Origin of the sequence: Pseudomonas sp. B40(2017) (genome assembly GCF_002112855.1) — a bacterium.
Lineage (GTDB): Bacteria > Pseudomonadota > Gammaproteobacteria > Pseudomonadales > Pseudomonadaceae > Aquipseudomonas > Aquipseudomonas pharyngis.
The window spans coordinates 1-55,709 of record NZ_NEIT01000013.1 but is presented as its reverse complement, the minus strand read 5'-3'; the positions used below and the strand labels follow the sequence as shown (position 1 = coordinate 55,709).

Below are 55,709 nucleotides of genomic sequence, written 5' to 3'. Positions count from 1 at the left end.
TGCTTCAATGAAGAAGCCGTGGCCCGGGCGGTCGATGCCTGTGTTACGCCAATCGTCAGCGCAGTCGGCCATGAAACCGATGTGTCGATCAGTGACTTCGTGGCGGATGTGCGTGCGCCGACGCCGTCCGCTGCTGCTGAACTGCTTGCCCCGGATTCCAGCCATCTGATCCGTCAGGTCGAAAGCCTGCATCGCCGGTTGGTGATGCGCATGCGTGACCGCTTGATGCGCGATCGCCTGCGCCTTGAAGGCATGACCCGCCGCTTGCGCCATCCTGGCGAGCGTCTGCGTCAACAGGCACAGCGCCTGGATGATCTGGACATGCGCATGCGTCGGGCGTTCGAGCGCCAGCTCAATACCCGTCGTGAACGCCTGATCCGCCTGGAAACCCGCCTCGCCGGGCAGCATCCGGGACGCCAGCTGGCCCTGTTGCGCCAGCGTCTCGACAGCCTCGCCGAACGTCTGCCACGCGCCATGAACGAAGGCCTGAAACGCCGTCGCCTGCAGTTGCAAAGCCAGATGCAGACCCTGCACGTGGTCAGCCCGCTGGCGACTCTCGGTCGTGGCTACAGCATTCTTCTGGATGAGCGCGGCAACGCGATTCGCAACGCCGCGCAGACTCACACCGGCCAGCGCCTCAAGGCCAGACTGGGCGAAGGCGAACTGCAAGTGCGCGTCGAGGACAATCACCTGACGCCTGTCACTCTCTCTTTACTGGACTGATCCATGCCGCGTTTTCTTGCTCCGCTGCTGTTCCTGTGTCTGACCTTCAACGCCCATGCCGACAGTTACATCACCCGCTTGCTGAACAAACCGGTGCCGGGCGGCGTGGCGGTCGTCGATCTGGGCACCGCTGCGCAAGCGCCGAAAGCCACGTATCAGGGCAAACCGGTGCTGGTGGTCAAGGAGCAGAACAACTGGCTGGCGATTGTCGGCGTTCCGTTGACCGTCAAACCTGGCGCTCAGCAGATCAGCAGTGGCGGCCGTAACCTCAGCTTCAGTGTCGGCAACAAGAAATACCCGGAACAGCACATCACCCTGAAGAACACTCAACAGGTCAATCCAAACCCGGCCAACCTCAAGCGCATCGAGGGCGAACTGGCCGAGCAGATCAAGGCCTATCGCAGCTTCAGCCCGAATACCCCGAGCAATCTGCTGCTGGACAAACCGGTCAACGGGCCGCTGTCGAGCAAGTTCGGCGTGCGCCGTTTCTTCAACGGTGAAGAGCGCAATCCGCACGCAGGTCTGGACTTCGCGGTGCCGGCGGGCACACCGATCAAGACCCCGGCGGCGGGCAAGGTGATCCTGATCGGCAACTACTTCTTCAATGGCAACACCGTGTTCGTCGACCACGGCCAGGGCTTCATCAGCATGTTCTGCCATATGTCGAAGATAGATGTGCAGAACGGCCAGCAACTGGCGCGCGGTGCGGTGGTGGGTAAGGTTGGCGCTACAGGTCGGGCGACCGGGCCGCACATGCACTGGAACGTCAGCCTGAACGATGCGCGGGTCGATCCGGCGATTTTCATTGGGGCATTCCAGCCTTGATTTGTGGGTGAAGCGACTGGCCCCATCGCGAGCAAGGTCGCTCCCACAGGGATTGCGCACGACGAACGGACTGCGCAATCTCTGTAAACATTCACTTTGATTCAGAGAATAAAATCTCGGAAAAAACCACTTTCCGGGTATTCCTCTCAATTTTTTCCGACTGCTTGCCATCCTCATCCCTCGCAGTTAGGGTTGAGGGCATGAAAACCTCTCACACCCTCATTCAGCTTCGCCAGCACCGCAGCCTGTGCCTCGTCAGCGCACGACTGCCGGGCTGAATCGCTGCGCCTCGTCCCACGCTTTTCCAAGAACGTTCGTTTCACCGGCAGGCCGCCTCTTTTCGGCCCAGACAATAAGGAATTTCCCGATGAGCATGCTCAAAGACCCGTCTTCGAAATACCGCGCGTTTCCTGTGATCAACCTGCCGGACCGCACCTGGCCGTCGAAAACCATCAATGCCGCGCCGATCTGGTGCAGCTCCGACCTGCGTGACGGCAACCAGTCGTTGATCGAGCCAATGGACGCGGTGAAAAAACTGCGCTTCTGGAAAACCCTGGTGCAGGTGGGTGTGAAGGAGATCGAGGCGTCGTTCCCGGCCGCTTCGCAAACCGACTTCGACTTCGTGCGCACTTTGATCGAAGACGGCCACATCCCGGACGACACCACTATTCAAGTGCTGACCCAAGGCCGTGAAGACCTGATCGAGCGCACTTTCGAATCCCTGCGCGGGGCGAAAAAAGCCATCGTTCACCTGTACAACGCCACCTCCCCTTCTTTCCGTCGCATCGTCTTCAACCAGGACAAGGACGGGATCAAGGCCATCGCCGTGAACGCTGCCAAGCTGTTCGTCAAATACGCCGCCATGCAGCCGGACACCGAGTGGACCTTCGAGTACTCGCCGGAAACCTTCAGCGCCACCGAGCTGGAATTCGCCAAGGAAGTCTGTGACGCGGTGATCGAGGTCTGGAACCCGACGCCTGAGCACAAGATCATCCTCAACCTGCCGGCCACCGTTGAATGCGCGACGCCGAACGTCTACGCCGACCAGATCGAGTGGTTCCACCGCAACATCAATCGTCGTGACAGCGTGATCATCAGCCTGCACACCCACAACGACCGTGGCACCGGCGTGGCCGCCACCGAGTTGGGCCTGATGGCCGGCGCCGACCGCGTCGAAGGCTGCCTGTTCGGCAACGGCGAGCGCACCGGCAACGTCGACCTCGTGACCGTGGCACTGAACATGTACACCCAGGGCCTCGACCCGCAACTGGACTTCTCCGACATCGACGGCGTGCGCAAAGTCGTTGAAGAGTGCAACCAGATCCAGGTTCACCCGCGCCACCCATACGTCGGCGACCTGGTGCACACCGCGTTCTCCGGCTCCCACCAGGACGCGATCCGCAAGGGCTTCGCCCAGCAGAAATCCGACGCACTGTGGGAAGTACCGTACCTGCCGATCGACCCGGCCGACATCGGCCGCAGCTACGAGGCGGTGATCCGCGTCAACAGTCAGTCGGGCAAGGGCGGCATCGCCTACCTGCTGGAGCAGGAATACGGCATCAGCCTGCCACGTCGCATGCAGATCGAATTCAGCCAGGTCGTGCAGCGTGAAACCGATCGCCTGGGCCTGGAGATGACCGCGCAGCAAATCCACGCGCTGCTGCACAGCGAGTACCTGCAAGCCAACACCCCGTACGCGCTGGTCAGCCATCGCCTGCAGGAAGAAAACGGTAACAGCGCCGTCGAAGTGGAAGTGGCGAGCAAGGGTCAGGGCGAAACCAACCTGCACTGGCGCGGCAAGGGCAACGGCGCGCTGGAAGCCCTGGTGGCCGGTCTGCCGATTCCGGTGGAAATCATGGACTACAACGAACACGCCATCGGCGCGGGCACTAACGCCAAGGCGGCAGCCTACATCGAGCTGCGTGTGAACGGCGAACGTGCGGTGCACGGCGTGGGCATCGATGAAAACATCACCACCGCCAGCTTCAAGGCCCTGTTCAGCGCGCTGAACCGCTCGCTGAGCCAGCCGGAAGCGAAAGCGGCGTAACTGACCGCTGCAATACGAAAGGCCCCGGAGTGCGAACTCCGGGGCCTTTTTTTGCCTGCCAATCTGGTGCTGTCTGTAATGACCCCTTCGCGGGCAAGCCCGCTCCCACAGAGAACGCCGGTGCACCCCAGACTCATGCACACCATAGAACACTGTGGGAGCGGGCTTGCCCGCGAAAAGGCTTTTGCAGACGCTGCAAATGTCAGGTGAACTCGAAGGTATCGGCATCCAGATTTGCCGGGAAGCGCTCGCGGTAAGCGGCAAGCGAAGCCGCTTCCAGAACCACCTTGAACATCCCGTCAGCCTCTCCCGCCGCCAGCAACGTCTCGCCCTGGAAATCCAGCACCTGACTGTCGCCGGTATACGCGAAACCCTTGCCATCGGTGCCAACCCGGTTGACCGCCGCCACATAGCACAGGTTTTCAATGGCCCGAGCCGGCAGCAACCGGTTCCAGTGCTGACGCCGTGCGCCCGGCCAGTTGGCGGTGTACAGCAGCAGGTCGGTGTCCTGAGCGTCGCGACTCCACACCGGGAAGCGCAAGTCGTAGCAAATCAGCGGACGCACCCGCCAGCCCTTGAGTTCGAACTGCACCTGGCGCTCGCCGGGCGTGTAATGATTGTGCTCGCCGGCCATGCGGAACAGGTGGCGTTTGTCGTAATGCAGCACTTCGCCGTCCGGCCGCGCCCACAGCAAACGGTTGCGGTGGCTGCCGTCGGCCGCCTGGATAATCACGCTGCCCGTGACGACCGCGTTCAGCTTCGCTGCCTGGGCCCGCAGCCATCTGCTGGTCGGGCCGTTTTCGGCTTCGGCCAGGGTTTCGGATTCCATGGAGAATCCGGTAGTGAACATCTCCGGCAGGATGATCAGATCCGCACCGCGCGCCTGTTCGAGCAAAACGTCGAAATGCTCGAGATTGGCCTGACGATCATGCCAGGCCAGGCTGGTCTGGATCAGCGCCAGATTCAGATCGGGCAACGCACTCAGATCACGCATAGTTTGGCCGCCGCTTCCCGCAGCGTCTCCTCACGTTTGGCAAAGCACAGGCGCACCAGGCGCTGGCCTTCGGGTGGACTCTGGTAGAACACCGACACCGGAATACTCGCCACGCCGTGCTCGCGGGTCATCCACATCGCCATCTCGACATCGTTCAGGTCAGGGCGAATCTGCGAGTAATCGACCAACTGGAAATAGGTGCCGGTGACCCGAGTGAAACTGAATCGCGACGGCGCCAGCAGATCACAGAACAGATCGCGCTTGGCCTGATAGAAGCCCGGCAGCTCTTCGACGTGTTCCGGATGCTCGGCCATGTAATCGGCCAGGGCGTACTGCAACGGTGTCACGCCACAGAAGCTGACGTACTGGTGCACCTTGCGCAGCTCCGCACTCAGGGCCGGCGGCGCCACGACGTAGCCGGTTTTCCAGCCGGTGACGTGATAAGTCTTGCCGAACGAGCTGACCACGAAGGCGCGCTGATACAGCTCTTCATGGGCCAGCACGCTGACGTGCGGCACGCCGTCGAATACCAGGTGTTCGTAGACTTCGTCGCTGATCACGTAGATGTCGCGATCACGGATCAATGCCGCCAGTTGATCCAGCTCGGCACGGCTGATCAATGCACCGCTCGGGTTGTGCGGGGTGTTGAGGATGATCATCCGCGTGCGCGGGCTCAGGGCTGCGCTGAGTTTGTCGAAATCGATGGAGAAATCTTTCAGCCCAAGTTGCACATGCACGCAGCGTCCGCCGGCCAGCTCTACTGCGGGCTCATAGCTGTCGTAGGCCGGGTCGAACACGATGACTTCGTCACCGCTGTGGATAACTGCCTGGATGGCGCAGAAGATCGCCTGCGTTGCGCCGGGGGTAACGGTCACTTCGGTATCGGCATCGACGTTGGCGCCATAACTGCGGGTGATTTTCGCCGCAATCTGCTGGCGCAGCGCCGGCAGGCCGGTCATGGGCGAATACTGGTTATGGCCACTGGCGATGTGTCGACCGACTGCGTCGCGCAGTGCCTGCGGGCCGTCGAAATCGGGAAAACCCTGGGAAAGGTTGATCGCTCCGGTCTGCGCCGCGAGCTGAGACATCTGCGTGAAAATAGTGATGCCGACATTCGGCAGCTTGCTGGTGATCATCGGGGTTCCCTGCTCTGCCCCGGCTCTGACGACGGCGCGGGAGAGCCCGAGGATAGCCCATCCGGCGCCCATAAAAAAAGGGCGCCAAACGGCGCCCCTTCTATCTGTTCGCAACGACCTTACTTCTTGTCGCGGCGCTTCTTGCTGGCTTTCTTGTTGTGCGACATCAAGCGACGCTTCTTATTGACCTGGCGGTCGGTCAGCGTGTTCTTGTTGCCTTCGTACGGGTTCTCGCCGCCCTTGAACTCGATACGGATCGGCGTACCGACCAGTTTGAGCACACGGCGGTAAGTGTTTTCCAGATAACGCACGTACGACTTCGGCACTTTCTCGATCTGGTTGCCGTGGATCACGATGATCGGCGGGTTCGCGCCACCCAGGTGAGCGTAACGCAGTTTGATCCGGCGGCTGTTGACCATCGGCGGTTGGTGCTCGCTGACCGCGTCTTCGAGAATCTGCGTCAGGCGGCTGGTCGGCCAGCGGGTGACCGCGGACTTGAACGAGTTCTGCACCGAGGCGTAGAGGTTGCCCACGCCAGTGCCGTGCAGTGCCGAGATGAAGTGAATGTCGGCAAAGTCAACGAAGAACAACCGACGCTGCAACTCGACCTTCACGAAGTCGCGCTCGCTTGGCGTCATGCCGTCCCATTTGTTGATCGCGATCACCAGCGCACGACCTGCTTCAAGAGCGAAGCCCAGCAGGTTGAGGTCGTGATCGACCACGCCTTCGCGGGCGTCCATCACGAAGATCACCACGTTGGCGTCTTTGATCGCCTGCAGGGTTTTGACCACGGAGAATTTTTCGACTTCTTCGTGGATCTTGCCGCGCTTGCGTACACCGGCGGTGTCGATCAGCGTGTACTTCTCGTCGTTACGCTCGAACGGGATGTAGATACTGTCGCGGGTGGTGCCGGGCTGGTCATAGACGATTACCCGGTCTTCACCGAGCATGCGGTTGACCAGAGTCGACTTGCCGACGTTCGGACGGCCGATGATGGCAATCTTGATCCCGTCTTTTTCGCTCGGGCCAGGAATGCGCTTGGCTTCCTCGCCTTCGGCGACCACTTCTTCCTCTTCACCTTCGGCCGGCTCGTCATCATCGCGCGGGAAGTCGCTCAGGGCGGCTTCCAGCAATTGCGTGATGCCGCGACCGTGGGCGCCGGCGATCGGGATCGCGTGGCCCATGCCCAGCGGGGCGAATTCGGCGCGGGCCATTTCCGGGTCGATGTTGTCGACCTTGTTGGCGACCACGTGGGAACGCTTGTTACGTTTGCGCAAGTGTTCGGCGATCATCTGGTCGGCGGCGGTGAAACCGGCCTTGGCATCTACCAGGAACAGAACGACATCCGCTTCTTCGATGGCCAGCAGCGACTGCTCGGCCATTTTTTCGTCCATACCATGCTCGTCACCGGAGATACCGCCGGTGTCGATCAGAATGTAGGAACGCCCTTGCCACTTGGCCTCACCGTACTGGCGATCACGGGTCAGACCGGACAAGTCGCCGACGATGGCGTCGCGAGTCCTGGTCAGGCGGTTGAACAAGGTGGACTTGCCGACGTTCGGTCGGCCCACCAGGGCGATTACGGGAACCATGCGGCTCTCCACTTCGTTATTTCAGAAAATACAAAAGCCGCTGCGAGGCAGCGGCTGGTGCTCGGGGCAACACCCGTGGGTGCTGCAAACCCTGCAGAAGCAAGGCCGCCTGGGGAATTAACCCCAAGCATAGTTGTTACTTGATGGTCAGGGCTTCCAGTTTGCCGCTGTTGCCATACACATAAATCGTGTCACCCACCACCAGCGGACGGGCACGCAGGCCGTCGCTGTCGATGCGCTCGCGGCCAACGAAACGACCGTCCACCTGACTCAGCAGGTGCAGGTAACCTTCCAGGTCACCGACTGCAACGTAGCTGGAGAACACTTCCGGCGCCGACAGTTGACGACGGGCCAGCGAGTCGTTGCTCCACAGGGCTGTGGTGGAACGCTCGTCGACGCCTTCAACGGTACCCGACGACAGGCTTACGTAGACGTTGCCGAAACCCTGGGCAACACCGGCGTAGCTCGACGCGTCGCGCTGCCAGAGTTGACGACCGCTTTCCAGATCCAGTGCCGCAACGCGACCCTGATAGCTGGCAACGTACAGGGTACCGCCGGACAGCAGCAGACCGCCGTCGATGTCGACCACGCGCTCCAGTTCCGAACGACCTTGTGGAATCGCGATCCGCTGTTCCCAGACCGGCACGCCGTTGGAAATGTCGAGCGCGACCACTTTACCGGTCGACAGGCCAGCCACCGCGAGGCGGTTGGTGACGATCGGTGCGCTGGTACCGCGCAGGGTCAGTACGGCCGGAGTGCTGTCATACACCCAACGCTGATTGCCGGTGGACGCGTCCAGACCGATCAGACGATCGTCCTGGGTCTGTACCACCACCACATCACCGTTGCTGGCCGGTGGCGCGAGGACTTCGCTGTTGACGCGCGAGCGCCACTTCTCTTCACCGTTGATGGCGTCGAGGGCAACGACTTCACCGCGCAGGGTGCCGACCATGACCAGACCGTAACCCACGCCAACGGCGCCGGACACAGGCAGTTCAAGGTCTTTCTTCCATTTCACGTCGCCGTTGCCGCGATCCAGGCCCATCACGATACCGGTCACATCGGCCGCGTAGATGGTGTCACCGTCGATCGCCGGCACCAGCATGTTGTAGGTTTCGCCCTGACCGTCACCGATCGAACGGCTCCACTGCTTGTGCAGGACCACTTCTTCTTTGAAGTCGGTCAGCTCGGCCGGTGGCAGTTCTTTTTTGCTGTTGCTGCTGCAACCCGCGGCCAGAATGGCCAGAGCCAGCAATGCTGCATGCTTCCAACGGATCACGTCACGCATCCCCTTTGGCCAGGTCGTCCAGCTTGATTTGAAGGCCACCGACCGCCGCTTCATCCGACAGTGCCGCCTTGGCTTTTTGATACGCCGCGTTCGCTTCGTCGGTGCGGCCCAGCTGTACCAGCAGGTCGCCCTTGAGTTCTTCGCGAGTGGCCAGGAACGACTTGTCGGCATCGCCTTCGAGCAGTTTCAGGGCTTCATCGGCCTTGTTCTGTGCGCCCAGTACCTGCGCCAGACGCTGACGGGCGATTTCGCCCAGCGCCGGGTTGGCCGGTTTGGCAACGATGGCCTTGAGTTCGGTCGCCGCGTCGTCCAGCTTGCCGCTGTCGACCGCGACCTTGGCCACGAACAGGCTGCCGTACTGCGCGTAGGCAGAACCGCCGAATTCACTGTTGAGCTTGCCGGCCAGATCCGCAACGCGCGCGGCGTCAGGCTTGCCATCCGGGGTCAGCGTGGTTTCCAGCAATTGCTGATAGAGCACCGAGGCGCCTTGCGACTGGTTGCTCTGATACTTGTGATATGCCTGCCAGCCGAACACGATGACCAGCGCCAACAGGCCGCCAGTGACCAGAGGTTTGCCGTTGCGTGTCCACCAGTCCTTCAAATCCGCCAACTGTTCGTCTTCGGTACTCGACACCCCAATACTCCTTAATCGCTAAATCGGCTGTTTGGACAGCTTCAACCCTGCACGACGCAGGTGGCCAGGTGTGCAGCGAGCGCATCCCAGGCAATGCTTTGTTGTTCGCCCTGGCCACGCAGGGGTTTGAAACCTACCACTTGCTGGGCCATTTCGTCGTCACCGAGGATCAGTGCGTACAGCGCACCGCTCTTGTCAGCTTTCTTGAACTGGCTCTTGAAGCTGCCAGCGCCGGCATTGACTTGCAGGCGCAGGTTGGGCAGTTGGTCGCGTACCCGCTCCGCCAGGGCCAGACCGGCCAGCTCTGCTTCTTCGCCGAAGGCGCAGAGATAGACGTCGACCTGACGGGAGATTTCTTCCGGGATCTGCTCCAGGGTTTCCAGCAGCAGCACCAGACGCTCGATGCCCATGGCGAAACCGACGCCCGGGGTCGGCTTGCCGCCCATCTGCTCGACCAGACCGTCATAGCGCCCACCCGCGCAGACGGTGCCCTGGGCGCCGAGCTTGTCGGTGACCCATTCGAATACGGTTTTGCTGTAGTAATCCAGACCACGCACCAGTTTCGGGTTCAGCACGTAAGGAATGCCGACGGCATCCAGACGGGCCTTCAGGCCTTCGAAGTGGGCACGGGATTCGTCATCCAGGTAATCCGCCATTTTCGGCGCATCGACCAGCACCGCTTGAGTGTCGGCATTTTTGGTGTCGAGCACGCGCAGCGGGTTGGTCTTCAGGCGACGCTGGCTGTCTTCGTCCAGTTTGTCGTGGTGCGCCGAGAGGTACTCGACCAGCGCTTCACGATAACGGCCGCGGGACTCGCTGGTGCCGAGGCTGTTGAGCTCGAGCTTGACCGCATCGCGGATGCCCAGCTCGCCCCACAGGCGCCAGGTCATGATGATCAGCTCGGCGTCGATGTCCGGACCGTCGAGGTTGAACACCTCCAGACCGATCTGGTGGAACTGGCGATAACGGCCTTTCTGCGGACGCTCGTGACGGAACATCGGGCCGATGTACCAGAGTTTCTGCACCTGGCCACCGCCAGTGATGCCGTGCTCGAGCACCGCACGCACGCACGCGGCCGTGCCTTCCGGACGCAGGGTCAGCGAGTCGCCGTTGCGGTCTTCGAAGGTGTACATCTCTTTTTCGACGATGTCGGTCACTTCACCGATCGAGCGCTTGAACAGCTCGGTGAACTCGACGATCGGCATGCGGATCTGCTTGTAACCGTAGTTATCCAGCAGACGCGAAACGGTGCCTTCGAAATAACGCCATACCGGCGTCTGTTCCGGCAGGATGTCGTTCATGCCACGAATGGCTTGCAGAGACTTGCTCACAGAAATTCCTTAATTCGTTCGATCAGCCGCGCGCGATAACCGCTGCGTCAGCTTCGACCTTCTCGGCCGCTTTCTCGCGGATCAGCTTTTCCAGCTCGTCCACCAGATTGTCATTCGTCAGTTTCTGCGACGGTTTGCCGTCGATGTAAATCAGGTTTGGCGTGCCGCCGGTCAAGCCGATATGGGCTTCCTTGGCTTCGCCGGGGCCGTTGACCACGCAACCGATCACCGCGACATCCAGCGGCACCAGCAGGTCTTCAAGGCGCCCTTCCAGCTCGTTCATGGTCTTGACCACATCGAAGTTCTGCCGCGAGCAGCTCGGGCAGGCGATGAAGTTGATGCCACGGGAACGCAGATGCAAAGACTTGAGAATGTCGTAACCGACCTTCACTTCCTCGACCGGGTCGGCCGCCAGCGAGATGCGGATAGTATCGCCAATCCCCTCGGCGAGCAGCATACCTAGGCCCACGGCGGATTTCACTGTACCGGAGCGCAATCCACCGGCTTCGGTGATGCCCAGGTGCAGCGGCTGGACGATTTCCTTGGCCAGCAGACGGTAGGCTTCAACGGCCATGAACACGTCAGAGGCCTTCACGCTGACCTTGAAGTCCTGGAAATTCAGGCGCTCAAGGTGTTCGACGTGGCGCAGGGCGGACTCGACCAGCGCGGCCGGCGTCGGCTCGCCGTATTTCTTTTGCAGGTCTTTTTCCAGGGAACCGGCGTTGACGCCGATGCGGATCGGGATGCCGCGGTCACGGGCGGCATCGACCACCGCACGCACGCGGTCTTCGCGACCGATGTTGCCCGGGTTGATGCGCAGGCAGTCCACACCCAGTTCGGCCACGCGCAGAGCGATCTTGTAGTCGAAATGGATGTCGGCAACCAACGGCACCTTGACCAGTTGCTTGATCTTGCCGAACGCCTCGGCGGCGTCCATGTCCGGTACCGAAACACGGACGATGTCGACGCCGGCGGCTTCCAGACGGTTGATCTGCGCGACGGTGGCAGCGACGTCATTGGTGTCGCTGTTGGTCATGCTCTGCACAGCGATAGGGGCATCGCCGCCCACGGGCACGTTACCTACCCAGATCTTGCGCGATTCGCGACGTTTGATTGGAGATTCGCCGTGCATGACTTATTGACCCAATTTCAGGCGAGCGGTCTCGCCACTGGTGAACGGAGCGACATCGACCGGCTGGCCGTTGTAACTGACCTGCGCGCCACGGGCAACGCCCAGACGCACGGCAAACGGAGGCTTGCCGACGACAGACAGGCTGTCGCCCTTGCGCTTGAGGCCGCTGTACAGAACCTTGCCGCTGCCATCGGTCACCTGCGTCCAGCAATCGGCGATGAATTGCACCTGAACCTGGCCCTGACCTGCCACCGGAGCAACAGGCGCTGTCGGCGCGGGCGCGGCGACGGCCGGAGCAGTGACGGTCGGTGCAGGCGTGGCCGGAACAGCAGGCGCAGGAGTTGCTGGAGCAGCAACCACAGGCGCTGGCGTATGAGCCGGTGCAGCCGGAGTAGCGGCTGGCGCAGCGGGTGCCGGAGCAACCGGTGCGGTGGCTGGAGCTGCGGCCTCGGTTTCGGCGCCGGTCGATTCAGCCGTGGTTTCCGATTGAGGCAGCGCCAGAGCGGTCGAGCCCTCGGCTTCGCCTTCTGCAACGGCCTGGTCTTCCGGCTCGTCCAGTGGATGAATCTGGGTGGTGCCGTCAGCGCCTTCGACTTCGACGTGCTCCGGCGCCAGGCCGATCAGGTCCTTGGTACGCAGCGAGGTCTGATCCTGCCACCAGACGAAACCGCCGCCGATGACCGCAATCAGCAGCAACAGGCTGACGATACGCAAAATGGTGTGGGAAACCCGTACCGGCTCTTCAATACGGCCCAGAGCGTGGACGTTGCTGCCCTGGGAATCGGTGCCGGTGGACTGGTCGAATTGCTGGACCAGAACGGTCTGGTCCATGCCGAGCAATTTGGCGTAGGCGCGAATGTAGCCGCGAGCGAAGGTATGCCCGGGCAACTTGTCGAATGCGCCGGCTTCAAGATTGCTCAGGGAAGTCACGGTGAGGTTGAGCTTGAGGGCCACTTCGGCCAGCGACCAGCCATTGCTTTCGCGGGCCTGGCGCAGGGTCTCACCGGGGTTAACGCGATTCGCTGCTACAACTTCGGGATGCGCCGCTTTCATCATTGCTCCGACAGGTATTGCTGATATTCCGGCGTACCGGGATAGAGTCGTTTTAATTGCAGGCCCGCACTGGCGGCCTTGTCGCGATCTTCAAATACTTTTGCCAACCGAACGGCGAGCAACAGACTACGTGCATTTTGCTCGGAGAGCTGGCTGAAACGGTCGTAATAGTCACGCGCGGGCACATAATGCCTGTCTTCGAATGACAACTCAGCCATTTCCAGCAATGCCCGTGGCTGCTGGCGGTTCAAACGCAGCGCTTTTTCCAGCTGCTGCTGCGCCAGATCACGCTGCCCGAGCTTCGCCGCCGTCATGCCGAGGTTCTCGAACACCCGCGAACGCTCAGGATACAGGGTATCGGCGGCCGCCTGTTCAAAACGCTCGTAGGCTTCCTTGTAACGCTGTTCTTCGTAGAGAAAACTGCCGTAGTTGTTGAGGATGCGCGCATCGGCGGGACGGGAGGACAAGGCTTTGCGGAAGTGTTCGTCAGCAAGCGCAGGTTCCATTTCGGCCTGGAACACCAGCCCCAGCGCGGCATTGGCGTCGGGATCCGAACCGTCCAGCTCCAGGGCTTTCTTCAGTGGAACCTTGGCCCGTTCGGTCATGCCCTGCTGCAAGTATCCCAGCCCCAGCTGCACGTAGGCAGCCCGCGCTTCGTCACGGCCCTTGCTGGTCTTCATCGGGTTGTAATCGCCCGACAGGACACAACCAGCACACAGGCTGGCCAACAGCAACAGCAGCGCAAAGCGCAGGGACATAGAGATCCTCTCTTAGTTAGTGTTCGCGGCGTTCTGTGCCAGATCGCTGTCGGCGCTCAATTCACGCACGGCGATGTAACGTTCGCTGCGACGGGTGCGATCCAGCACCTGCCCTACCAATTGACCACAAGCCGCGTCGATGTCTTCACCACGGGTGGTGCGCACGGTGACGTTGAAACCGGCCTGGTGAAGCTGATCCTGGAACCGGCGGATGGCGTTGTTGCTCGGCCGCTCGTACCCGGAATGCGGGAACGGGTTGAACGGAATCAGGTTGATCTTGCATGGAATATCTTTGAGCAGCTCGATCATTTCCACGGCGTGCTCAAGCTTGTCGTTGACGTCCTTGAGCAAGGTGTACTCGATGGTCAGCACACGTTTCTCGCCAAGGGCGGACATGTAGCGCTGGCACGACTCGAGCAGCATCTTAAGCGGATATTTCTTGTTGATCGGCACCAATTGGTTACGCAATGCGTCATTCGGTGCGTGCAGGGACAACGCCAGGGATACGTCGATGTGCTTGGCCAGCTCATCGATCATCGGCACCACGCCCGATGTGGACAGGGTCACGCGGCGCTTGGAGATCCCGTAGCCCAGGTCATCCATCATCAGATGCATGGCGGCCACGACGTTATCGAAGTTCAGCAGCGGTTCGCCCATGCCCATCATCACCACGTTGGTGATGGCGCGGTCGATGGTAGCCGGAACACTGCCGAAGGATTTGTTGGCAATCCACACCTGACCGATGACTTCGGCGGCGGTGAGGTTGCTGTTGAAGCCTTGCTTGCCGGTGGAGCAGAAACTGCAGTCCAGGGCACAGCCTGCCTGGGACGAAACGCACAGAGTGCCGCGTTTTCCCTGGGGAATGTAAACGGTCTCGACACAGCTGCCGGACGCCACGCGCACCACCCACTTACGGGTGCCGTCGCTGGAAATGTCCTCGCTGACCACTTCGGGACCACGGACCTCAGCAACAGCCTTGAGCTTTTCGCGCAAGGCCTTGCTGACGTTCGTCATGGCGTCGAAATCATCGACGCCAAAGTGGTGAATCCATTTCATTACCTGACCGGCACGGAAACGCTTCTCCCCGATTGAGTCGAAGAATTTTTCCATTTCCGGCTGGGTCAGACCCAGCAGGTTGGTTTTAACAGTCGATGTCGTCATGGATTCACCTTCACTCTTTAAGCCAATGCTTAGCGAGTGGTTACTTCAGTAGCTGCGAAGAAGTAAGCGATTTCGCGAGCAGCAGCGGCTTCGGAGTCCGAACCGTGAACAGCGTTGGCGTCGATCGATTCAGCGAAGTCAGCACGGATGGTGCCTGGAGCAGCTTCTTTAGGGTTGGTAGCGCCCATCAGCTCACGGTTGCGAGCGATGGCGTTTTCGCCTTCCAGAACCTGAACGACAACTGGACCCGAAGTCATGAAGGCAACCAGGTCGCCGAAGAAACCACGAGCGCTGTGCTCAGCGTAGAAGCCTTCGGCTTCGGCTTTGGACAGTTGCTTCAGTTTCGAAGCTACAACGCGCAGGCCAGCGTCTTCGAAGCGAGTGGTGATCTTGCCGATCACGTTTTTAGCAACGGCGTCAGGCTTGATGATGGAGAAAGTACGTTGAACAGCCATGGTGTAACTCCAGAAACGGTAATTTGCGAAAAATTAAACCCGCGAATTATACGCGGGTTCTTGGGTATTGCCTAACCTGCGAGGACGATCAGTCCAATTCTTCGGCCCAGAGAGTCTGAACCGCCTCCAACACCTTCTCGCCAACACGACCAGAGGTATTGTCGAAATCCGGCAGCTCTTTGATCCATTGCTGCAGGTCGACGAAATTGACAGAAAACGGGTCTACACCCGGTTTGGCTTCCGCCAGCTCTTCTGCAATACGTTGAACATCATTCCAACCGTAGCTCATGACAGTCTTACCAGTCAGTGCGGCGCTTCGGCCGCATGGTTAAGCGAATATTTCGGAATTTCGACGGTGATGTCTTCTTCACCGACGATCGCCTGACAGGCCAGGCGCGACTGGGCTTCCAGGCCCCAGGCACGATCAAGGAAATCCTCCTCCAACTCGTCGGCTTCTTCCAGCGAGTCAAAACCCTCGCGGATGATGCAGTGACAAGTGGTGCAGGCGCAGACGCCGCCGCAGGCGCTTTCCATCTCGATGTGGTGCTCGTGAGCCAGTTCGAGGATCGACGTGCCAGGCGCAGCGTCAACGACCATGCCTTCAGGGCAGAACTTCTCGTGGGGCAGAAAAATGACCTGCGGCATCAGATATCCTCGATTTCATTCAGATTGCGCCCGGACAGAGCGGCTTTCACCGTCTGATCCATACGACGGGCTGCAAAAGCATCGGTCACTTGCGACAGACGCTTGGTCTGCTGCTCGATGGCGTACCCATCGGTACCTTTCATCAGTTCGGTCAGTTCCTGCACTTGCAACTCGATGACCATGCGCTCTTCAGCGTCGAGCAAACGCTCGCCATCCGCCTCCAGAGCGCCCTGCACCGCTTCGATCAAGCGCTGGGCATCGACTTGCTGCTCGCGAAGAACGCGGGCGACTTTGTCGTCATTGGCGTGCTGGAACGAATCTTTCAGCATCTTGGCGATTTCGCCGTCGGTCAGGCCGTAGGACGGTTTGACCTGGATGCTCGCTTCAACGCCCGAACCCAGCTCACGGGCAGAGACGCTGAGCAGACCATCGGCATCGACCTGGAAGGTCACACGAATTTTTGCCGCACCAGCTACCATCGCCGGGATGCCGCGCAATTCGAAGCGAGCCAGGGAGCGACAATCGGAGATCAACTCACGCTCGCCCTGCAACACGTGGATCGCCATCGCCGACTGGCCGTCTTTATAAGTGGTGAAGTCCTGGGCACGAGCGACGGGGATGGTGGTGTTGCGTGGAATCACCTTCTCCATCAGGCCGCCCATGGTTTCCAGCCCCAGGGACAGCGGAATCACGTCGAGCAGCAGCAGTTCGCCGCCATCACGCTTGTTGCCGGCCAGCGTATCGGCCTGGATCGCGGCACCGATGGCCACCACTTGATCCGGGTCGATTTCGGTCAGCGGCTGACGACCAAAGGCTTCGGCGACGGCTTCGCGAACACGTGGAACGCGGGTCGAGCCACCGACCATGACCACGGCGTGCACGTCTTCCAGCTCGACGCCGGAATCGCGCACGGCGCGGCGGCAGGCTTTCAGGCTGCGGGCAACCATTGGCTCGATCAGCGCATCGAAGGCTTCGCGGGTCAGCTGTGCTGTCCAGTCGCCGTAGGCAACTTCAACACTGTCGGCATCAGTAAGGGCTTCTTTGGCTGCGCAAGCGGTTTGCAGCAGACTGCGTTGCGCACCCGGATCGAGGTCGGCGGACAAACCGGCGCTCTCGATGATCCAGCCGGCAATCGCATGATCGAAGTCATCGCCGCCCAGCGCGCTGTCGCCGCCAGTAGCGAGGACTTCGAATACACCGCCGGTCAGGCGCAGAATCGAAATGTCGAAGGTGCCGCCGCCCAGATCGTAAATGGCGACCAGGCCTTCGGCATGCTGATCCAGACCGTATGCCACCGCCGCAGCGGTCGGCTCGTTGAGCAGACGCAACACGTTCAGACCGGCAAGTTTCGCCGCGTCCTTCGTGGCCTGGCGCTGAGCATCGTCGAAGTACGCCGGAACGGTGATCACCGCGCCCACCAGCTCACCGCCAAGGGTGGCTTCGGCGCGCTGACGCAATACTTTCAGGATATCGGCGGAAACTTCGACCGGGCTTTTCGGGCCCTGCACGGTGTCGATGAACGGCATGTGCGATTCGCCGCCGACAAAGCGGTACGGCAGTTGATCGCCCAATTGCTTGACGTCGGACAGACCACGACCCATCAGGCGCTTGACCGACAGCACGGTATTCAGGGGATCGGAGGATGCGGCCAGCTTGGCTGACTCGCCGACTTCGACGCGATCGGCGTGATAACGCACGGCGGAAGGCAGGATGACCCGCCCTTCGGCGTCGGCCAGCGGCTCGGAAAGACCACTGCGCAACGCAGCGACCAGCGAATTGGTAGTGCCCAAGTCGATCCCCACAGCCAGACGACGCTGGTGCGGTTGAGGACTTTGGCCGGGTTCGGCGATCTGCAGTAGGGCCATCGTGATCAGGACTTATCTGTATATCAGGCGTGCGACCGGAGCGGCACTGGGTTAATCGTCGAGGCGCTCTTCTAACTGGCGCACTTCGTAGGTGAGCTTGTCGAGGAACTGCATGCGCCGCATCAGGCGTTCGGCCTGTTCGCGCTGCGCTGCATCATCCCAACAGGCTGCGAAGCTTTCGTTGAGCTCTTCCTGGGCGGTTTTCAGGCGACGCTTGAACGCCGCGACACCGGCCAGGTCGGCACTGTCCTGCAGATCTTCGAGCTCTTCGCGCCATTGCATCTGCTGCAGAAGAAACTCGGGATCGTGGACGGTGACTTCCATCGGCACTTCATGCCCGCTGATGGTCAGCAGGTAGCGTGCGCGCTGGGCCGGACTCTTGAGCGTCTGGTAGGCATCATTGAGCCGCGCAGACTGCTCGAGCGCCGACCGCTGCTCGCGCTCGGAAGCATCGGCAAAGCGGTCAGGATGAACACCGCGCGCCAGCTCGCGATAGCGCGTGGCCAACTGCTCGAGATCCAGACGAAAGCCCGGTTGCAGCTCGAATAAAGCGAAATGACAAGGAATACCCACGACAAGCCTCAGATGTTGAAGCTTTCGCCGCAGCCACATTCACCGCGTACGTTGGGATTGTTGAACTTGAAGCCTTCGTTCAATCCTTCCTTGACGAAGTCGAGCTCGGTGCCGTCGAGGTAGGCCAGGCTTTTCGGGTCGATGATCACTTTCTCGCCGTGACTTTCGAACACCTGATCTTCTGCAACCACCTCGTCGACAAACTCCAGCACGTAGGCAAGGCCGGAACAGCCTGTGGTGCGAACACCCAGACGAATCCCTTCACCCTTGCCGCGCCCGTCGAGGGAGCGCCGCACGTGTCGAGCAGCCGCTTCTGTCATGCTGATAGCCATCGTTGACTCCTTACTCGTCGCCAAATCTTGAAAGTCAGATCAAGCCTTTCTTCTGCTTGTAATCGCGAACGGCCGCCTTGATGGCGTCTTCAGCGAGAACCGAGCAGTGGATTTTCACTGGCGGCAGGGCCAGTTCTTCGGCCAGCTGAGTGTTCTTGATGGTTTCAGCTTCGTCCAGGGTCTTGCCTTTCATCCACTCGGTAGCGAGGGAACTGGAGGCGATAGCCGAACCGCAGCCGTAGGTCTTGAACTTGGCGTCTTCGATAACGCCCTGATCGTTGACCTTGATTTGCAGACGCATCACGTCGCCGCACGCCGGAGCGCCGACCATGCCGGTGCCGACATCCGGGTCTTCCGCGTTCATCTTGCCGACGTTACGCGGGTTTTCGTAGTGGTCGATGACCTTTTCGCTGTAAGCCATGATTCTCAATCCTCACTCATCAGGGCCGCTCTTGAGACCCTGCAACTGCGCTGCGTAAACCGCCGCGTCGCTACAGGATCTGTATCCGGCGGCTTCTATATTTAGTGTGCCGCCCACTCGATCTTCGAGATATCGACGCCGTCTTTGTACATGTCCCACAGCGGCGACAGAGCGCGCAGCTTGGTAACGGCCTCGCAGACTTTCTGCGCGGCGTAATCGATTTCTTCTTCGGTGGTGAAGCGGCCGAAGGTGAAACGGATCGAGCTGTGTGCCAGTTCGTCGTTGCGGCCCAGGGCGCGCAGTACGTACGAAGGCTCAAGCGACGCCGAGGTGCAGGCCGAACCGGACGAAACCGCCAGATCCTTGAGCGCCATGATCAGCGACTCGCCCTCAACGTAGTTGAAGCTCAGGTTCAGGTTGTGCGGAACGCGGGCGGTCAGGCTGCCGTTGACGTACAGCTCTTCCAGGTGCTCGACCTGCTTGTAGAAACGGTCGCTCAACGCCTTGATACGGACGTTTTCGGCAGCCATGTCTTCCTTGGCCACACGGAACGCTTCGCCCATGCCGACGATCTGGTGGGTCGCCAGGGTACCGGAACGCATGCCGCGCTCGTGACCGCCGCCGTGCATGGTCGCTTCGATGCGCACACGCGGCTTGCGGCTGACGTACAGCGCGCCGATGCCTTTAGGGCCGTAGGTTTTGTGAGCGGAGAACGACATCATGTCGACTTTCAGTTTCTGCAGGTCGATCTCGACCTTGCCAGTGGACTGAGCGGCGTCGACATGGAACAGGATGCCCTTGGAACGAGTCAGCTCGCCGATGGCGGCGATGTCGTTGACGGTACCGATTTCGTTGTTCACGTGCATCACCGACACCAAAATGGTGTCTTCGCGCAGCGCGGCTTCGATCATGGCCGGGGTGATCAGGCCATCTTCGGTCGGATCGAGGTAGGTGACTTCGAAACCTTCACGCTCCAGTTGGCGCATGGTGTCGAGGACAGCCTTGTGTTCGATCTTGGAGGTGATCAGGTGCTTGCCCTTGGAGGCGTAGAAATGTGCCGCACCCTTGATTGCCAGGTTGTCGGACTCGGTGGCACCGGAGGTCCAGACGATTTCACGCGGGTCGGCGTTGACCAGATCGGCCACCTGACGACGGGCGTTTTCGACGGACTCTTCGGCTTTCCAGCCGAACACGTGGGAACGGGACGCCGGGTTACCGAAGTTTCCGTCGACCAGCAGGCATTCACTCATTTTTTGCGCAACGCGCGGATCGACCGGGGTGGTCGCAGAGTAATCAAGGTAAATCGGCAATTTCATGGACTATCTCCTAAATCAGGCTGGCTGGCGTGCCGCTAGCTCTCTGGCTGTCATTCGACGGCGGACGCTTCAATCTTGTCCAGGCGCGGCGCCTTGCCATTGCAACGACGCTGATCCTGACGCTGGGCCACTTCCTGCACCTCACGGCGAGTTACGAGGTCGGCCAAGCTGATACCGCTGAGAAATTCGTGAATCTGCAGGCTCAGGTCGCACCACAGGTGATGGGTCAGGCAGGTGTCACCGGAGTGACAGTCGCCCTGGCCCTGGCATTTTGTTGCATCGACCGATTCGTTCACCGCATCGATCACCTGAGCCACCTGGATGCCCTGCATGTCGCGGGACAACTGGTAGCCACCGCCCGGACCGCGAACACTGGAAACCAGGTTACTGCGGCGCAGCTTGGCGAAAAGCTGTTCGAGATAGGACAGGGAGATGCCTTGGCGCTCGGAGATATCGGCCAGGGACACCGGCCCGTGTTGCGCGTGCAACGCCAGGTCAAGCATGGCGGTCACGGCGTATCGGCCTTTTGTAGTCAGTCGCATGGACAATTACCACGGAGTTCGGAATGGGCGGGAGTATGCAATTCCCGAGCATTTAAGTCAACTATAAGACCTAGTGCTTTAGTCGGGTTTACCCGCAAAAGAGCGCGCGAATGATAGCAGGGTCTGCGGCCTAATGGCACACCGGTTGGCAGCAGCCCTGCAAGTGCGTCAGTGGAGCTTGGATTCGTCCTTACCCTTGACGCAGGCGAAGTCTTCTTCACGCAGCTCGGGCAGATCTTTCGCACAGTAATTACTGCCCAGATCCTTCAGCGCACCGCACATCCCCTCCAGACGCCCATCCACCGCTTGCAGGTGATCGAGCAACTGGCCGATGGCGCGCGCCACCGGGTCGGGCATGTCTTCGCTGACGCCATAGGCATCGAAGCCGATCTTCTCGGCCATCGCCTTGCGCTTGGCGTCGGCCTCGTCATCGGACTTGACGATGATCCGCCCCGGAATCCCCACCACGGTGGCACCCGGAGGCACTTCCTTGGTGACCACGGCATTGGAACCAACCTTGGCGCCGGCACCCACAGTGAACGGACCGAGCACCTTCGCGCCCGCTCCCACCACCACGCCATCGCCGAGGGTCGGGTGACGCTTGCCCTTGTTCCAACTGGTACCGCCGAGCGTCACGCCCTGATAGATCGTCACGTCATCGCCGATTTCAGCGGTTTCGCCGATCACAATGCCCATGCCGTGGTCGATGAAGAAGCGTCGACCGACCTTGGCACCCGGATGGATCTCGATTCCCGTAAGCCAGCGACCGAAGTTCGACACCAGTCGCGCCAGCCATTTCAGATCATTGCGCCAGAGCATGCCGGCCAGTCGATGAATCCAGATCGCATGCATGCCGGGGTAGCAGGTCAGGACTTCAAAAGCGTTACGCGCCGCCGGGTCTCGGTGGAATACGCTCTGGATATCTTCACGCAAACGCTCGAACATCATTAATCCTTCCGCTTAAGGAGCTCGCCACGGGCCGCTTTCTGGGTTTCCGTGAGGATGCCACGCAAAATATTCATTTCCGCCCGACTGACCGAGCTGCGTCCGTACAACCGGCGCAGGCGCGCCATCAAGTGCCGCGGCTTTTCCGGATCGAGAAATTCGATGGCCACCAGGGTCTGCTCCAGGTGTTCATAGAACCGCTCCAACTCATCCATGGTCGCAAGCTCTGCGCTTTTCACGGAGGCCACTTCTTCCTTCTCGATCTTGGTCGGCTGACCTTGTGCAGCCAGCCACGCCATGCGCACTTCATAGCTCAACACCTGCACCGCCGCCCCGAGGTTCAGCGAGCTGAATTCAGGATCCGAGGGTATGTGCACGTGATAGTGACATCGCTGTAGCTCGTCATTGGTCAGGCCGGAATCTTCACGACCGAACACCAGCGCGATTTCCGCGCCCTGCCCGGCCTCCTCGACCACTTTGGTCCCGCACTCGCGCGGGTCCAGCAATGGCCAGGGAATGCGCCGATCACGGGCACTGGTGCCGAGCACCAGATTGCAACCGACCAGGGCGTCTTCCAAGGTGGCGACGACTTGCGCGTTTTCAAGGATGTCACCGGCACCGGAAGCGCGGGCATCGGCTTCGTGATGCGGAAAGACGCGCGGATCAACCAGCACCAGACGCGACAGGCCCATGTTTTTCATGGCGCGCGCGGTCCCGCCGATGTTTCCCGGATGGCTGGTATTGACCAGGACGACACGAATATTTTGCAGCACGGCGGGCGCTCTCGGACTTGGCAAAGGGGTGCAAATCTTACAGAACAGCCTACCGTTAAGCTATGAAAGCGAACAGCGACCTTCACCTGAAGAAAAGTTCTGATAGAATGCGCGGCTTTCTTTAACAACCTTAGGTGACACATCCATGCAGCCCATGCTGAATATCGCGCTGCGCGCCGCCCGCAGCGCCAGTGAACTGATCTTCCGCTCCATCGAGCGCCTGGATACCATCAAGGTCGACGAAAAAGACGCCAAGGATTACGTATCCGAGGTCGATCGCGCCGCCGAACAGAAAATCATCGACGCCCTGCGCAAGGCTTACCCGAATCACTCGATCATGGGTGAAGAGACCGGCCTGCACGCCGGCACCGGCATCGAAGGCGAAGAATACCTGTGGATCATCGATCCGCTGGACGGCACCACCAACTTCCTGCGTGGCATTCCTCACTTCGCTGTCAGCATTGCCTGCAAATACCGTGGTCGCCTGGAACACGCCGTTGTTCTGGATCCGGTTCGCCAGGAAGAATTCACCGCCAGCCGTGGTCGCGGCGCTCAACTGAACGGTCGTCGCCTGCGCGTCAGCGGTCGCACCAGCCTGGACGGCGCTCTGCTCGGTACCGGTTTCCCGTTCCGTGACGACCAGATGGACAACCTCGACAACTACCTGGGCATGTTCCGCGCGCTGGTTGGCCAGACTGCGGGCATCCGCCGCGCCGGTTCGGCGAGCCTGGACCTGGCTTACGTGGCCGCCGGCCGTTTCGACGCGTTCTGGGAGTCGGGCCTGTCCGAGTGGGACATGGCTGCTGGCGCCCTGCTGATTCAGGAAGCAGGCGGCCTGGTGAGCGACTTCACCGGCGGTCACGATTTCCTTGAGAAGGGCCACGTCGTTGCCGGCAACACCAAATGCTTCAAGGCAGTTCTGACGGCGATCCAGCCGCACCTGCCGGCCTCGCTGAAGCGCTAAGCGTTTCGCGAAACCAAAAAAAACACCCTTCGGGGTGTTTTTTTATGGGCATGAAAAAGCACCCCGAAGGGTGCTTTTTTTATAAGCCGTCAACCAGTCACTGGCCCGGCTCGTTCTGCGACAGGATCAGCTTGCCTTCCTTGTCGACCGGAATCTGGTTGCCCGGATCACGATCCATCCGCACCTTTCCTTCCTTGCCGTCCAGCGAATACCGGACGTCATAACCCACGACTTTGTCGCTGATGTCATTCACCGTGTTACAGCGAGTCTGAGTCGTGGTGTAGGTATCACGCTCCTGCATACCCTCCTGAACCTTGTTACCGGCGTAACCACCACCGACCGCACCGGCCACCGTGGCAATCTTCTTGCCGGTGCCGCCGCCGATCTGGTTACCCAGCAGACCACCTGCCAGCGCACCGACCACGGTGCCGGCAATCTGGTGTTGATCTTTCACCGGCGCCTGCCGGGTCACTGTCACATCCTTGCACACTTCACGTGGAGTCTTGATCTGTGTTTTGACCGGTTCTACGGCCAGCACTTGCGCATACTCAGGGCCGCTTTTAACCAGGCTGTAGGTGGCAACAGCACCCCCGGCAGTCACACCGACAGCACCCAATACCGCACCAACCAGCAACGACTTGTTCACATGAACCTCCTGACCATCACATGCGGGACGCGCCCGCGCTTCTCCCAGCCTTGGAGCAAAAAAAAAGACGCGAGTTCAACTCGCGTCTTTTTTGACTGACAACCGGGAAAACGATGGCCGTTATGGACGGTCGTCGACTTCCTTCTCGGTGTTGACCGGCGGAATCAGATCTTCGGTCGACAGGTTCAGCCAGATCAGCACCACGTTGGCGATGTAGATCGACGAGTAGGTACCCGCCAGAACACCCACCAGCAGCGCCAGGGAGAAGCCGTACAGGTTGTCACCGCCGAAGAACAGCAGTGCCGCGATCGCCAGCAAGGTCGAAACCGAGGTCGCGATGGTCCGCAGCAAGGTCTGCGTGGTCGAAATGTTGATGTTCTCGATCAGCGTGGCCTTGCGCAGAACACGGAAGTTCTCACGCACCCGGTCGAACACGACGATGGTGTCGTTGAGCGAGTAACCGATGATCGCCAGTACCGCCGCCAGCACCGTCAGGTCGAAGGTGATCTGGAAGAACGACAGGATACCCACAGTCACGATCACGTCGTGGATCAGCGACACGATGGCGCCGACCGCAAACTTCCACTGAAAGCGGAAAGCCAGGTAGATCAGGATGCCGCCGAGCGCCAGCAGCATGCCCATGCCGCCCTGGTCGCGCAGCTCTTCACCGACCTGCGGGCCGACGAACTCGACGCGCTTGACGGTCGCCGGGTTGTCACCGCCGACCTTCTGCAGCGCTTCCGCCACCTGATGGCCCAACTGCGGGTCTTCACCCGGCATGCGCACCAGCAGATCGGTGGTCGCGCCGAAGTTCTGCACGACGGCTTCGTGATAACCGGAAGAAACCAGTTGCTCACGCACCTTGGTGACATCGGCCGGACGCTCGTAGGTCAGCTCGATGAGCGTACCGCCGGTGAAGTCCAGACCCCAGTTCATGCCCTTGTGGAACACGCTGAAGATTGCCAGCAAGGTCAGGAATACGGTGACGCCGAACGCAAAGTTGCGGACGCCCATGAAGTTGATTGTACGTAACATGGCAGCCCCTTAAATCCACAACTTCTTGAAGTCACGACCGCCGAAGATCAGATTGACCATCGCGCGGGTGACCATGATGGCCGTGAACATCGAAGTCAGAACCCCGAGGGACATGGTGACTGCGAAGCCCTTCACCGGGCCGGTGCCCATGGCAAAGAGGATGCCGCCGACCAGCAAGGTGGTCAGGTTGGCGTCGAGAATCGCAGTGAATGCCCGACCGAAGCCTTCGTTGATTGCACGCTGCACGGTCATGCCGGCGGCGATCTCTTCACGAATCCGCGAGAAGATCAGTACGTTGGCGTCGACCGCCATACCCATGGTCAACACGATACCGGCGATACCCGGCAGGGTCAGCGTGGCACCCAGCAGCGACATCAGCGCCAGCAGCAGCACCATGTTCACCGCCAGTGCAACGGTGGCGATCAGGCCGAAGAAACGGTAGATGGCGATGATGAACAGCGAGACGAACAGCATGCCCCACAGCGATGCATCGATACCCTTGGTGATGTTGTCCGCACCCAGGCTCGGGCCGATGGTGCGTTCTTCAGCGAAGTACATCGGAGCAGCCAGACCACCGGCACGCAGCAGCAGCGCCAGTTCGGACGACTCGCCCTGGCCGTTCAGGCCGGTGATACGGAACTGCGCACCCAGCGGCGACTGAATGGTCGCCAGGCTGATGATCTTCTTCTCTTCCTTGAAGGTCTGCACCGCGACGTCTTTCTCGACGCCGTCGACCACTTGCTTGGTGTAAGTGGTGACCGGGCGCTGCTCGATGAAGATCACCGCCATGCTGCGACCGACGTTGCTGCGGGTCGCACGGCTCATCAGCTCGCCACCGTGGCCATCCAGACGGATGTTCACTTCAGGCGTGCCGTGCTCACCGAAGCCGGCCTTGGCGTCAGTCACCTGGTCACCGGTGATGATCAGGCCACGCTCGATCTGCGCCGGAGGACGATTGCCTTCGCGGAACTCGAAGGTCTCGGAAGTGGCTTTCGAAGCGCCCGGCTCTGCCGCCAGACGGAACTCCAGGTTAGCCGTCTTGCCGAGGATACGCTTGGCTTCGGCGGTGTCCTGCACGCCCGGCAGCTCAACCACGATACGGTTGGCGCCCTGACGCTGGACGATCGGCTCGGCAACACCCAGCTCGTTGACGCGGTTACGTACCGTGGTCAAGTTCTGCTTGATGGAGTATTCACGGATTTCCGCCAGCTTGGCCGGGGTCATCGCCAGACGCAGCACCGGTTGACCGTTGAGGTCGGCCGGAACAATGTCGAAATCGTTGAAATTCTTGCGGATCAGCGCACGGGCCTGTTCACGGGAATCAGCATCGCTGAAGCCCAGCTGAATGGCGCCATTGAGTTGCGGCAGGCTGCGATAACGCAGTTTCTCTTTGCGCAACAGGCTCTTGACGTCGCCTTCGTAGACTTTCAGGCGGGCGTCGAGGGCTTTGTCCATGTCCACTTCCAGCAGGAAGTGCACACCACCGGACAAGTCCAGACCCAGTTTCATCGGGTGCGCGGCCACGCTGCGCAGCCATTGCGGGGTGGTTTGTGCCAGGTTCAGCGCGACGACGTAGTCATCACCCAATGCCTTGCGGACAACGTCTTTGGCCGGCAGCTGGTCTTCAGCCTTGGTCAGACGGATCAGACCGCCCTTGCCGTTCGCAGCCAGGCTCGAAGCCTTGACGTTGATCCCGGACTCCTTGAGCGCGGTGCTTACGCGATCCAGATCGGCCTGGTTGACCTGCAGAGCCGTGCTGGCGCCGCTGATCTGAATGGCCGGGTCATCGGGGTATAGATTCGGAGCGGAATAAATCAGACCGATCGCCAGCACCGCCAGGATCAGAATGTATTTCCACAGAGGATATTTGTTCAGCATCACGCCGCCCGTTATGAACGCGGGGCGCCTTGCGCGCCCCGTCGATTGAGTAGAAGTTGGAACCTTAGATCGCTTTCAGCGTGCCTTTTGGCAGCGTGGCGGCGATGGCGCCCTTCTGGAACTTCATTTCCACGGTGTCGGAAACTTCCAGAACCACGAAGTCATCGGCCACTTTGGTGATCTTGCCGGCGATGCCGCCAGTGGTAACCACTTCGTCGCCCTTCTGCAGGCTGCTCAGCAGGTTCTTCTGCTCTTTGGCGCGCTTGGCCTGTGGACGCCAGATCATCAGGTAGAAGATGACCAGGAAGCCGACCAGGAAAATCCACTCGAAGCCGCCGCCCATAGGCGCTGCAGCCGGTGCAGCCGCGTCAGCCATGGCATTAGAGATAAAAAAGCTCATTTAGCACTCCAGTTGCAAATGTTGAATCTTGGGGTCAGAAAACTCAGTCCAAAGGCGGAACGGGAAGCCCGCGTTTGGCGTAGAAGGCATCGACAAAGGCGGCCAATGTACCCTGTTGAATAGCCTCGCGCAAACCAGCCATCAGCACCTGATAATGGCGCAAATTGTGGATGGTATTGAGCATGCTGCCGAGCATTTCGCCGCACTTGTCCAGATGATGCAGATAAGCGCGGGAGAAGTTCTGGCAGGTATAGCAATCGCAGGTCGGATCCAGCGGCGAATCATCATGGCGATGGAACGCGTTACGGATCTTCAGCACGCCTGTATCAATGAACAGATGCCCATTGCGGGCATTACGGGTTGGCATCACGCAATCGAACATGTCCACACCGCGGCGCACACCCTCAACCAGATCTTCCGGTTTGCCAACGCCCATAAGGTAACGAGGTTTGTCAGCCGGCATCATGCCCGGCAGGTAGTCCAGCACCTTGATCATTTCGTGCTTGGGCTCGCCCACCGACAGACCGCCGATGGCCAGGCCGTCGAAACCGATCTTGTCCAGGCCTTCCAGCGAGCGCATGCGCAGGTCCTGGTGCATGCCGCCCTGAACGATGCCGAACAGTGCCGCCGTGTTGTCGCCATGGGCATTCTTCGAACGCTGGGCCCAGCGCAGCGACAGCTCCATGGACACACGGGCAACGTCTTCGTCAGCCGGGTACGGGGTGCATTCGTCGAAGATCATCACGATGTCCGAGCCCAGGTCGCGCTGAACCTGCATCGATTCTTCCGGGCCCATGAACACTTTCGAACCGTCGACCGGGGAGGCGAAGGTCACGCCCTCCTCCTTGATCTTGCGCATGGCGCCGAGGCTGAACACCTGGAAACCACCGGAGTCGGTCAGGATCGGGCCTTTCCACTGCATGAAATCGTGCAGATCGCCGTGCTCCTTGATCACTTCCGTACCCGGGCGCAGCCACAGGTGGAAGGTGTTGCCCAGAATGATTTCCGCGCCGGTGGCGACGATGTCACGCGGCAACATGCCCTTGACCGTGCCGTAGGTGCCCACCGGCATGAAGGCCGGGGTCTCGACGGTGCCACGGGGGAAGGTCAGACGACCACGACGGGCCTTGCCATCGGTGGCAAGCAGCTCGAACGACATACGACAGGTGCGACTCATACGGATTCCTCTGGGCCGCGGGGAGCGGGATTACGGGTGATGAACATCGCATCACCGTAGCTGAAAAAGCGGTATCCGTTATCGACCGCGGCTTTGTAGGCAGCCATGGTTTCCGGATAACCGGCGAATGCCGAAACCAGCATCAACAGCGTGGATTCGGGCAAATGGAAATTGGTGACCAAGGCATCGACCACATGGAACGGCCGGCCCGGGAAGATAAAGATGTCGGTGTCGCCGCTGAACGGCTTGAGCACGCCATCGCGGGCGGCGCTTTCCAGCGAACGCACGCTGGTGGTGCCGACAGCGATGACGCGACCGCCACGCTCACGGCAAGCGGCGACTGCATCGACCACATCCTGACCGACTTCCAGCCACTCGGTGTGCATGTGGTGATCTTCAATCTTCTCGACGCGCACCGGCTGGAACGTGCCAGCGCCGACGTGCAGCGTGACGAACGCCGTCTCGACACCCTTGGCGGCGATCGCTTCCATCAGCGTCTGATCGAAATGCAGCCCGGCGGTCGGTGCCGCCACTGCGCCGAGCTTCTCGGCGTACACGGTCTGATAGCGCTCGCGATCCGAACCTTCGTCCGGGCGGTCTATATAAGGAGGCAACGGCATGTGCCCGACGCGATCGAGCAGCGGCAGCACTTCTTCGGCAAACCCCAGCTCGAACAGCGCATCGTGACGCGCCAGCATCTCGGCTTCGCCGCCGCCGTCGATCAGGATCTTCGAACCCGGCTTCGGCGACTTGCTGGAGCGCACATGGGCCAGCACGCGGTGGGTATCAAGCACGCGTTCGATGAGGATTTCCAGCTTGCCGCCGGACTCCTTCTGCCCGAACAGGCGCGCCGGAATCACCCGGGTATTGTTGAACACCATCAGATCGCCGGGGCGCAAATGCTCCAGCAGATCAGTGAATTGACGGTGTGCCAGGGCGCCGCTGACCCCATCCAGGGTCAACAGGCGACTACCGCGACGCTCGGCCAAAGGATGGCGGGCAATCAGCGAATCAGGAAGCTCGAAGGTAAAGTCAGCAACGCGCATGATGGGGTTCGTCTAGCAGGGCCGGAAAGTCTAGCGGAAATATCGAAAATTGACCATGAAACGTGATTGACCAACGGTAGGCACCTCTCTATACTTCGCCGCCATTGAGCCCTGATGGCGGAATTGGTAGACGCGGCGGATTCAAAATCCGTTTTCGAAAGGAGTGGGAGTTCGAGTCTCCCTCGGGGCACCAAAATTAGAAAAGGTCTTGCTTAGCAAGGCCTTTTTTTTCGTCTGCCGGAAAGTGCCGCTGGCTTTCCGGCGAGATCCCACACAGGTTCACCCCATGGAAACGTCACTGGAAACTGTCGCCCTGTTCTCCCTCAAACTCGCGTATGAGGAAGAAGGCCTGAGCCCGATCCTGCGCGATGACATGGTCATGGGCGACTATCAGAAAGACGTGTTCGAACTGCTGGTGCGCCGGGGTGATGTCGAGACGATCCAGTTCAAAATGAACGAGTGCCTGACGCTGGCGATGGATGCGTTGGGTGGCGTCGAGAAACCGCTGGGGCGGGAACTGCACAAGTTGTCGACCGACTTCCGCCAGGCGCAATCGCTGGAGCAACTGGATCAGCCGCTCCTCGCGCTCAAGGGTTATTTGAAGGACATTCTTTAAGCTACGCAGATGAAGAAAGTGGCGCCAAACTTCTATTTTGATATCTTGCCGTCCACTCGCTAGAGGCCTGTCAACCGCCTCTGTTATCGCGCACTCGGGAATAAACCAAAATGGATGCTGTGTTGTGCTTGCTGGTGATGGCTGGAACCTGGCTGTGGGTAGTGAAGCAACGGGGTGAGTGGAACCTGTTGCTTGCCAACCTTGCCGGCGCCGGAAGTGGCGTGGTTACCGGCATTGTGTTCACGCTGATTTACGACGCAGTCATTGGTACGTCGATGGCGACCCCCAACCTGAATCGCAGTCTGGTGGTGTTCCTCACCAGCGCGGGTGTTCTGGCGGGGGTATGGCTGTGGATTGCCAATCGCCGTCAACCCGAACACCCGGTCGCACGTCAGTTGCTCGGCGCGGTGTGTGGCTTGGCCGCGGGCATGGCGACCCTGATGTTTTTGGCGGTGAATTATTTCCCCCACACGTGACAGGACGGCGTGACTGTTTTGCAGTCAGCGCCGAGCCTTCAACACACGAATATCCGTCGCAAACCCATCCGCACCGACAATCTTCCTCCAGCCCACATACTGAAACTCGCCCCGCTCATCGATGTAATCGCCCTTCTCCACCGACCTGCCGCCGACAATCGCCACGCGCTTTTCCTCACCACACCCGCCATCCGACGGCCGAACGGTGTAGATCACATACGGCTTCACATATTGCGTGGCGCGAAAGTATTGGCCGCAGACTTCATCGACGGTAATCAGCAGGGTTTTCAGGCGCGCTTCGCCGTCCATGTCTTCGTGAAGTTTGAGGAAGGAGATTTCGCCGACATCGCTGTAGCCGAGTGAGCGGGCGCGTTGGTATTCGGGGGAGTTCTGGTGGGCGATGCGGCCTTGCTCGGCGGCCTGGTTCATTCTGTCGGCGAACTCGGCTTTGCCACGGGCAATCATCGCATCGGCCTCGGCCGCCACGTTTTCGCATTGAGCGAATTCCCCGGAGGCGAGGTATTGGGGAAGCAGGTTCGGGCGGTGCTCATTCATGCTCCCCTGGCTGTTCTCCAGATCGCCCATCACTTCAAAGGCGCTGGGCACGCGACCGCTTTGGACGTCGGCCATTTTTTCCTGCATGCGCTGACAGTTGGCGAGGTAATACTTCCAGCTGTTTTCCGGGTGCTCTTTCCAGGCGGCGAATGCCGGGGTCAGCGTGGTAGCAAAGACGAACACACAAAACAGACGGCAGGTTTTGAGAGCAGGCATGAGTAGTCCATTACGGAGATGAAGTCAGTGGCGCGACGCTACTATTTTGCTATCTTGCCGTCCACTGTCGACCAAGGTGCCAAGGGCCTGATCAACACCGATTCCGAAGGAAGAATGCGATGGAAATAGCCGTTATGTTTTTTGCCTGGGCGGCCATGTGGGTATGGGTTGTCAGGCAGCGTGGTGCCTGGAATCTGATCCTCGCCAATATGCTCGGTGCCGCCAGCGGCATGATGGTAGGCGTGGTGGTCTCGGAGTTTTACATTCGCTTGTTCGGGGCGGACCGGCCCCCCATACCCGGGCTCATGGGCACAGTGCTGCAGATGCTGACAACCGCTGCGGCGCTGGTGGGTGTATGGATGCTGGTATCCCATCGATCGCAGGTCGAACATCCTGTTGCGCGTCAGCTACTGGCAGGTCTTTGCGGCACCGTGGCCGGCCTGACAACATTCATGTTTTTTGCACTCAAATAATTTTACCGGCGTTGAATGCGATGGTTGCTGTAGCAGCGGATGTCTATTTTGCTATCTTGCCGCCCATCTCAGCACTGCGTGCGCTGAATTCAGGTTTTGCAGGTTTAAGGAAAGGATCGAATGGAGTTTCTGCGTTTTCTGGCATTTGTCGCGGCCTGGGGTTTCATGTGGCGCTGGGTGGTGAAAAACCGCGGCAGCTGGAATCTGTTTTACGCCAACCTGGTCGGTGTCGCGGGCGGTTTCATTGTTTCGATGGTGGTGCTGGCGATCACTTTTTCACTGTTCCCGTCGGCGCATCGCTACGAAGCCGCGCGGACTGCAAACGTCGTGGCACAGCAGCACGCCGAGCCGACCTCGTTGCTGCCGGAAGCCGATGCGGTTGCAAGCCCTGCTGCGCTGAAAGATGCGCCGGTGTTTGCCGCTATCGAGCCGGACAACAAGCCCTCTCCAGCGGATTCCGCGTTGTTGCCGAACTATGCCAGTCGCGCGCCGAAGTCGATGTCGGTGCAATCCGTGATCGACCAGAGTGATGATGAGGGGCGCAAGGCCCTGACGGCGCTGAGCAAAAAATTGCGCGCCGACGCCCAGGGCGACAAATCGATGCTCGCGTACGTGATGTGCAGCCCGTTCGTGACCGGCACCTTGCGCTTCCCCGCCTCTGCCCGGTTTGCTGACAGCAAAAGCCTGACACCGCAGCGCTTCAAGGATCAGGTTTACTCCTTCAGCAACACCGTCACCGCGCGGAACATGAATGGCGACGACGTGACGTACCGCTTCGACTGTTCCGTACAGGAACAGCCAAGCGTCGACGCGACACCTGCCGAATGGCGCCTGTTGGCGCTGAAGCTGGAAAAAACAGGCTCTTAAGCCTGGTTTAAGGGTTCGAGGCGCCGGCTGCGCTATCATCGCCGGCCTGTGCGCCTTGAGCTTTTCCCCCGATGCCTCCGACACCTGATGACCTGAGCCCGCTGCCCGCTGTTCTGGCCGGGCCGTTGCTGCGACGGCTGGAACCCACGCGCATCGTGCTTTGGCTGGTCGGCAGCCGCGAACTGTCGTTGACCTTGCGCCTGCAAGACGTAGGAAACATTCCTCTCGATAGCGGGAAATGCACCGTCATTCCGGTAGGCACCCGGGCGTTTGTTCACCTGATCGACGTTCCGCTGGAAACCGCCCTGCCCTGCGACACCCGCATCGACTACGACCTGTTGATCGATGGCTTGCAGCCGATCGCCGACTGGGCGCCACACCTGCTCTACGACGACGCCACCTGCCCGAACTTCGTCCTGCGCCCGCGCATCGACCAGTTGCTCCACGGTTCCTGCCGCAAACCCCATCACCCGGCCGCCGACGGCCTGCTCTGTGTTGACCGGTTGCTGGCCGCCGAAACCGATCCGCAGCAACGCCCCGCCCTGTTGATGATGAGCGGTGATCAGGTTTACGCCGACGACGTGGCCGGTCCGATGTTGCGGGCGATTCACGCCCTGATCGAGCGCCTCGGCCTGTTCGGTGAGCACCTCGAAGGCGCGGTGGTCAGTGACAGCGCGAAACTCTACGAACACCCGGCCAGCTACTACCACCGCGCGGATTTGCTGCCGGCACTGGAAAGCAACGAGACATTGCGCGAGCGTTTTTTCGGTGGTGCGCGCAAGCCGATTTTCACCAGCAGCAGCGCTGACAATCACCTCGTGACGTTCGCCGAAGTCATGGCCATGTATTTGCTGGTGTGGTCGCCAACGCCTTGGACGCTGGTCAATCCGCAGCCGCCAGCGCTGACGCCGGAACGCCTCAAGCGCTATGCCCTCGAACAGACCCGCATCGACGGGTTCAAGGCCGGCCTCGGCCAGGTGGCCCGGGCCTTGGCGCATTTGCCGAGCCTGATGATCTTCGATGACCACGACATCACCGACGACTGGAACCTGTCCGCGCAATGGGAGGAAACGGCCTACGGCCACCCGTTCTCCAAACGCATCATCGGCAACGCGCTGATCGCCTACATGCTGTGTCAGGGTTGGGGCAACAATCCGGATGCATTCAGCGCTGTACTGGAGAAAACCCGAGGCCTGAGCGCCAGCGGCTATGACCGCTATCTCGACGCTCCCGTGCAGGACGAATTGATTGAGGAACTGCTGCGCTTTCAGCAATGGCATTTCGTAATGCCAACCAGCCCGGCACTGGTGGTGCTCGACACCCGAACCCGACGCTGGCGCAGCGAAATGGCGCTCAAGCAACCGTCGGGTTTGCTGGACTGGGAAGCATTGAGCGAACTGCAGCAGGAACTGCTCGACCACCCTTCGGCGATCATCGTTTCGCCGGCGCCGATCTTCGGCGTGAAGCTGATCGAAACCGTGCAGCGAGTTTTCAGCTGGTGCGGTTATCCACTGCTGGTGGACGCGGAAAACTGGATGGCCCATCGCGGCGCCGCCCAGGTGATCCTGAACATTTTCCGACACTCACGTACACCGGGCAGTTACGTGGTGCTGTCAGGCGACGTGCATTATTCCTTCGTCTACGAAGTCCTGATCCGACACCGCAAGGCCGGGCCGCGCATCTGGCAGATCACCAGCAGCGGCATCAAGAACGAATTTCCCCCGACCCTGCTGGAATGGTTCGACCGTCTCAACCGCTGGCTCTATTCACCGCGCTCGCCACTCAACTGGCTGACCAAACGCCGCCGCATGCGCATCGTCCCGTACGTGCCGGAACACGCCGAAGCGGGTGAACGGTTGTGGAATTCGGCGGGGATCGGTCAGGTATTTTTCAATCATCAGGGACAGCCGAGCGACATCATCCAGCACAACGCGAACGGCGCACCGAAGACCCGGATGCTGGCGCCGGATTTGTCGGACTACCCTGATTAGAAAAATCTCACGTAGACAGTGAGAGGGATGGCAGGCTCGTCGGAATCAGCTTACAGAAGACCCAGAAACGTCTTGATGGGACTTCGGTGATACTCAGCACACCGCAGGCAGCCCGTCTGTGGCGCAACCACTGATAGGTATCGCCTTGTCATCCTGTACTCATTTCTGTACGTTCTTTGCATCAAGCGAGGACTACAACATGGACACTATCAACTACACCACAGCTCGTGCGCACTTGGCCGAAACCATGGATCGCGTGAATGAAGACTGCGCCCCGCTTCTGGTAACCCGCCAAAAAGGCGAGCCTGTAGTGATGATGTCTCTGGCCGAATACAACGCGCTGGAAGAAACGGCTTATCTGCTGCGTTCTCCGGCCAATGCCGAGCGCTTGATCAAATCGATTGGCGAAATGCGCGCTGGAAAAGCCAAAGTCAGGCAACTGATTGAAGAATGAAAATCCAGTTCACGCCAACGGGCTGGGAAGACTACTTATGGTTTCAACAAAACGATAAGGCCGGTCTCAAACGAATCAATCTTTTGATCAAAGCGATCCAGCGCCAACCCTTTGAAGGCTTGGGTAAACCGGAGCCACTCAAGCACAACATGAGCGGCTTCTGGTCACGGCGGATAACTGCCGAGCATCGCTTGGTCTATGCGATCGTAGACGGCGAAATCTGCGTCATAACTTGCAGATTTCACTACTGACCAAGTGATCAGACATGGCTCAGGGAACGGCCCACCCCTCTGACAATCATCCCCACCTCCCGCTCATCAATCGTCAGCGGCGGCAGCAACCGAATCGTCTTGCCGCGAGTGACGTTGATCAGCAGTCCATGATCCCGCGCGGCAATCAGTGTCAGGTCGCGGATCGGCTGTTTGAGTTCGATGCCGATCATCAGCCCTTGTCCACGAATCGCCAGCACATTCGGATTGTCTGCCAGCTCTGCACGCAAGCGGGTCAGCAGGCGCTCACCCTGGACCCTGGCATTTTCCAGCAGGCCTTGTTCCTCAATGATCTCGAGCACGGTGCAGCCCACCCGACACGCCAATGGATTGCCGCCGAAGGTGCTGCCGTGGCTGCCGGGGGTGAACAGATCCGCCGCCCTGCCCCGTGCCAGGCAGGCGCCGATCGGCACGCCGTTGCCCAGGCCCTTGGCGAGGGTCATGACGTCGGGAACGATGCCTTCGTGCTGGAACGCAAACCAGCGACCGGTACGGCCGATACCGGTCTGGATTTCGTCGAGCATCAGCAGCCAGGCGTGACGGTTGCACAGCTCGCGCAGGGCCTTGAGGTAGCCAGACGGCGCCAGTTGCACGCCGCTTTCGCCCTGAATTGGTTCGACCAAAATCGCCACGATCCGCTGGCCATGTTCGCGCTGCACCTGCTCCAGCGCTTGAAGATCGCCGAACGGCACTTTGACGAAGTCCCCGGGCAAGTCATTGAAACCGAGCCGCACCGCCGGGCCATCGCTGGCGGACAAGGTGCCGAGGGTACGCCCGTGAAACGCGTTGGCCATCACTACCACCAGCGGCTGCTCGATGCCTTTGCGCCAGCCGTAAAGGCGCGCCAGTTTCAGTGCGGTTTCATTGGCCTCGGCACCGGAGTTGTTGAAGAACGCCCGCTCCATCCCCGCCAGCCGCGTCAGCTTCTGCGCCAGCGATTGTTGCCAGTCGATGCTGTAGAGATTGGAAGTGTGCAGCAGCAAACCCGCCTGCTCGCTGATCGCCGACACGATGCGCGGGTGCGAGTGGCCGACATTGGTCACCGCCACGCCCGCCACCGCGTCCAGATACTCGCGGCCCGCCTGATCCCAGAGTCGGGTGCCCAGGCCCTTGATGAAGCTCAGGTCCAGCGGTTGATAGGTGTTCATCAGGGCGGCGGTCATGTCGGCAAACTCCAGCGAGGTGAGAGGTGCTGGCAGTATGGTTATCCACCTGAACTGGATAAACTCGGCAAAACTTCAATCATTTAAAAGTCGGGCTTGATAATGGATCTGTTCCAGTCGATGAGCGTGTACGTCAAGGTTGTGGAGTCCGGCAGCATGACGGCGGCCGCGCTGCAGTGCGAAATGTCCACGACCATGGTGGGCAATCACCTGCGGGCACTGGAGCAACGGCTCGGTGTGCAATTGCTGCAACGCACCACCCGCCGCCAGCGACTGACTGAATTCGGCAGCGTTTACTACCAGCGCTGCCTGGAGGTATTAGGTCTGGTCGCCGACTCCGAACGGCTCGCCGAACAGACGCTGGATGAACCGCGCGGCATCCTGCGGGTGACCGCGCCGCTGACCTTTGGCGTCGAACGCCTGGCCCCGGCGCTCAGCGAGTTTTCCCTGCAATGTCCGCAGGTCAAACTCGACGTGATCCTGACCAACCGCCGCCCGGACCTGCTGGAAAGCGGTCTCGACGTGGCCTTCCGACTGGGCCACTTCGACCAGTCCAACCTGATCGCCCGCCCGCTGATCGACTACACCCTGACCGTCTGCGCCTCCCCGGAATACGTTGCCCGACGCGGCATGCCGCTCACGCCTGAAGAGTTGCGCCAGCACGACTGCCTGTCCTTCGCCTACCCCGCCGGCGATGACTGGCAATCGGTGGAAAAACAGTGGCGCCTCAGCGGCCCGGACGGCGAAATCATGGTCGACGTCAAAGGCCCGATGCTGATCAACAGTTCCGCCGGCCTGCATCAGGCCGCGCGCACCGGCATGGGCATCGTGATGCTGCCGGACGCACTGGTGGAACAGGATCTGCGCGACGGCAAACTGGTGGTGGTGATGCCGGACTATCAGCCGCCGAACCGCCCGATGCATCTGCTCTACGCGCCGGATCGCTATCGGCTGCCGAAACTGCGTCGCTTCGTCGAGTTCGCCATGCAGATGTGGGGCAGACCGTAAGCAACGCGACTACTGTTGGAAACACACCAGGGACGGGATCAACGAATGAACAAGGATATTTCAATACGCGACCTCCTGCCGACGGAAGTCGAGGCCGCAAGGCAGTTTCTGGGGCGGCACGGCTGGGGTCATCGCACAGGCACCGCCGAACATTTCGCACAACTCATCCAGAACTCCCAACGCACTGCCGTTGCATTGAGCGGCCAGCAGGTTGTCGGTTTCGCCCGTGGCATCACCGATGGTTTGTCCAACGGTTACCTGTCGATGGTCGTGGTCGACGGGCAACACCGGCGCGCGGGAATCGGGCGGGCGCTGGTCGAACATGTGATGGGCGACAACACCGACATTACCTGGGTTCTGCGTGCCGGCCGCGAAGGTGCGGAAGCGTTTTTTGCCAGCCTGGGGTTTGAAACCTCGGTGATCGCGATGGAGCGTTTGCGACTGAAATAGCCGACGGTTACTGTGACCCCGACTATGCTCCACCCTCCTCCTTTTCCAGCATGGATGCTGCGCAATGCTCACGATTCTGCAAAACACTCCGCTACGGGTTTACCTGATTTTTCTGCTGGTGGTTTATTTCGGCATCAAGTCGTTTTCTCCCCGACGCGAGAGCCGTGCCTCGATGCTGATTACGCCCCCGGCGTTTTTGGCATGGTCGCTGTACTCACTGAACCTGACGATCAACCCGGGCCTGTTTTTCAGCACCTGGTTCGCGGCGCTGTTGCTGGGCAGCCTGTCGGCCTGGCTGGTGTTCTCCCGCCGGGGCGTGGTGCTCGACGACTCCGCAACAGGGCTGATCATGCCGGGCACAGTAAAAATCCTGATCATGTACCTGATGTTCTTTTCTGCGAACTACTACTTCAATTACCAGCATGACGTGCATCCGGAGCGTTCCGCGTCCCCGGACCTGCTGTTGATCAAGTCGATTATTTCGGGGTTTCTGGGCGGCCTGATCGGCACCCGCTCGTTGAAGCTCTACTGGACACTGCGTGCTCTGGCGTCCCGGCGGTTGCCGAGGAATGCCGTCGCCAATGAATAAGGCAGAGCGCTCGCGGTGCCGGATTGCTCAATACAAATCATCCGGATAAATAATCGGCACCGCCGGCCCCTTGCTCCGTGACAACGCTGCCGCGCTCCCCTAAATTAGTCGGCCTGAAAAAGCCCCCAGCGCTTTCTCGTCTCATCTCAAGTTAAAAAAGTAGTGAAATTTCAATGTCCGATTTCAACACCGCTGAATCCGTAGTCACTCTGTCGTCCAAAGCGGAATACGAAAACTCCATCAATCTTTCACAACACATCCCACAGGCGAAGATCATCAGCGAGATGGTGCTGGACGCGTTCCAGTCGAGCCGCGAGAGCGATCAGATCCGCGAACTGCGCGCCGCGATCCGTCAGGCCCACGACCGCTTCGATGACGACCAGGCTTACGAGCTGATGGGCGAACTCAAGCGCCTGAAGGACGCTGAGGCTGCCGACATCGCTGCCCTCGAAGATCTGAGCAGCAAATTCCCGATCAGCCGCATCCTGTCCAGCTTCAAGGACGATCCGGCGTTCCAGGAAATCGTCTACGGGCTGGCCCTCAAGGTTCTGAACCAGACCCATCAGGCGATCAGCAACCCGAGCGGCGGCAAGAGCAAGGCCGCACGCGCCAAGAAAGACGTCGAAGTGTTCAGCATCAGCAAGGACGGCATCAGCGTGACCCTGCCAATGCGCACACCGCGTTCGCGCCTGAGCGTGGATCGCGAGGCGCTGGAATTCCTCGGCTTCACCTTCGTCGGCGAAGGCGATGAGGCGGAAATCGAAGGCGAAACCTTCGTCGACAATACCGGCACCGAGCACGCGATCAACCGCAAAAACATCATCACCGCGCTGCAACAGCAGACCGCGTTTGATGGCTACAGCATCGCCGCCCAGTAATACCGGGCGCTGACAAAAAAGCCCCGCACTGAAATTCAGGCGGGGCTTTTTGTTATGCGGTTTTCAGCGATTACGCCGAAGGATGCACTGCGGCGATCATATCGACTTCGATGGCTGCGTTTTTCGGCAACTGATAGACGCCGACGGTGGTGCGGGTGTGTCGCCCGACATCGCCCAACACATAACTGAACACATCCGACGCGCCATTGGCGACTTCGCTGAGGTCAACGAAATCCGGCGTGGACTTCACGTACACCGTGACCCGCAACAACGACCTGACCTTGTCCAGCGAACCGACCGCATCGACGATAAAGGCCAGACAGCGCATCGCACTGATGCTTGCCGCCGCCTGCGCATCCTTGAGCGTCAACTCCTGCCCCACTCGCCCTGGATACTGAATCCTGCCCTCGGTGCGCGGCACCATGCCGCTGATGTAGATCTCATCGCGATGACGGATCAACGGGGCGTAATTGCCACCCACCGTGTTCTCGCCATTGATGTCGTAGTTCAGCTCTTTTGCCAGGGCAATGAATCGCTCGTCGCAGGTCATCCTCTCAGTCATTTCGCCCAGCCTCTTGATCGATGCATGAAGTTGGATCCGAATCTAGGGCTTTTGCCTGTTGATCGCAACCTGTCGATTTCTAGCTAGTCGTTTCGAGGGAATGGCTGATTACCCCACCCTTTTGGGAGAGAGTCTATTCGCGACAAAGGACGTCGTTTATCCATCATCCGAGCAACAAAAAACCCCGCTCATCTCTCGATGAACGGGGTTTCTCGTACAACGTTCGAACCTTACGGCGCGTACGTCAGCAGCAGCTCGGTCGGCACCTTGAAGTCCAGGGACATCATGACGCTCAGCGCGGTGATGGTGAAGATCGAGAACACGAACAGCTTGCGTGCCCAGACCGTGTCATCCACCGCCTTGTAGCCGGTCCAGGCCATGTACAGCCAGTACATGCCCATGGCCGCGGCGACGGCGAGGTAGCTCATGCCAGCGTAACCGCTGAAGGTCAGCATCAAGGTCGCCACGAGGAAGGCCAGGATGTAGAACAGGATGTGCTTCTTGGCCACCTGGATACCGCGCTTCACTGGCAGCACCGGAATCGATGCGGCCAGGTAATCGTTGAAGCGGAAGATCGCGATGGCGTAGGAATGCGGCATCTGCCACAGGCTGAACATCACCAGCAGGGTCAGCGCGGCCATGTCGAAGCTGTTGGTCACGGCCACGTAACCGATCACCGGCGGCATCGCGCCCGACAGACTGCCCACCAGCGTGCCGTGAACCGACTTGCGCTTGAGGTACAGGCTGTAGAAGCCGACGTAGATGATGAAGCCGATCACGGCGAACAGGGCAGCCAACGGGTTGGCCACCTTGCACAGCAACGCAACGCCGGCGACACCCAGGACGGTCGCATAGACCAGGGCCAGTTTCAGGGAGATCAAGCCCTGGACCAGCACCCGGTTCTTGGTGCGTTCCATCTTCAGGTCGATGTCGCGGTCGATGCAGTTGTTGAACACGCAACCGGAGGCCACGACCAGGGAAGTGCCGATCATGGCTGCCAGAAACACGGCCAGATCGACATGCCCTTTCGAGGCCAGGAAGAACCCGCCTGCCACAGAAAGCACGTTACCGAAAATGATCCCCGGTTTGGTGATTTGGATAAAGTGCTTGAGCGACATCGGGTTTACCTCACTTCGCCATCATGTAGGTGTGGATGCTGAACATGATCCACAGCGACAGACCGACCAGCAGCACGATCACGATGGCCGTAAAGACGAACGCAATCACGTTGTTACGTTGAGCGATGGAACGGTCCAGGTGCAGGAAGTAATACAGGTGAACGATCACCTGGATCACGGCGAACAGCAGGACGATTGCCAGCGTCGTCGACTTCGGCAGGGTCGGGAACATCACCAGGCCGAACGGGATGACGGTCAGGATTACCGACAGGATGAAGCCGATGGCGTACGACTTAACGCTGCCGTGGCCAGCATCATGGCTGTCATGGGAGTGTGCATTAGCCATTACAGGGTCCCCATCAGGTAAACAACGGTGAATACGCAGATCCACACCACGTCCAGGAAGTGCCAGAACAGGCTCAGGCAGCTAAGACGGGTCTTGTTGGTCGCCGTCAGGCCGTGCTTGTTGACCTGGTACATCATGATGCCCATCCAGATCAGACCGGCGGACACGTGCAGACCGTGGGTACCGACCAGCGTGAAGAACGCCGACAGGAAGCCCGAACGGCTAGGACCGAAGCCCTCGGAGATCAGCAGGTGGAACTCGTTGATCTCCATGGCGATGAAGCCTGCGCCGAGCAGGAAGGTCATGAACAACCAGCCCAGAACCTGCTGCTTTTTACCCTTGTACAACGCCAGCATGGCGAAGCCGTAGGTGATCGAACTGAACAACAGCAGAGCGGTTTCGCCCAGCACGTATGGCAGTTCGAAGATGTCGTGGCCCGACGGGCCACCGGCGACGTTGTTTACCAGTACCGCGTACACCGCGAAGATCGACGCAAACAGAATGCAGTCGGTCATCAGGTAGAGCCAGAAACCGTATACGGTCATCTCGCCCGAGTCGTGGTGATGGTCATCGTGCCCATGGTCATGACCATGGGCGTGTCCAGCATTGGTCACTAAGTTCGACATTGTTTAAGCCTGTTCCAACTTGGTTTCAACACGGGTTGCGGAAGCAGGGATCTTCCCGGCCGCTACCAGACGCTTGTGCTGCTCGGCTTCGATGCGCTCGATCACGTCGACCGGCACCATATAGCCCTGATCGTCACGTGCTGCGTGGATCACGAAGTAGATGACAGTGCCGGCCAGGCTGGCGATCGCCAACCACCAGATGTGCCAGATCATCGCGAAACCGAACACGGTCAGCAGTGCGCCCATCACCACGCCAGTGGCGGTGTTGTTCGGCATGTGGATCGGTTCGTACTTGGCCGGAGCCTTGTACGCGGTACCGTTTTCCTTGGCCTCGGTGAACGGATCGATGCAGTCTGCCTTTGGCAGTACAGCGAAGTTGTAGAACGGAGGTGGCGACGAGGTCGACCATTCCAGGGTATGGGCATTCCACGGGTCACCGTGTTCGCACATGTTTTCCGGTTTCTTGCGGTCACGCACCGACACGTACAGTTGGATCAGCTGGCAGGCGATACCCACAGCAATCATCACCGCACCGAACATGGCAACGTACAGGTACGGTACCCACTCAGGGTTGGTGGTGGCGTTCAGACGACGGGTCATGCCCATGAAGCCCAGAGCGTAGAGCGGCATGAACGCGACGAAGAAGCCCGAGATCCAGAACCAGAACGCTGCTTTACCCCAGCCTTCGTGCAGCTTGAAGCCGAACGCTTTCGGGAAGTAGAAGCCGAAACCTGCGATGTAGCCGAATACCGCGCCGCCGATGATCACGTTGTGGAAGTGCGCGATCACGAACAGGCTGTTGTGCAGAACGAAGTCAGCACCCGGGATGGCCAGCAGTACGCCGGTCATGCCGCCGATGGCGAAGGTCACCATGAAGCCCAGGGTCCACAGCACCTGGCTGGTGAAGCGCAGACGGCCCTGGTAGATGGTGAACAGCCAGTTGAACAGCTTCACACCCGTCGGGATGGAAATCAGCATCGTCGCCAGACCGAAGAAGGCGTTGACGCTGGCACCCGAACCCATGGTGAAGAAGTGGTGCAGCCAAACCATGAAGCCCAGTACCGAGATCGCGCCCGAGGCGTAGATCATCGAGTGGTGGCCGAACAGTTTCTTGCCGGTGAAGGCCGAGATGACTTCCGAGAAAATGCCGAACGCCGGCAGGATCAGGATGTAAACCTCAGGGTGGCCCCATGCCCAGAACAGGTTGACGTACATCATTGGATTGCCACCAAGTTCATTGGTGAAAATGTGGAAATCCATGTAACGGTCAAGGGTCAGCAGTGCCAGGGTAGCGGTCAGGATCGGGAACGAAGCCACGATCAGGACGTTTGCCCAGGTGCAGGTCCAGGTGAAGATCGGCATGTCCATCAGTTTCATGCCAGGGGTGCGCATTTTCAGCACGGTCGCGAGGAAGTTGACCCCGGTTAACGTTGTACCCAGACCCGATAGCTGTAGCGCCCAGATGTAGTAGTCCATCCCCACGCCAGGGCTGTATTGCAGACCCGACAGCGGTGGATAGGCAACCCAGCCGGTCTTGGCGAATTCGCCGACGCCCAGGGACAGGTTGATCAGCACGACGCCGGACACCAGCAGCCAGAAGCTCAGGGAGTTCAGGAACGGGAACGCGACGTCACGCGCGCCGATCTGCAGCGGCACTGCAAGGTTCATCAGGCCGGTGAAGAATGGCATCGCCATGAAGATGATCATGATCACACCGTGAGCGGTGAAGATCTGGTCATAGTGTTCAGGTGGCAGGTAGCCAGGCGAACCCTCGGTGGCCATGGCCAGCTGGGTACGCATCATGATGGCGTCGGCAAAACCGCGCAGCAGCATGACCATGGCGACGATGATGTACATCACGCCGATTTTCTTGTGGTCGACCGACGTCAGCCACTCGGTCCACAGGTAAGTCCACTTCTTGAAGTAGGTGATTGCAGCGAACAACGCCAGACCACCGAGCGCGATCATCGAGATGGTGACCATCACGATCGGCTCGTGGAAAGGGATCGCTTCCCAACTTAATTTACCAAACATCGTTTACTCCTCTGCCCCGGCAGCTGAATGCGAATTCGAGTCCATATCCGTTGCCGCCACTTCTTTCTCTTTCTTCTCGTGCTTCAGCGGCTTTCCTGGTTTCATGCCTTCGTACTTGTCGACGATGGTCTGGAACAGGTTCGGCGTGACCGAGGAGTAGAGCTCGACTGGATTGTTCTGGCTTGGCTTGGCAAGGGCTGCGTATTCAGCGGCTTCAAGCTGTTTAGGTGCCTTTTTGACTTCACTTACCCAGGCGTCGAAATCTTCCTGAGAAGTTGCGATCGCTTTGAATTTCATACCGGTGAAACCAGCGCCGCTGTAGTTGGCGGAGATACCGTCCATTTCAGCGTTGCGGTCAGCGATCAGGTGCAGCTTGGTGGTCATGCCCGCCATCGCGTAGATCTGGCCGCCCAGGCCCGGGATGAAGAACGAGTTCATCACCGCGTCCGAAGTGATCCGGAAGTTAACCGGGGTGTGCGCCGGGAACACGATCTTGTTGACTGTGGCGATGCCTTGTTCCGGATAGATGAACAGCCACTTCCAGTCCAGCGCGACCACTTCGATGGTCACCGGCTTGACGTCGGATTCGATCGGACGATACGGATCCAGCGAGTGGGTCGACTTGTAGGTGATGTAACCCAGGGCAATGATGATCAGGACCGGGATGGTCCAGACTGCCACTTCGATCTTGGTCGAGTGCGACCATTTCGGGGTGTAGACGGCGTTCTTGTTGGAGGCGCGGTACTTCCAGGCGAACAGGAAGGTCATGACGATGACCGGCACAACGACCAACAGCATCAGCAGCGTGGCGGTGATGATCAGGTTGCGCTGTTCCAGGCCGACCTGGCCCGTTGGATTGAGCAAGGTCATGTTGCAGCCTCCCAGCAACAACGTGCCGAGCAGCGGCACTAGGCCTAGTAATCTGGGGTACCTGTTTTTACTCATCTCACGACCTCTAAAGCAGCTTGCGCAATGCAGTTGGGTTTTGATCGCCAACACTTCACCCTGCCAAGGGTTGGCATTTTCTTTGGATTGAATAAGGGCCGCCCGTCGCGCGTCAGACGCTCGACAAAACCTGGGACAGCGGTCAGTTCTTATTCGAATTCGTGGTCAAAGGCCTTGTTACAGACCAATTCCATTTGGTGCGGAAAGTTGGAAAGGCACCGACACCTGGGTGTCTCGCAAGCCTCTCGGCTGCCCGACACCCGACTTCCTGCTCGCCTCCTTAATAAAGGCTGAACAGTGCCGGGAATTCAGTGCGGGCGATTGTAGATAGGTAGCGCCCTATACACCATGTCTTATCCCGAAATAATTTTTATCGCTCAGAGCAACAATCCATCGCTTTTTTTACAAAAGTGACCCATGTTATCGAAATCGATTCTCAACAAAAACACCAAAAAATGTAGGTCTATCGGCCTCAGTTCAGACAGCTCCGAGGGCTTTTTCCCACGGCGCGATCCGCGCAAAGCCCGATATGCCAAGGCTTTTGGCCATCTGTCAGAGTCTGTTAAAACTGCCTGATCCGGCACTCCCGTGCAAAAACCAAAAAACGCTGAAACAGACCAATCCTTTTTTGTAACAGCACTCCAATCCGGGCCTGTGAACCGCGCTGCGACTGGGCGCGTGTGACAACATGTCGCACACCTGTCGCACCCTTCCTTGCCGTTCGTCACGGTGTTTTCACCAAGACCCTGAAATGCCAAACGCCTCGATTTGCGTCACCGCAAATCGAGGCGTTTGTATTATCGGCGCAGGCGCCGAAAAGTTGATTCAGCGCAACGCTTTTCGGTTACGCGAGGTCAGCAGCGGCACCAGAATCACCACCAGCACAAAGGCCACCAGCGCCCATTGCGCCAGCGACAGGCCGAGGATCGGCGGGTACGGCGTCGAGCAGAAACCGTCAACCTGGAAGCCCAGCGGGAAGATCTTCGCCAGCGGCAGGTCATCGACGATCGGCTGCAACACATCGATGCCGCAGCTCACCGCCGGATAGAACTGGGTGTACACGTGATGCCCGGCGACGCCGGCCCCGGCGATGGCACAAATCACCACCAGCACCTCGAACACGGTGATGCTGCGCCGGGTGCGCATGGCCGCGCCGATAAACGCGAACAGCGCGATCAGCAGCAACGCATAACGCTGCAGGATGCACAGCGGGCACGGCGCCTCGCCCAGCACGATCTGCATGTACAGCGCGCCACCGATCAGCGCCAGGCAGATGATGCCCAGCAACACCAGATAGCGCCGTTCACGTCCCAATCGAATCGTTTCCTCGCTCATCGCGTTTCCCTTTCAAGTCCATGGTTCAGCTGGCCGGCGGCTGCGCTTGCAGTTGCGCCATCAGGCTGATGTTGTCTTCGATATGCCAATTGGCCGCGATGCGACCGTTGTCGATCTGATAGATATCGGTTGCCCGGAAGTCTACACGCTGGCCCTGCCCATTGAGAGCCTTGAACGTGCCGGTGAAATGCCCGCGAAAGTGCAGGTGCACCACCACGCGATCCCCGGCGACGATCATTTGCTCAATCTCGCAGCTCAAGTCCGGCACCGCCGTGCGAAAGAACTTCGACGCCAGCAACGGCCCGGTCGGCCCCTGCACCCGGCCTTCCGGCGGGGTCTTGTCGACGAACTGCGGCGACAGGGCGGCGGTGGCCAACGCCTCTTCGCCCGTGTTCCAGAAACTGCCATAACGCCGCGCCGCCAGCTCCATCGCATCTCGCTGCGCCTTGGGCAGGCTCTGATCGACGATCAGGGTCTGGGGTTCGATCAAGGCGGATTCGGCGAAGGAGAACGGACTGGACAGCAAGGCAACCGACAGGCCCAAAGTGGCCAGGCTGAAACGACGGGAAGAGGCGAAGTGCGACATGGGGACGATCCTGATCATGTAAACGAACGAGCGCCTATCATCAGCATCGGGGAATAAACGATAAACCGGTTAAGAAACGATTAACCTTTAAACAGAATTTAAGAATCAGGGCCGTGTAACGGCCAATCGCTGGCAAGCCAGCTCCCACAGGGACCGTGTCGAACTCAAATCCTGTGGGAGCGGGCTTGCTCGCGAATGAAGGCGACTCGGTTCCGGATTATTCCAGAGCAGCAGCCGGCCCGAAGAACTCATACCGGCTCTGCTTCTCAGGTACACCCAGCGCCTTCAGATGACGCTTGATCGCCCCCATGAAACCTTTTGGCCCGAGGAAGTAAGCGTCCACATCACGCTCCGACGGCAGCCACTCGCCCAGTTGCTCTTCACTCAACAACCCGACCTTGTCCGCCGCCGGGCTCACGCCGTCATCTTCGGCGTAGCAATAGAAGCGCTTGAGCTGCGGATGGCGCGCGGCCAGCCCGTCGACCCAGTCACGAAACGCATGCACGCTGCCGTTGCGCGCACTGTGAATGAAGTACACCGGACGCTCGGTTTCCAGCGCCGCTTCCAGCATCGCCAGCGTCGGCGTGATACCGACGCCGCCGCTGATCAGCACCAGCGGTTTATCACTGGCGGTCAGGGTGAATTCGCCCGATGGCGGGAACAGTTGGATGCTGGAACCGACATGCAACTGATCGTGCAAATAATTGGAAGCTCGACCACCCGGTTCACGCTTGACGCTGATGCGGTACTGACCTTTGTTGGCCAGGGCCGACAGCGAATAGTTGCGGCGGATTTCCTCACCGTCGAGCACCAGCTTCATGCCGATGTACTGGCCAGGTTCGGCTGCGAGGATCGGGCCTTTGTCCGCCGGTTCAAAGTAAAACGAAATGATTTCCGCGCTCTCCTCGACCTTGGCCGCGACAATGAACTCCCGCGCCCCGCGCCAGCCACCGACGGCCTGTTCCTTTTGGTCATAGATGGCGGTTTCGGCGCCGATCAGGATATCGGCCAACTGCCCGTAGGCCGCGCCCCAGGCGTTCATCACTTCTGGCGTGGCGATTTCTTCGCCGAGCACTTCGGAGATGGCGCGCAGCAAGCAGGTGCCAACGATCGGGTAGTGTTCCGGCAGGATCTGCAACGCCACGTGCTTGTTGATGATCTTGGTCACCAGATCGCCCAACTGGTCGAGTTGATCGATGTGACGGGCGTACATCAACACGCCGTTGGCCAGGGCGCGGGGCTGATCGCCGCTGGCCTGGTGCGCCTGGTTGAACAGCGGGCGGACTTCCGGGTACTCGGAGAGCATCATCCGGTAGAAATGGGTGATCAGCGCTTCACCGCCGCTTTCCAGCAGAGGCACAGTGGATTTGACGATGGCACGATCCTGGAGGCTAAGCATAAGGGTGACTCCTGAGCTTTCTCTAAAAGTGCCCTACCCATTCCAGTATTCATGCCAACTATTTTTTCCATATAAATCAATAGCTTGAAAATTATGTAGTCAGATCGACACAGGCCGCTCTATAGTCGCTTCGACTACAACGTGTCTCTTTGACTACAAGCCTATGTCCGCCAAATCATTGCTCACCGCCCTGCTCCCACTGGTTTCCGACCTGTCCCGCGAACTGCCTGAAGGCGAGCGCTATCGGCGCCTGCTCGAAGCCATGCGCGCCCTGCTGCCCTGCGATGCCGCCGCACTGCTGCGCCTCGACGGTGAATGGCTGGTGCCGCTGGCCGTGGACGGTTTGAGCACCGATACCCTCGGCCGGCGCTTCAAGGTCAGCGAACACCCGCGCTTTGAAGTGCTGTTGGCCGGCGAAGGGCCGACCCGTTTCGCCGCCGACAGCGATCTGCCCGATCCGTATGACGGGCTGGTCGACGGCCTCGACGATCACCTCGAAGTTCACGATTGCCTCGGTTGCCCGTTGTTCGTCGATGAAAAACTCTGGGGCCTGATCACCCTCGACGCCCTCGATCCGGAGCGTTTCGAACCGATCGAACTTGATGCTCTGCAAGCCTTCGCCAGCCTCGCCTCGGCCACTGTGAATGCCGCCGAACGCATCGAACGTCTGGCGATCCGCGCCGAAGACGAACACCAGCGCGCCGAGGTCTATCGCCAGGCCAGCGGCCAGCAGAACCGCGAAATGATCGGCCAGAGCAAGGCGCATAAACGGCTGGTGGAAGAAATCAATCTGGTCGGAGGCAGCGACCTGACCGTGTTGATCACTGGCGAAACCGGAGTCGGCAAGGAGCTGGTGGCCCAGGCCATTCACGCCGCCTCAAAGCGGGCCGAGAAACCGATCATCAGCCTCAACTGCGCAGCGCTGCCGGATACCTTGGTGGAAAGCGAACTGTTCGGCCATGTGCGCGGCGCCTTCACCGGCGCCACCAGCGACCGGCGCGGCAAGTTCGAACTGGCCAATGGCGGCACGCTGTTTCTCGATGAAGTCGGCGAGTTGTCGCTGACCGTCCAGGCCAAGCTGTTGCGGGTGTTGCAGAGCGGCCAGTTGCAGCGCCTGGGTTCGGACAAGGAACATCAGGTCGACGTGCGCCTGATCGCTGCGACCAACCGTGATCTGGCCGAAGAAGTGCGCAGCGGCCGCTACCGCGCCGACTTCTACCATCGCCTCAGCGTCTACCCGTTGCGGGTGCCGGCGCTGCGTGACCGGGGGCGCGATGTGTTGCTGCTCAGCGGTTATTTCCTGGAACAGAACCGCTCGCGCATGGGCCTCAACAGCCTGCGTCTGAACAGCGACGCTCAGGAGGCGCTGCTGGCCTACAGCTGGCCGGGTAACGTGCGGGAACTGGAACACCTGATCGGACGCAGCGCACTGAAAGCGCTGGGCAACTGCAAGGTGCGGCCGAAGATTCTCAGCCTCAGTGCGCTGGATCTCGATCTGCCGCGCGAGGTTGTGGATAACTCGCCGGCGCCGTCCGAAGCGACTGCCGCTCTGCCATTGATCAGCGGCGACCTGCGCACCGCCACCGAGCAGTATCAGCGGCATTTGATCAGCGCGGCGCTTGAGCGCAATCAGGACAACTGGGCCAGTGCCGCCCGTGAACTGGGGCTGGACCGGGCGAATCTGGGGCGGATGGCGAAGCGGTTGGGGATGAAAAGCTAGAAGCACCCTCACCCCAGCCCTCTCCCGGAGGGAGAGGGAGCCGACCGAGGTGTCTGGCGCCTTACATCGACCTGAATCACCGAGTCGATTATGGATTCAACAATGCACTTTCAGGTCGGTGTAGCTCAAAAGCATCCCGCATTCGGCTCCCTCTCCCTCCGGGAGAGGGCTGGGGTGAGGGCAATCGATCCAACTGACACACCACCACCCGACAACTAACCTAAAGCCCAACCTTTTGACGCCGATAACCCGGCATCAATAGTTTCTGGCGACTTCCACCCTCGCCCACCCACCTTTCTCCACAGAAGGTTTTTATGTCTTCCAACAAAGCCCGCGCAGATTCACTTTCGCTTCTGCTGTTTACCTTGCGCAGCGGCAAGCTGATGGCGATCAACCTGCTGAAGGTCAGTGAAATCATCCCCTGCCCGCCGCTGACCAAGCTGCCGGAGTCGCACCCGCACGTCAAAGGCATCGCCACCCTGCGCGGTGCTTCGCTGTCGGTGATCGACCTGAGCCGCGCCATCGGCGAGCGGCCGCTGGAAGACCCGAACGGCGGCTGCCTGATCGTCACCGACGTCAGCCGTTCGAAACAGGGCCTGCATGTGCAGGCGGTGAGCAAGATCGTGCATTGCCTGACCACCGACATCAAACCGCCGCCGTTCGGTTCCGGCGGTTCGCGCGCCTACATCACCGGCGTGACCTCGGTGGACGGCACGCTGGTGCAGGTGCTGGATATTGAAAAAGTCATCCACGGCATCGCCCCGGCGCAGATCGAAATGGCCCCGACCGAGCTGAGCATGGAAGACGCCGAAGTGCTGGGCAACGCGCGGATCCTGGTGGTCGACGACAGTCAGGTGGCGTTGCAGCAATCGGTGCACACCCTGCGCAACCTCGGCCTGCAATGCCACACTGCGCGCAGCGCCAAGGAAGCCATCGACTGCCTGCTGGACCTGCAAGGCACGGCGCAGCAGATCAACCTGATCGTCTCCGACATTGAAATGTCCGAGATGGACGGTTACGCCTTCACCCGTACCTTGCGCGAAACCCCGGACTTCGCCCACCTCTACGTGCTGCTGCACACCTCGCTGGACAGCGCGATGAACAGCGAAAAGGCCCGCCTCGCCGGAGCCAACGGCGTGCTGACCAAGTTCTCCTCGCCGGAGCTGACCCACTGCCTGATCGAAGCGGCCAAGCATGTCGCTGCTCAGGGTCACTGAGTCTTGAGCGAGACGTTCTGTTTTCTGATGCGGCGCGACCTGAGCCAGGACGTGCCGACCATCGAATGGCCGAACGGCATCGAACTCACGACTTACAGCGCCGAACGCGCAACCGCCGTGCATGAACTGATGCAGATCGGCTACCGCGAAGGCGGTGGCCGGGTGCCGGCGCTGGGCGTCTGGCAACAGCAGTTCGAAAACGATCCGGAATACGATCCGGCACTGTGTTTCATCGCCAGCGATACCGAAGGCGTCATTGGCCTGGCGCAGTGCTGGACCAGTTCCTACATCAAAAATCTGGTAGTGCATCCTCGGGGGCAAGGTCGGGGATTGGGTCGGGCGTTGCTGCTTCATGCGTTCAAGGCGTTTCGGGATCGACGCGAAGGGTTTGTCGATCTGAAGGTGCTGGAGAGCAATCAGCGAGCGCAGCGCTTGTACGAAATGTCTGGAATGTATGTGGTTCGCCGGGAACTGGTGCCGGACTGACAAACTAAAGTCCTGCGGCATACTCCAACCTTGGCGATCAACTTCCAAGGATGCCCGAACCATGAAACGCCTCGCCCTCTCCGTACTTTGCCTCATCGCCCCGTTGGCCCACGCCTCCAGCTCCGACGCCTGGGCGGCCTACGACAAAGCCGTGCTCGCCAGCTGCACCAAGGCCAGCGGCCTGAAAAACGCCAAACCGGTCGGCAACGCCGCGCAATTCGATGACCGCGTCGGCTATACCGCGCTGTTGCTGCAAGGTCAGTACCCGCAAAAACACATGAAGGGCCAGCAAGGCACCGAGCTGTGTCTCTACAACAAAAAGTCGAAAACCGCATTCGTCACCGAATGGGACTCGATCCGCCCCACCGCCAAACCCTGAGCGAATGGCGCACAACTTGCTTCACTTCGGGCCTGTACGGCGGCTTTATGTCGCCGATTCACACCCCGATTGAAGATTGCCCGCTCAATGAATACGACCTTTTCCTGCGTAGGCTGCGGCAAATGCTGCACCGATCACCATGTGCCCCTGACCCTGGCTGAAGCCCGCATGTGGGCGGCCGACGGCGGTCAGGTGATCGTGCTGGTGGAGGCGTTTCTCGCCAACGGCCTGGGCCTGCCGGAACAGCAGCGCGAGCATGCACAACGGCGTTCGGCGGTGGTGCGCAGCGGAATGTCCGACGTACATGTGGCGATCACCTTCGCCGCCTACAACGTAGGTCCCTGCCGGAATCTTGACGAAGACAAACTGTGCCGCATCTACGAGCGCCGACCGCTGGTGTGCCGCATCTATCCCGCCGAAATCAATCCGCACATCCCGCTGAACCCTGCGGCCAAGGACTGCCCGCCGGAATCCTGGGAGCAAGGGCCGCAACTGATCGTCGGTGGTGAACTGGTCGATCAGGAACTGGTGACGCTGATCCAGCGCTCGCGTCAGGCCGATCGCGACGACATCCGGATCAAGGATGCGATCTGCGGTTTGCTCGGCATCCGCACCACGGCGCTTAAGGGCGATGGGTTCACCGCGTACCTGCCGGACATGGGCGCGTTTGCCTCGGTGATCGATCAGGTCGCGGCGCAGCCATTGAGCGAAGTTTCCAGCGAATGGCTGTTCCATGTCTCCGGCGACGACATCGCCGGGCAAGTGCGGGCGGCCGGGGCACAGGTGGTGTCAGAGCCGCCGCAGACCTACGCGTTCATTTCGTTGCGAGCGGCCTAAGCGCCCTGCCGCCGCCCCCAGAACTCCCGCGCCAGCGAACGCAAATCCCCCGCCAGCCCCGCCACATCCTGTGAGTTGAGCTGGCTCTGGCGCCCTTCATCCACCGTCAGTTCACAGGCCGTGCGAATACTGACGATGTTGCGGTTGATGTCCTCGCTCACCGCGCTCTGCTCTTCGACCGCTGCGGCAATCTGCAGACTCATCTCGGTGATCTGCTCGACCCGCCCGCTGATTCCGTCCAGCGCCCGGGCCGCACGCTGGGCCTGTTCGACGCTGTTATCCACATGCTCGCTGCTCTGCTGCATCACCAGCACCGCATCCCGCGCGCCGTTTTGCAGGGTGCTGATCATCCGTTGAATCTCGTTGGTCGACTGCTGAGTACGCTGAGCCAGACCACGCACCTCATCGGCCACCACCGCAAACCCGCGCCCGGCATCCCCGGCCCGCGCCGCTTCGATCGCCGCGTTGAGCGCCAGCAGATTGGTTTGCTCGGCGATGCTGCGAATCACCTCCAGCACCCCGGAAATCTCGCTGCTGTGGCCTTCGAGCTGATGAATCACCTCGGTCGCCCGGCCCAACTCCTCTGCCAGCCGCAACACCGCACTGCGACTCTCGCCCACCAGCAGATGACCTTCACGGGTTTCCGTACCCGCCATGTCCGCCGCCACCGACGCCTGCTGCGCATGGCTGGCGACCTCGGCCACACTGGCCGCCATCTGATGAATCGCCGCCGCCACCTGATCGGTTTCCGCCTGCTGCGCCAACGTGCTGGTGTGACTGCTGTGCAGATGATCCACCAATTGCGCCGCATGCCCGGCCAGCCGCTGCGATGCATCACCGATCCGCCCCACCACCGCGCCGACCTGCGCTTCAAGCATCTGCAAGGCAAACTCGATCTGCCCGAACTGATCCCGCCGCCCGGTATAAATGCCCTGGCTCAACGGGTTATCGGCAATCAGCCGGGCACGCTCGGTCAAATGCTCCAGCGGCCGCAATAACCAACCCACGCCCAGCGCACACGCGCCACTGCCGGCCACCAGCGCAGCGGCTTCGATGCCCATGGACTCCGGCCGCAGCCAGGCTTCCATCCCCAGCACCAGCGCCAGCACCGAACTGGTCAACGCCATGATCTTCGCCCGCAAACTCAGGCTCGGCAGCCGCGGCCACCGCGCCACCCGCCCCTCGCGCAACTGCGCATACGCCCGCTCCGCTGCCGCAATCTGCCGCGCATCCGGCCGCGTGCGCACCGACTGATACTCCATCGCCGCACCGTTCTGCGTGACCGGCGTGACATAGGCACTGACCCAGTAGTGATCACCGTTCTTGCAACGATTCTTGACCAGCCCCATCCACGACCGCCCACCCTTGAGCGTCTGCCACATATGGGCAAACGCCTGCGCCGGCATGTCCGGATGACGCAGCAGATTGTGCGGCGCACCCAGCAGCTCGTCGCGGCTGTAACCGCTGATCCTGATGAAGTCGTCGTTGGCGTAGGTGATCGCGCTGGTCAGATCGGTGGTCGAGAGAATGTTCGCATCCGGCGCAACATCGACATTGCGCCCGGTCACCGGGAGATTGATCTTCATGGAAAGCGCGCTCGTTTTATTGGAAAGAGTCGGCAGGGCTGCTGACTCTAAGCGCACTAACTGGTTAAACGTTGATCTGGCTCAGGAACTGAGCAATTAGCCATCACTGTGACCGAAAATCACAGCGACGGCCGAGGCGGGATTGAATCAGCGCTTGCCCATCGAACGGCGAGTACCCGACGGCGCCACACCCGGAATCTTGGCGTGACGATCACCGTCCTTGCCCTTGAACTGCGGCTGCTTCGCCGCTTTGGCAGCCGCCAGCTCACCTGGCTTGAACGGAAACTTGAACGCAGGAATGGTCGGTTTGGTATCGCCGGCCTCAGCCAGCTCTGCCGGGACATCGCTCACAGCGTTGTCGATTGGGGAAGTCATGAAAGCTCCGCGAAGCAAAAAAGTCCGGCCCGGTGGACGAGCCGAGAAAGCGCGCAGTATACCTGCGTGAGCGGACTTTAAAGAGCCCCCAAAAGGGTACGACTGGTCCCTTTTGGGGACTCTTCGACTAGCGGATCACGTTTGCGGATCAACCCGATCCAGCGCCCGGTTCACCGCCAGCTCCGCCAGCATGATGATCTGCTGGATTCCCAACGCCGTACTGCGCTGCGGGCCGGAAAGCTCATTGGCGAAGTTGCTGGCAATGGTACTGGCCGAGGCCAGGGATTCGCAGGCATTGGCCAGCAGGCTTTCGGTGTCGACGTTAGGAGTGACCATGTACATCGTGCTCGGGCGCGGCTTGGTGGGGTTGGGGCAGAGGTAGTAGTCGAGGGCGCGTTTGATGGCTTCGCGGTTACGGGCGAGGTCTTCGGCACGCATGGCCTCTTCGAGGGGGGTGGGGGATTTG

The 55,709-nt window shown here is 60.1% G+C and carries 61 protein-coding genes, 1 tRNA gene and 1 pseudogene (1 of these 63 running past the window's edge); 21 read left to right on the top strand and 42 right to left on the bottom strand.

The window, feature by feature from the left end; genetic code table 11:
• The 3 genes from xseA to leuA form a co-directional block, all read left to right on the top strand.
• Positions 1-723, top strand: the 3' portion of a protein-coding gene (gene xseA / locus CAF76_RS28205) for an exodeoxyribonuclease VII large subunit (RefSeq protein WP_007956669.1). 657 nt of this gene lie to the left of the window's left edge; only the last 723 of its 1,380 coding nucleotides appear in the window; its start codon lies off the left edge, out of view; it ends in the stop codon at positions 721-723.
• A gap of 3 nt (positions 724-726) precedes the next feature.
• Positions 727-1,548: a peptidoglycan DD-metalloendopeptidase family protein gene (locus CAF76_RS28200; protein WP_085649332.1), complete on the top strand. Its 822-nt coding sequence runs from the start codon at positions 727-729 to the stop codon at positions 1,546-1,548.
• A gap of 367 nt (positions 1,549-1,915) precedes the next feature.
• Positions 1,916-3,595: a 2-isopropylmalate synthase gene (gene leuA, locus CAF76_RS28190; protein ID WP_064599237.1), complete on the top strand. Its 1,680-nt coding sequence runs from the start codon at positions 1,916-1,918 to the stop codon at positions 3,593-3,595.
• Positions 3,596-3,797: 202 nt separating this feature from the next.
• Here leuA and CAF76_RS28185 read toward each other — a convergent pair whose 3' ends face one another.
• From CAF76_RS28185 to trmJ, 21 genes are all read right to left on the bottom strand, one after another.
• On the bottom strand, positions 3,798-4,589 hold the full coding sequence (locus CAF76_RS28185) for an amidohydrolase (RefSeq protein ID WP_085649333.1): 792 nt from the start codon (positions 4,587-4,589) through the stop codon (positions 3,798-3,800).
• On the bottom strand, positions 4,577-5,725 hold the full coding sequence (locus CAF76_RS28180) for a pyridoxal phosphate-dependent aminotransferase (RefSeq protein ID WP_085649334.1): 1,149 nt from the start codon (positions 5,723-5,725) through the stop codon (positions 4,577-4,579). The genes CAF76_RS28185 and CAF76_RS28180 overlap by 13 nt, the downstream gene beginning before the upstream one ends.
• 119 nt (positions 5,726-5,844) lie before the next feature.
• Entirely contained in the window at positions 5,845-7,317 is a 1,473-nt protein-coding gene (gene der, locus CAF76_RS28175) for a ribosome biogenesis GTPase Der (RefSeq protein WP_007956675.1), read from the bottom strand.
• A 136-nt stretch (positions 7,318-7,453) separates the two neighbouring features.
• Entirely contained in the window at positions 7,454-8,605 is a 1,152-nt protein-coding gene (gene bamB, locus CAF76_RS28170; protein ID WP_041475426.1) for an outer membrane protein assembly factor BamB, read from the bottom strand.
• The gene (locus CAF76_RS28165) at positions 8,598-9,239 is read right to left on the bottom strand and encodes a tetratricopeptide repeat protein (RefSeq protein ID WP_011335807.1); all 642 of its coding nucleotides are present in this window, start codon (positions 9,237-9,239) and stop codon (positions 8,598-8,600) included. The genes bamB and CAF76_RS28165 overlap by 8 nt, the downstream gene beginning before the upstream one ends.
• Positions 9,240-9,280: 41 nt before the next feature.
• The gene (gene hisS, locus CAF76_RS28160; protein WP_064383908.1) at positions 9,281-10,570 is read right to left on the bottom strand and encodes a histidine--tRNA ligase; all 1,290 of its coding nucleotides are present in this window, start codon (positions 10,568-10,570) and stop codon (positions 9,281-9,283) included.
• A 22-nt stretch (positions 10,571-10,592) separates the two neighbouring features.
• Positions 10,593-11,702, bottom strand: coding sequence for a flavodoxin-dependent (E)-4-hydroxy-3-methylbut-2-enyl-diphosphate synthase (ispG, locus tag CAF76_RS28155; RefSeq protein WP_007956680.1), 1,110 nt, complete (start codon positions 11,700-11,702; stop codon positions 10,593-10,595).
• 3 nt (positions 11,703-11,705) lie between these two features.
• Complete coding sequence (locus CAF76_RS28150) at positions 11,706-12,755, bottom strand: RodZ domain-containing protein (RefSeq protein WP_064599242.1); 1,050 nt, start codon at positions 12,753-12,755, stop codon at positions 11,706-11,708.
• Positions 12,755-13,513 carry a type IV pilus biogenesis/stability protein PilW gene (pilW, locus tag CAF76_RS28145; protein ID WP_007956682.1) on the bottom strand — a complete coding sequence of 253 codons (759 nt, stop codon included), beginning with the start codon at positions 13,511-13,513 and terminating at the stop codon, positions 12,755-12,757. The genes CAF76_RS28150 and pilW overlap by 1 nt, the downstream gene beginning before the upstream one ends.
• A 12-nt stretch (positions 13,514-13,525) precedes the next feature.
• Entirely contained in the window at positions 13,526-14,674 is a 1,149-nt protein-coding gene (gene rlmN, locus CAF76_RS28140; RefSeq protein ID WP_007964428.1) for a 23S rRNA (adenine(2503)-C(2))-methyltransferase RlmN, read from the bottom strand.
• Between the two features lie 29 nt (positions 14,675-14,703).
• Positions 14,704-15,129: a nucleoside-diphosphate kinase gene (gene ndk / locus CAF76_RS28135; protein WP_039765715.1), complete on the bottom strand. Its 426-nt coding sequence runs from the start codon at positions 15,127-15,129 to the stop codon at positions 14,704-14,706.
• A gap of 88 nt (positions 15,130-15,217) precedes the next feature.
• Positions 15,218-15,418 carry a Fe-S cluster assembly protein IscX gene (iscX, locus tag CAF76_RS28130; protein WP_008084655.1) on the bottom strand — a complete coding sequence of 67 codons (201 nt, stop codon included), beginning with the start codon at positions 15,416-15,418 and terminating at the stop codon, positions 15,218-15,220.
• A gap of 14 nt (positions 15,419-15,432) precedes the next feature.
• On the bottom strand, positions 15,433-15,774 hold the full coding sequence (gene fdx, locus CAF76_RS28125; protein ID WP_007956685.1) for an ISC system 2Fe-2S type ferredoxin: 342 nt from the start codon (positions 15,772-15,774) through the stop codon (positions 15,433-15,435).
• Entirely contained in the window at positions 15,774-17,639 is a 1,866-nt protein-coding gene (gene hscA, locus CAF76_RS28120; RefSeq protein WP_085649335.1) for a Fe-S protein assembly chaperone HscA, read from the bottom strand. The genes fdx and hscA overlap by 1 nt, the downstream gene beginning before the upstream one ends.
• 51 nt (positions 17,640-17,690) lie before the next feature.
• Positions 17,691-18,212 (bottom strand): co-chaperone HscB, encoded by a 522-nt coding sequence (hscB, locus tag CAF76_RS28115; protein WP_011335815.1) that lies wholly within the window; start codon positions 18,210-18,212, stop codon positions 17,691-17,693.
• A gap of 8 nt (positions 18,213-18,220) precedes the next feature.
• Entirely contained in the window at positions 18,221-18,544 is a 324-nt protein-coding gene (iscA, locus tag CAF76_RS28110; RefSeq protein ID WP_003227904.1) for an iron-sulfur cluster assembly protein IscA, read from the bottom strand.
• 34 nt (positions 18,545-18,578) lie between these two features.
• The gene (gene iscU / locus CAF76_RS28105; RefSeq protein ID WP_003227907.1) at positions 18,579-18,965 is read right to left on the bottom strand and encodes a Fe-S cluster assembly scaffold IscU; all 387 of its coding nucleotides are present in this window, start codon (positions 18,963-18,965) and stop codon (positions 18,579-18,581) included.
• 101 nt (positions 18,966-19,066) lie between these two features.
• Positions 19,067-20,281, bottom strand: coding sequence for an IscS subfamily cysteine desulfurase (locus CAF76_RS28100; protein WP_064599246.1), 1,215 nt, complete (start codon positions 20,279-20,281; stop codon positions 19,067-19,069).
• A 50-nt stretch (positions 20,282-20,331) separates the two neighbouring features.
• Positions 20,332-20,823, bottom strand: a complete 492-nt coding sequence (iscR, locus tag CAF76_RS28095; RefSeq protein WP_007956690.1) for a Fe-S cluster assembly transcriptional regulator IscR — start codon at positions 20,821-20,823, stop codon at positions 20,332-20,334.
• 168 nt (positions 20,824-20,991) lie between these two features.
• The gene (gene cysE / locus CAF76_RS28090; protein WP_007956691.1) at positions 20,992-21,768 is read right to left on the bottom strand and encodes a serine O-acetyltransferase; all 777 of its coding nucleotides are present in this window, start codon (positions 21,766-21,768) and stop codon (positions 20,992-20,994) included.
• 2 nt (positions 21,769-21,770) lie between these two features.
• The gene (gene trmJ / locus CAF76_RS28085) at positions 21,771-22,541 is read right to left on the bottom strand and encodes a tRNA (cytosine(32)/uridine(32)-2'-O)-methyltransferase TrmJ (protein ID WP_007956692.1); all 771 of its coding nucleotides are present in this window, start codon (positions 22,539-22,541) and stop codon (positions 21,771-21,773) included.
• 145 nt (positions 22,542-22,686) lie between these two features.
• Between trmJ and suhB the strand changes: the two genes are divergently transcribed.
• Positions 22,687-23,505: an inositol-phosphate phosphatase gene (gene suhB / locus CAF76_RS28080; RefSeq protein ID WP_007941397.1), complete on the top strand. Its 819-nt coding sequence runs from the start codon at positions 22,687-22,689 to the stop codon at positions 23,503-23,505.
• 97 nt (positions 23,506-23,602) lie between these two features.
• Here suhB and CAF76_RS28075 read toward each other — a convergent pair whose 3' ends face one another.
• From CAF76_RS28075 to queA, 6 genes are all read right to left on the bottom strand, one after another.
• A complete protein-coding gene (locus CAF76_RS28075) occupies positions 23,603-24,151 on the bottom strand; it encodes a glycine zipper 2TM domain-containing protein (protein ID WP_007956693.1) in 549 nt (182 codons plus the stop codon).
• Between the two features lie 120 nt (positions 24,152-24,271).
• The gene (gene secF / locus CAF76_RS28070; RefSeq protein ID WP_007956694.1) at positions 24,272-25,186 is read right to left on the bottom strand and encodes a protein translocase subunit SecF; all 915 of its coding nucleotides are present in this window, start codon (positions 25,184-25,186) and stop codon (positions 24,272-24,274) included.
• 9 nt (positions 25,187-25,195) lie between these two features.
• A complete protein-coding gene (gene secD, locus CAF76_RS28065; protein ID WP_039765691.1) occupies positions 25,196-27,064 on the bottom strand; it encodes a protein translocase subunit SecD in 1,869 nt (622 codons plus the stop codon).
• Positions 27,065-27,128: 64 nt separating this feature from the next.
• Positions 27,129-27,464: a preprotein translocase subunit YajC gene (gene yajC / locus CAF76_RS28060; protein WP_007956696.1), complete on the bottom strand. Its 336-nt coding sequence runs from the start codon at positions 27,462-27,464 to the stop codon at positions 27,129-27,131.
• 43 nt (positions 27,465-27,507) lie between these two features.
• Complete coding sequence (gene tgt, locus CAF76_RS28055) at positions 27,508-28,623, bottom strand: tRNA guanosine(34) transglycosylase Tgt (protein ID WP_161794909.1); 1,116 nt, start codon at positions 28,621-28,623, stop codon at positions 27,508-27,510.
• 14 nt (positions 28,624-28,637) lie between these two features.
• A complete protein-coding gene (gene queA, locus CAF76_RS28050) occupies positions 28,638-29,687 on the bottom strand; it encodes a tRNA preQ1(34) S-adenosylmethionine ribosyltransferase-isomerase QueA (protein ID WP_085649336.1) in 1,050 nt (349 codons plus the stop codon).
• A gap of 108 nt (positions 29,688-29,795) precedes the next feature.
• Here queA and CAF76_RS28045 point away from each other — a divergent pair.
• The 3 genes from CAF76_RS28045 (at position 29,796) to CAF76_RS28035 (ending at position 30,779) form a co-directional block, all read left to right on the top strand.
• Positions 29,796-29,880: transfer RNA gene (locus CAF76_RS28045), tRNA-Leu, on the top strand.
• A 93-nt stretch (positions 29,881-29,973) separates the two neighbouring features.
• A complete protein-coding gene (locus CAF76_RS28040) occupies positions 29,974-30,303 on the top strand; it encodes a hypothetical protein (protein ID WP_085649337.1) in 330 nt (109 codons plus the stop codon).
• A gap of 110 nt (positions 30,304-30,413) precedes the next feature.
• Positions 30,414-30,779, top strand: coding sequence for a hypothetical protein (locus tag CAF76_RS28035; RefSeq protein ID WP_085649338.1), 366 nt, complete (start codon positions 30,414-30,416; stop codon positions 30,777-30,779).
• Positions 30,780-30,803: 24 nt separating this feature from the next.
• Here the strand turns inward: CAF76_RS28035 and CAF76_RS28030 are convergent, their stop codons facing one another.
• Positions 30,804-31,550 carry a hypothetical protein gene (locus tag CAF76_RS28030; protein WP_085649339.1) on the bottom strand — a complete coding sequence of 249 codons (747 nt, stop codon included), beginning with the start codon at positions 31,548-31,550 and terminating at the stop codon, positions 30,804-30,806.
• A gap of 119 nt (positions 31,551-31,669) precedes the next feature.
• Here CAF76_RS28030 and CAF76_RS28025 point away from each other — a divergent pair, with 119 nt between their 5' ends.
• From CAF76_RS28025 to CAF76_RS28005, 5 genes are all read left to right on the top strand, one after another.
• Positions 31,670-32,023 (top strand): hypothetical protein, encoded by a 354-nt coding sequence (locus tag CAF76_RS28025; RefSeq protein ID WP_082934444.1) that lies wholly within the window; start codon positions 31,670-31,672, stop codon positions 32,021-32,023.
• Between the two features lie 120 nt (positions 32,024-32,143).
• Positions 32,144-32,890: a hypothetical protein gene (locus CAF76_RS28020; RefSeq protein ID WP_085649340.1), complete on the top strand. Its 747-nt coding sequence runs from the start codon at positions 32,144-32,146 to the stop codon at positions 32,888-32,890.
• A 71-nt stretch (positions 32,891-32,961) separates the two neighbouring features.
• Complete coding sequence (locus tag CAF76_RS28015) at positions 32,962-34,881, top strand: alkaline phosphatase D family protein (RefSeq protein WP_085649341.1); 1,920 nt, start codon at positions 32,962-32,964, stop codon at positions 34,879-34,881.
• A gap of 199 nt (positions 34,882-35,080) precedes the next feature.
• Entirely contained in the window at positions 35,081-35,335 is a 255-nt protein-coding gene (locus CAF76_RS28010) for a type II toxin-antitoxin system Phd/YefM family antitoxin (RefSeq protein WP_039765667.1), read from the top strand.
• Positions 35,332-35,586, top strand: coding sequence for a Txe/YoeB family addiction module toxin (locus CAF76_RS28005; RefSeq protein ID WP_011335833.1), 255 nt, complete (start codon positions 35,332-35,334; stop codon positions 35,584-35,586). The genes CAF76_RS28010 and CAF76_RS28005 overlap by 4 nt, the downstream gene beginning before the upstream one ends.
• 8 nt (positions 35,587-35,594) lie before the next feature.
• Here the strand turns inward: CAF76_RS28005 and CAF76_RS28000 are convergent, their stop codons facing one another.
• A complete protein-coding gene (locus CAF76_RS28000) occupies positions 35,595-36,767 on the bottom strand; it encodes an aspartate aminotransferase family protein (RefSeq protein WP_085649342.1) in 1,173 nt (390 codons plus the stop codon).
• A gap of 102 nt (positions 36,768-36,869) precedes the next feature.
• Here CAF76_RS28000 and CAF76_RS27995 point away from each other — a divergent pair, with 102 nt between their 5' ends.
• The 4 genes from CAF76_RS27995 (at position 36,870) to CAF76_RS27980 (ending at position 39,692) form a co-directional block, all read left to right on the top strand.
• Positions 36,870-37,775 carry a LysR family transcriptional regulator gene (locus CAF76_RS27995; RefSeq protein WP_085649343.1) on the top strand — a complete coding sequence of 302 codons (906 nt, stop codon included), beginning with the start codon at positions 36,870-36,872 and terminating at the stop codon, positions 37,773-37,775.
• 45 nt (positions 37,776-37,820) lie between these two features.
• Entirely contained in the window at positions 37,821-38,225 is a 405-nt protein-coding gene (locus tag CAF76_RS27990) for a GNAT family N-acetyltransferase (protein ID WP_085649344.1), read from the top strand.
• A gap of 64 nt (positions 38,226-38,289) precedes the next feature.
• Positions 38,290-38,814: a hypothetical protein gene (locus CAF76_RS27985; protein ID WP_064599269.1), complete on the top strand. Its 525-nt coding sequence runs from the start codon at positions 38,290-38,292 to the stop codon at positions 38,812-38,814.
• A gap of 173 nt (positions 38,815-38,987) precedes the next feature.
• A complete protein-coding gene (locus CAF76_RS27980; protein WP_085649345.1) occupies positions 38,988-39,692 on the top strand; it encodes a hypothetical protein in 705 nt (234 codons plus the stop codon).
• 70 nt (positions 39,693-39,762) lie between these two features.
• On the opposite strand, the gene CAF76_RS27975 is transcribed toward CAF76_RS27980, so the two are convergent.
• The 9 genes from CAF76_RS27975 to hmpA all read right to left on the bottom strand — a co-directional run bounded on the left by CAF76_RS27975 (position 39,763) and on the right by hmpA (position 48,643).
• Positions 39,763-40,254 carry a RidA family protein gene (locus CAF76_RS27975; RefSeq protein ID WP_064599271.1) on the bottom strand — a complete coding sequence of 164 codons (492 nt, stop codon included), beginning with the start codon at positions 40,252-40,254 and terminating at the stop codon, positions 39,763-39,765.
• Between the two features lie 230 nt (positions 40,255-40,484).
• Positions 40,485-41,372, bottom strand: coding sequence for a heme o synthase (cyoE, locus tag CAF76_RS27970; protein ID WP_085649346.1), 888 nt, complete (start codon positions 41,370-41,372; stop codon positions 40,485-40,487).
• A 10-nt stretch (positions 41,373-41,382) separates the two neighbouring features.
• Positions 41,383-41,718 (bottom strand): cytochrome o ubiquinol oxidase subunit IV, encoded by a 336-nt coding sequence (cyoD, locus tag CAF76_RS27965; protein WP_007956718.1) that lies wholly within the window; start codon positions 41,716-41,718, stop codon positions 41,383-41,385.
• Positions 41,718-42,344: a cytochrome o ubiquinol oxidase subunit III gene (locus tag CAF76_RS27960; RefSeq protein ID WP_007956720.1), complete on the bottom strand. Its 627-nt coding sequence runs from the start codon at positions 42,342-42,344 to the stop codon at positions 41,718-41,720. The genes cyoD and CAF76_RS27960 overlap by 1 nt, the downstream gene beginning before the upstream one ends.
• A 3-nt stretch (positions 42,345-42,347) precedes the next feature.
• Positions 42,348-44,378 carry a cytochrome o ubiquinol oxidase subunit I gene (cyoB, locus tag CAF76_RS27955; protein WP_064383941.1) on the bottom strand — a complete coding sequence of 677 codons (2,031 nt, stop codon included), beginning with the start codon at positions 44,376-44,378 and terminating at the stop codon, positions 42,348-42,350.
• 3 nt (positions 44,379-44,381) lie between these two features.
• Complete coding sequence (cyoA, locus tag CAF76_RS27950; RefSeq protein ID WP_011335843.1) at positions 44,382-45,323, bottom strand: ubiquinol oxidase subunit II; 942 nt, start codon at positions 45,321-45,323, stop codon at positions 44,382-44,384.
• Positions 45,324-46,148: 825 nt separating this feature from the next.
• Positions 46,149-46,658, bottom strand: a complete 510-nt coding sequence (locus tag CAF76_RS27940) for a disulfide bond formation protein B (RefSeq protein ID WP_007956723.1) — start codon at positions 46,656-46,658, stop codon at positions 46,149-46,151.
• Positions 46,659-46,683: 25 nt separating this feature from the next.
• A complete protein-coding gene (locus CAF76_RS27935; protein ID WP_085649347.1) occupies positions 46,684-47,244 on the bottom strand; it encodes an ester cyclase in 561 nt (186 codons plus the stop codon).
• 217 nt (positions 47,245-47,461) lie between these two features.
• Positions 47,462-48,643: an NO-inducible flavohemoprotein gene (gene hmpA, locus CAF76_RS27930; protein WP_085649348.1), complete on the bottom strand. Its 1,182-nt coding sequence runs from the start codon at positions 48,641-48,643 to the stop codon at positions 47,462-47,464.
• Positions 48,644-48,806: 163 nt separating this feature from the next.
• On the opposite strand from hmpA, the gene norR reads away from it, so the two are divergent.
• The 5 genes from norR to CAF76_RS27905 all read left to right on the top strand — a co-directional run bounded on the left by norR (position 48,807) and on the right by CAF76_RS27905 (position 53,282).
• Positions 48,807-50,363, top strand: coding sequence for a nitric oxide reductase transcriptional regulator NorR (gene norR, locus CAF76_RS27925; protein WP_085649349.1), 1,557 nt, complete (start codon positions 48,807-48,809; stop codon positions 50,361-50,363).
• 314 nt (positions 50,364-50,677) lie between these two features.
• On the top strand, positions 50,678-51,580 hold the full coding sequence (locus CAF76_RS27920; protein ID WP_011335848.1) for a chemotaxis protein CheV: 903 nt from the start codon (positions 50,678-50,680) through the stop codon (positions 51,578-51,580).
• A gap of 27 nt (positions 51,581-51,607) precedes the next feature.
• Positions 51,608-52,066, top strand: coding sequence for an N-acetyltransferase (locus tag CAF76_RS27915; protein WP_085649350.1), 459 nt, complete (start codon positions 51,608-51,610; stop codon positions 52,064-52,066).
• A gap of 61 nt (positions 52,067-52,127) precedes the next feature.
• Complete coding sequence (locus tag CAF76_RS27910; protein ID WP_085649351.1) at positions 52,128-52,445, top strand: hypothetical protein; 318 nt, start codon at positions 52,128-52,130, stop codon at positions 52,443-52,445.
• An 87-nt stretch (positions 52,446-52,532) separates the two neighbouring features.
• The gene (locus tag CAF76_RS27905) at positions 52,533-53,282 is read left to right on the top strand and encodes a YkgJ family cysteine cluster protein (RefSeq protein WP_085649352.1); all 750 of its coding nucleotides are present in this window, start codon (positions 52,533-52,535) and stop codon (positions 53,280-53,282) included.
• Here the strand turns inward: CAF76_RS27905 and CAF76_RS27900 are convergent.
• The 4 genes and pseudogenes from CAF76_RS27900 to CAF76_RS27890 form a co-directional block, all read right to left on the bottom strand.
• Positions 53,279-54,343 (bottom strand): methyl-accepting chemotaxis protein, encoded by a 1,065-nt coding sequence (locus CAF76_RS27900; RefSeq protein ID WP_371857950.1) that lies wholly within the window; start codon positions 54,341-54,343, stop codon positions 53,279-53,281. The genes CAF76_RS27905 and CAF76_RS27900 overlap by 4 nt on opposite strands.
• 243 nt (positions 54,344-54,586) lie before the next feature.
• A pseudogene (locus CAF76_RS29195) lies at positions 54,587-54,868 on the bottom strand (PAS domain-containing protein); the annotation flags it as partial.
• 147 nt (positions 54,869-55,015) lie between these two features.
• Positions 55,016-55,243: a hypothetical protein gene (locus CAF76_RS27895; protein ID WP_085649354.1), complete on the bottom strand. Its 228-nt coding sequence runs from the start codon at positions 55,241-55,243 to the stop codon at positions 55,016-55,018.
• 135 nt (positions 55,244-55,378) lie between these two features.
• A partial coding sequence (locus tag CAF76_RS27890) for a DUF6124 family protein (protein ID WP_143493665.1) occupies positions 55,379-55,709 on the bottom strand: 331 nt, incomplete at its 5' end.

Coding starts and splice junctions, on each gene's coding strand:
- secF (WP_007956694.1), bottom strand. CDS start 25,186: ATGTTACGTACAATCAACTTCATGGGCGTCCGCAACTTTGCGTTCGGC.
- fdx (WP_007956685.1), bottom strand. CDS start 15,774: ATGCCGCAGGTCATTTTTCTGCCCCACGAGAAGTTCTGCCCTGAAGGC.
- CAF76_RS27995 (WP_085649343.1), top strand. CDS start 36,870: ATGGATCTGTTCCAGTCGATGAGCGTGTACGTCAAGGTTGTGGAGTCC.
- hmpA (WP_085649348.1), bottom strand. CDS start 48,643: ATGCTTAGCCTCCAGGATCGTGCCATCGTCAAATCCACTGTGCCTCTG.
- CAF76_RS27980 (WP_085649345.1), top strand. CDS start 38,988: ATGTCCGATTTCAACACCGCTGAATCCGTAGTCACTCTGTCGTCCAAA.
- rlmN (WP_007964428.1), bottom strand. CDS start 14,674: ATGACGACATCGACTGTTAAAACCAACCTGCTGGGTCTGACCCAGCCG.
- secD (WP_039765691.1), bottom strand. CDS start 27,064: ATGCTGAACAAATATCCTCTGTGGAAATACATTCTGATCCTGGCGGTG.
- CAF76_RS28185 (WP_085649333.1), bottom strand. CDS start 4,589: ATGCGTGATCTGAGTGCGTTGCCCGATCTGAATCTGGCGCTGATCCAG.
- iscR (WP_007956690.1), bottom strand. CDS start 20,823: ATGCGACTGACTACAAAAGGCCGATACGCCGTGACCGCCATGCTTGAC.
- CAF76_RS28100 (WP_064599246.1), bottom strand. CDS start 20,281: ATGAAATTGCCGATTTACCTTGATTACTCTGCGACCACCCCGGTCGAT.
- bamB (WP_041475426.1), bottom strand. CDS start 8,605: ATGCGTGACGTGATCCGTTGGAAGCATGCAGCATTGCTGGCTCTGGCC.
- ndk (WP_039765715.1), bottom strand. CDS start 15,129: ATGGCTGTTCAACGTACTTTCTCCATCATCAAGCCTGACGCCGTTGCT.
- cyoE (WP_085649346.1), bottom strand. CDS start 41,372: ATGTCGCTCAAGCACTTTATCCAAATCACCAAACCGGGGATCATTTTC.
- iscA (WP_003227904.1), bottom strand. CDS start 18,544: ATGGCTATCAGCATGACAGAAGCGGCTGCTCGACACGTGCGGCGCTCC.
- CAF76_RS27940 (WP_007956723.1), bottom strand. CDS start 46,658: ATGAGCGAGGAAACGATTCGATTGGGACGTGAACGGCGCTATCTGGTG.
- CAF76_RS28035 (WP_085649338.1), top strand. CDS start 30,414: ATGGATGCTGTGTTGTGCTTGCTGGTGATGGCTGGAACCTGGCTGTGG.
- CAF76_RS28200 (WP_085649332.1), top strand. CDS start 727: ATGCCGCGTTTTCTTGCTCCGCTGCTGTTCCTGTGTCTGACCTTCAAC.
- CAF76_RS28025 (WP_082934444.1), top strand. CDS start 31,670: ATGGAAATAGCCGTTATGTTTTTTGCCTGGGCGGCCATGTGGGTATGG.
- cysE (WP_007956691.1), bottom strand. CDS start 21,768: ATGTTCGAGCGTTTGCGTGAAGATATCCAGAGCGTATTCCACCGAGAC.
- CAF76_RS27895 (WP_085649354.1), bottom strand. CDS start 55,243: ATGACTTCCCCAATCGACAACGCTGTGAGCGATGTCCCGGCAGAGCTG.
- CAF76_RS28030 (WP_085649339.1), bottom strand. CDS start 31,550: ATGCCTGCTCTCAAAACCTGCCGTCTGTTTTGTGTGTTCGTCTTTGCT.
- CAF76_RS27990 (WP_085649344.1), top strand. CDS start 37,821: ATGAACAAGGATATTTCAATACGCGACCTCCTGCCGACGGAAGTCGAG.
- queA (WP_085649336.1), bottom strand. CDS start 29,687: ATGCGCGTTGCTGACTTTACCTTCGAGCTTCCTGATTCGCTGATTGCC.
- CAF76_RS28180 (WP_085649334.1), bottom strand. CDS start 5,725: ATGATCACCAGCAAGCTGCCGAATGTCGGCATCACTATTTTCACGCAG.
- CAF76_RS28015 (WP_085649341.1), top strand. CDS start 32,962: ATGCCTCCGACACCTGATGACCTGAGCCCGCTGCCCGCTGTTCTGGCC.
- CAF76_RS27920 (WP_011335848.1), top strand. CDS start 50,678: ATGTCTTCCAACAAAGCCCGCGCAGATTCACTTTCGCTTCTGCTGTTT.
- yajC (WP_007956696.1), bottom strand. CDS start 27,464: ATGAGCTTTTTTATCTCTAATGCCATGGCTGACGCGGCTGCACCGGCT.
- CAF76_RS28010 (WP_039765667.1), top strand. CDS start 35,081: ATGGACACTATCAACTACACCACAGCTCGTGCGCACTTGGCCGAAACC.
- pilW (WP_007956682.1), bottom strand. CDS start 13,513: ATGTCCCTGCGCTTTGCGCTGCTGTTGCTGTTGGCCAGCCTGTGTGCT.
- CAF76_RS28150 (WP_064599242.1), bottom strand. CDS start 12,755: ATGAAAGCGGCGCATCCCGAAGTTGTAGCAGCGAATCGCGTTAACCCC.
- CAF76_RS27905 (WP_085649352.1), top strand. CDS start 52,533: ATGAATACGACCTTTTCCTGCGTAGGCTGCGGCAAATGCTGCACCGAT.
- ispG (WP_007956680.1), bottom strand. CDS start 11,702: ATGCACGGCGAATCTCCAATCAAACGTCGCGAATCGCGCAAGATCTGG.
- CAF76_RS27975 (WP_064599271.1), bottom strand. CDS start 40,254: ATGACTGAGAGGATGACCTGCGACGAGCGATTCATTGCCCTGGCAAAA.
- CAF76_RS27915 (WP_085649350.1), top strand. CDS start 51,608: ATGCGGCGCGACCTGAGCCAGGACGTGCCGACCATCGAATGGCCGAAC.
- tgt (WP_161794909.1), bottom strand. CDS start 28,623: ATGTCGTTCGAGCTGCTTGCCACCGATGGCAAGGCCCGTCGTGGTCGT.
- CAF76_RS27910 (WP_085649351.1), top strand. CDS start 52,128: ATGAAACGCCTCGCCCTCTCCGTACTTTGCCTCATCGCCCCGTTGGCC.
- leuA (WP_064599237.1), top strand. CDS start 1,916: ATGAGCATGCTCAAAGACCCGTCTTCGAAATACCGCGCGTTTCCTGTG.
- CAF76_RS27960 (WP_007956720.1), bottom strand. CDS start 42,344: ATGTCGAACTTAGTGACCAATGCTGGACACGCCCATGGTCATGACCAT.
- iscU (WP_003227907.1), bottom strand. CDS start 18,965: ATGGCTTACAGCGAAAAGGTCATCGACCACTACGAAAACCCGCGTAAC.
- cyoB (WP_064383941.1), bottom strand. CDS start 44,378: ATGTTTGGTAAATTAAGTTGGGAAGCGATCCCTTTCCACGAGCCGATC.
- suhB (WP_007941397.1), top strand. CDS start 22,687: ATGCAGCCCATGCTGAATATCGCGCTGCGCGCCGCCCGCAGCGCCAGT.
- CAF76_RS28000 (WP_085649342.1), bottom strand. CDS start 36,767: ATGACCGCCGCCCTGATGAACACCTATCAACCGCTGGACCTGAGCTTC.
- cyoA (WP_011335843.1), bottom strand. CDS start 45,323: ATGAGTAAAAACAGGTACCCCAGATTACTAGGCCTAGTGCCGCTGCTC.
- iscX (WP_008084655.1), bottom strand. CDS start 15,418: ATGAGCTACGGTTGGAATGATGTTCAACGTATTGCAGAAGAGCTGGCG.
- CAF76_RS27985 (WP_064599269.1), top strand. CDS start 38,290: ATGCTCACGATTCTGCAAAACACTCCGCTACGGGTTTACCTGATTTTT.
- CAF76_RS28020 (WP_085649340.1), top strand. CDS start 32,144: ATGGAGTTTCTGCGTTTTCTGGCATTTGTCGCGGCCTGGGGTTTCATG.
- der (WP_007956675.1), bottom strand. CDS start 7,317: ATGGTTCCCGTAATCGCCCTGGTGGGCCGACCGAACGTCGGCAAGTCC.
- CAF76_RS27935 (WP_085649347.1), bottom strand. CDS start 47,244: ATGTCGCACTTCGCCTCTTCCCGTCGTTTCAGCCTGGCCACTTTGGGC.
- hscA (WP_085649335.1), bottom strand. CDS start 17,639: ATGGCCCTACTGCAGATCGCCGAACCCGGCCAAAGTCCTCAACCGCAC.
- CAF76_RS27900 (WP_371857950.1), bottom strand. CDS start 54,343: ATGGGCATCGAAGCCGCTGCGCTGGTGGCCGGCAGTGGCGCGTGTGCG.
- CAF76_RS28005 (WP_011335833.1), top strand. CDS start 35,332: ATGAAAATCCAGTTCACGCCAACGGGCTGGGAAGACTACTTATGGTTT.
- CAF76_RS28040 (WP_085649337.1), top strand. CDS start 29,974: ATGGAAACGTCACTGGAAACTGTCGCCCTGTTCTCCCTCAAACTCGCG.
- norR (WP_085649349.1), top strand. CDS start 48,807: ATGTCCGCCAAATCATTGCTCACCGCCCTGCTCCCACTGGTTTCCGAC.
- cyoD (WP_007956718.1), bottom strand. CDS start 41,718: ATGGCTAATGCACACTCCCATGACAGCCATGATGCTGGCCACGGCAGC.